General features: G+C 64.0%; 58 protein-coding genes (2 of these 58 cut by a window edge). 28 read left to right on the forward strand and 30 right to left on the reverse strand.

What is annotated here, in order from left to right:
• A protein-coding gene (locus tag LT988_RS10125; protein WP_076611726.1) for an IS1380-like element ISTro1 family transposase crosses the window boundary here: on the forward strand, window positions 1-1,169 show its 3' portion. It extends 226 nt beyond the left edge of the window; the window shows 1,169 of its 1,395 coding nt (coding positions 227-1,395); the start codon falls outside the window, past its left edge; its stop codon occupies window positions 1,167-1,169.
• Between the two features lie 793 nt (window positions 1,170-1,962).
• Here LT988_RS10125 and LT988_RS10130 read toward each other — a convergent pair.
• The 5 genes from LT988_RS10130 to LT988_RS10150 all read right to left on the reverse strand — a co-directional run bounded on the left by LT988_RS10130 (window position 1,963) and on the right by LT988_RS10150 (window position 6,425).
• Window positions 1,963-2,418: a bacteriohemerythrin gene (locus tag LT988_RS10130; RefSeq protein ID WP_232410022.1), complete on the reverse strand. Its 456-nt coding sequence runs from the start codon at window positions 2,416-2,418 to the stop codon at window positions 1,963-1,965.
• Between the two features lie 278 nt (window positions 2,419-2,696).
• Window positions 2,697-3,380, reverse strand: coding sequence for a TIGR04211 family SH3 domain-containing protein (locus tag LT988_RS10135; protein WP_232410023.1), 684 nt, complete (start codon window positions 3,378-3,380; stop codon window positions 2,697-2,699).
• Between the two features lie 118 nt (window positions 3,381-3,498).
• Window positions 3,499-4,428, reverse strand: coding sequence for an ornithine carbamoyltransferase (gene argF, locus LT988_RS10140; RefSeq protein ID WP_232410024.1), 930 nt, complete (start codon window positions 4,426-4,428; stop codon window positions 3,499-3,501).
• 28 nt (window positions 4,429-4,456) lie between these two features.
• On the reverse strand, window positions 4,457-5,635 hold the full coding sequence (locus tag LT988_RS10145; protein ID WP_232410025.1) for an aspartate aminotransferase family protein: 1,179 nt from the start codon (window positions 5,633-5,635) through the stop codon (window positions 4,457-4,459).
• A 238-nt stretch (window positions 5,636-5,873) separates the two neighbouring features.
• Window positions 5,874-6,425, reverse strand: a complete 552-nt coding sequence (locus tag LT988_RS10150) for a cytochrome b (RefSeq protein WP_232410026.1) — start codon at window positions 6,423-6,425, stop codon at window positions 5,874-5,876.
• Window positions 6,426-6,876: 451 nt separating this feature from the next.
• Between LT988_RS10150 and LT988_RS10155 the strand changes: the two genes are divergently transcribed.
• Together LT988_RS10155 and LT988_RS10160 are read left to right on the forward strand one after the other, a co-directional pair.
• Window positions 6,877-7,107, forward strand: a complete 231-nt coding sequence (locus LT988_RS10155; protein ID WP_232410027.1) for a hypothetical protein — start codon at window positions 6,877-6,879, stop codon at window positions 7,105-7,107.
• Complete coding sequence (locus LT988_RS10160) at window positions 7,104-7,637, forward strand: type II toxin-antitoxin system VapC family toxin (protein WP_232410028.1); 534 nt, start codon at window positions 7,104-7,106, stop codon at window positions 7,635-7,637. Before LT988_RS10155 ends, LT988_RS10160 begins: the two co-directional genes overlap by 4 nt.
• Here the strand turns inward: LT988_RS10160 and LT988_RS10165 are convergent.
• The 3 genes from LT988_RS10165 to LT988_RS10175 all read right to left on the reverse strand — a co-directional run bounded on the left by LT988_RS10165 (window position 7,581) and on the right by LT988_RS10175 (window position 9,727).
• Window positions 7,581-8,042, reverse strand: coding sequence for a hypothetical protein (locus LT988_RS10165; RefSeq protein WP_232410029.1), 462 nt, complete (start codon window positions 8,040-8,042; stop codon window positions 7,581-7,583). The two genes, LT988_RS10160 and LT988_RS10165, sit on opposite strands and share 57 nt — an antisense overlap.
• Before the next feature lie 37 nt (window positions 8,043-8,079).
• Window positions 8,080-8,928 (reverse strand): IS701 family transposase, encoded by an 849-nt coding sequence (locus LT988_RS10170; RefSeq protein WP_232410030.1) that lies wholly within the window; start codon window positions 8,926-8,928, stop codon window positions 8,080-8,082.
• Between the two features lie 214 nt (window positions 8,929-9,142).
• Window positions 9,143-9,727 (reverse strand): HIRAN domain-containing protein, encoded by a 585-nt coding sequence (locus tag LT988_RS10175; RefSeq protein WP_232410031.1) that lies wholly within the window; start codon window positions 9,725-9,727, stop codon window positions 9,143-9,145.
• 202 nt (window positions 9,728-9,929) lie between these two features.
• Between LT988_RS10175 and LT988_RS10180 the strand changes: the two genes are divergently transcribed.
• The 7 genes from LT988_RS10180 (at window position 9,930) to LT988_RS10210 (ending at window position 14,009) form a co-directional block, all read left to right on the forward strand.
• Window positions 9,930-10,262: a MazG-like family protein gene (locus tag LT988_RS10180; protein ID WP_232410032.1), complete on the forward strand. Its 333-nt coding sequence runs from the start codon at window positions 9,930-9,932 to the stop codon at window positions 10,260-10,262.
• Between the two features lie 14 nt (window positions 10,263-10,276).
• A complete protein-coding gene (locus tag LT988_RS10185; protein ID WP_232407510.1) occupies window positions 10,277-10,807 on the forward strand; it encodes a hypothetical protein in 531 nt (176 codons plus the stop codon).
• Window positions 10,804-11,928, forward strand: coding sequence for an IS1634 family transposase (locus LT988_RS10190; RefSeq protein WP_232407511.1), 1,125 nt, complete (start codon window positions 10,804-10,806; stop codon window positions 11,926-11,928). Before LT988_RS10185 ends, LT988_RS10190 begins: the two co-directional genes overlap by 4 nt.
• Before the next feature lie 343 nt (window positions 11,929-12,271).
• Window positions 12,272-12,769, forward strand: a complete 498-nt coding sequence (locus LT988_RS10195; protein WP_232410033.1) for a hypothetical protein — start codon at window positions 12,272-12,274, stop codon at window positions 12,767-12,769.
• Between the two features lie 94 nt (window positions 12,770-12,863).
• Window positions 12,864-13,166: a nucleotidyltransferase family protein gene (locus tag LT988_RS10200; protein ID WP_232410034.1), complete on the forward strand. Its 303-nt coding sequence runs from the start codon at window positions 12,864-12,866 to the stop codon at window positions 13,164-13,166.
• Window positions 13,156-13,494: a HepT-like ribonuclease domain-containing protein gene (locus tag LT988_RS10205; protein ID WP_232410035.1), complete on the forward strand. Its 339-nt coding sequence runs from the start codon at window positions 13,156-13,158 to the stop codon at window positions 13,492-13,494. Before LT988_RS10200 ends, LT988_RS10205 begins: the two co-directional genes overlap by 11 nt.
• Before the next feature lie 8 nt (window positions 13,495-13,502).
• Window positions 13,503-14,009, forward strand: coding sequence for a Swt1 family HEPN domain-containing protein (locus LT988_RS10210; RefSeq protein WP_232410036.1), 507 nt, complete (start codon window positions 13,503-13,505; stop codon window positions 14,007-14,009).
• 65 nt (window positions 14,010-14,074) lie between these two features.
• Here the strand turns inward: LT988_RS10210 and LT988_RS10215 are convergent, their stop codons facing one another.
• Window positions 14,075-15,373: an IS256 family transposase gene (locus LT988_RS10215; RefSeq protein ID WP_232410037.1), complete on the reverse strand. Its 1,299-nt coding sequence runs from the start codon at window positions 15,371-15,373 to the stop codon at window positions 14,075-14,077.
• A 179-nt stretch (window positions 15,374-15,552) separates the two neighbouring features.
• On the opposite strand from LT988_RS10215, the gene LT988_RS10220 reads away from it, so the two are divergent.
• A complete protein-coding gene (locus LT988_RS10220) occupies window positions 15,553-17,937 on the forward strand; it encodes an ATP-binding protein (protein WP_232410038.1) in 2,385 nt (794 codons plus the stop codon).
• Here the strand turns inward: LT988_RS10220 and LT988_RS10225 are convergent.
• On the reverse strand, window positions 17,829-19,481 hold the full coding sequence (locus LT988_RS10225) for an IS1634 family transposase (RefSeq protein WP_232410039.1): 1,653 nt from the start codon (window positions 19,479-19,481) through the stop codon (window positions 17,829-17,831). The genes LT988_RS10220 and LT988_RS10225 overlap by 109 nt on opposite strands.
• Window positions 19,482-19,600: 119 nt before the next feature.
• Here LT988_RS10225 and LT988_RS10230 point away from each other — a divergent pair, with 119 nt between their 5' ends.
• Complete coding sequence (locus LT988_RS10230) at window positions 19,601-20,203, forward strand: hypothetical protein (protein ID WP_232410040.1); 603 nt, start codon at window positions 19,601-19,603, stop codon at window positions 20,201-20,203.
• Between the two features lie 165 nt (window positions 20,204-20,368).
• Here the strand turns inward: LT988_RS10230 and LT988_RS10235 are convergent, their stop codons facing one another.
• Window positions 20,369-20,950: a superoxide dismutase gene (locus LT988_RS10235; RefSeq protein WP_232410041.1), complete on the reverse strand. Its 582-nt coding sequence runs from the start codon at window positions 20,948-20,950 to the stop codon at window positions 20,369-20,371.
• A gap of 177 nt (window positions 20,951-21,127) precedes the next feature.
• On the opposite strand from LT988_RS10235, the gene LT988_RS10240 reads away from it, so the two are divergent.
• The 3 genes from LT988_RS10240 (at window position 21,128) to grxD (ending at window position 25,023) form a co-directional block, all read left to right on the forward strand.
• Window positions 21,128-22,678 carry a hydantoinase B/oxoprolinase family protein gene (locus tag LT988_RS10240; RefSeq protein WP_232410042.1) on the forward strand — a complete coding sequence of 517 codons (1,551 nt, stop codon included), beginning with the start codon at window positions 21,128-21,130 and terminating at the stop codon, window positions 22,676-22,678.
• Window positions 22,679-22,782: 104 nt separating this feature from the next.
• Window positions 22,783-24,567: an N-acetylglutaminylglutamine amidotransferase gene (locus LT988_RS10245; RefSeq protein ID WP_232410043.1), complete on the forward strand. Its 1,785-nt coding sequence runs from the start codon at window positions 22,783-22,785 to the stop codon at window positions 24,565-24,567.
• A 132-nt stretch (window positions 24,568-24,699) separates the two neighbouring features.
• Window positions 24,700-25,023: a Grx4 family monothiol glutaredoxin gene (gene grxD, locus LT988_RS10250; protein WP_232410044.1), complete on the forward strand. Its 324-nt coding sequence runs from the start codon at window positions 24,700-24,702 to the stop codon at window positions 25,021-25,023.
• Window positions 25,024-25,078: 55 nt separating this feature from the next.
• Here grxD and rnt read toward each other — a convergent pair whose 3' ends face one another.
• On the reverse strand, window positions 25,079-25,714 hold the full coding sequence (rnt, locus tag LT988_RS10255) for a ribonuclease T (protein WP_408648065.1): 636 nt from the start codon (window positions 25,712-25,714) through the stop codon (window positions 25,079-25,081).
• Between the two features lie 173 nt (window positions 25,715-25,887).
• Here rnt and LT988_RS10260 point away from each other — a divergent pair, with 173 nt between their 5' ends.
• Both LT988_RS10260 and LT988_RS10265 read left to right on the forward strand, forming a co-directional pair.
• The gene (locus tag LT988_RS10260; protein ID WP_232410046.1) at window positions 25,888-26,796 is read left to right on the forward strand and encodes a TraB/GumN family protein; all 909 of its coding nucleotides are present in this window, start codon (window positions 25,888-25,890) and stop codon (window positions 26,794-26,796) included.
• Window positions 26,797-26,929: 133 nt separating this feature from the next.
• On the forward strand, window positions 26,930-27,709 hold the full coding sequence (locus tag LT988_RS10265) for an MlaA family lipoprotein (protein WP_232410047.1): 780 nt from the start codon (window positions 26,930-26,932) through the stop codon (window positions 27,707-27,709).
• Window positions 27,710-27,796: 87 nt separating this feature from the next.
• Here the strand turns inward: LT988_RS10265 and pyrC are convergent, their stop codons facing one another.
• From pyrC to LT988_RS10290, 5 genes are all read right to left on the reverse strand, one after another.
• Window positions 27,797-28,840 (reverse strand): dihydroorotase, encoded by a 1,044-nt coding sequence (gene pyrC / locus LT988_RS10270; protein ID WP_232410048.1) that lies wholly within the window; start codon window positions 28,838-28,840, stop codon window positions 27,797-27,799.
• Between the two features lies 1 nt (window position 28,841).
• Window positions 28,842-29,036: a zinc-finger domain-containing protein gene (locus LT988_RS10275; protein ID WP_232410049.1), complete on the reverse strand. Its 195-nt coding sequence runs from the start codon at window positions 29,034-29,036 to the stop codon at window positions 28,842-28,844.
• Window positions 29,037-29,215: 179 nt separating this feature from the next.
• Window positions 29,216-30,139, reverse strand: coding sequence for a branched-chain amino acid transaminase (locus LT988_RS10280; RefSeq protein ID WP_232410050.1), 924 nt, complete (start codon window positions 30,137-30,139; stop codon window positions 29,216-29,218).
• Window positions 30,140-30,198: 59 nt separating this feature from the next.
• Entirely contained in the window at window positions 30,199-33,063 is a 2,865-nt protein-coding gene (gene glnE, locus LT988_RS10285) for a bifunctional [glutamate--ammonia ligase]-adenylyl-L-tyrosine phosphorylase/[glutamate--ammonia-ligase] adenylyltransferase (protein ID WP_232410051.1), read from the reverse strand.
• A 10-nt stretch (window positions 33,064-33,073) separates the two neighbouring features.
• Window positions 33,074-33,985 (reverse strand): D-hexose-6-phosphate mutarotase, encoded by a 912-nt coding sequence (locus LT988_RS10290; RefSeq protein WP_232410052.1) that lies wholly within the window; start codon window positions 33,983-33,985, stop codon window positions 33,074-33,076.
• 405 nt (window positions 33,986-34,390) lie between these two features.
• Between LT988_RS10290 and LT988_RS10295 the strand changes: the two genes are divergently transcribed.
• Window positions 34,391-35,737, forward strand: a complete 1,347-nt coding sequence (locus tag LT988_RS10295) for an MFS transporter (RefSeq protein WP_232410053.1) — start codon at window positions 34,391-34,393, stop codon at window positions 35,735-35,737.
• Window positions 35,738-36,009: 272 nt separating this feature from the next.
• On the opposite strand, the gene LT988_RS10300 is transcribed toward LT988_RS10295, so the two are convergent.
• The 8 genes from LT988_RS10300 to LT988_RS10335 form a co-directional block, all read right to left on the reverse strand.
• Entirely contained in the window at window positions 36,010-36,462 is a 453-nt protein-coding gene (locus LT988_RS10300; protein ID WP_232410054.1) for a DUF2256 domain-containing protein, read from the reverse strand.
• The gene (locus LT988_RS10305; protein ID WP_232410055.1) at window positions 36,459-38,030 is read right to left on the reverse strand and encodes an FAD-binding domain-containing protein; all 1,572 of its coding nucleotides are present in this window, start codon (window positions 38,028-38,030) and stop codon (window positions 36,459-36,461) included. The genes LT988_RS10300 and LT988_RS10305 overlap by 4 nt, the downstream gene beginning before the upstream one ends.
• 5 nt (window positions 38,031-38,035) lie before the next feature.
• Entirely contained in the window at window positions 38,036-39,298 is a 1,263-nt protein-coding gene (locus LT988_RS10310) for an FAD-binding domain-containing protein (RefSeq protein WP_232410056.1), read from the reverse strand.
• Window positions 39,299-39,366: 68 nt separating this feature from the next.
• The gene (locus tag LT988_RS10315; protein WP_232410057.1) at window positions 39,367-39,909 is read right to left on the reverse strand and encodes an Hsp20/alpha crystallin family protein; all 543 of its coding nucleotides are present in this window, start codon (window positions 39,907-39,909) and stop codon (window positions 39,367-39,369) included.
• Window positions 39,910-40,052: 143 nt separating this feature from the next.
• Window positions 40,053-40,448, reverse strand: a complete 396-nt coding sequence (locus LT988_RS10320; RefSeq protein ID WP_232410058.1) for an Hsp20/alpha crystallin family protein — start codon at window positions 40,446-40,448, stop codon at window positions 40,053-40,055.
• 89 nt (window positions 40,449-40,537) lie between these two features.
• Window positions 40,538-40,981, reverse strand: a complete 444-nt coding sequence (locus tag LT988_RS10325; RefSeq protein WP_232410059.1) for an Hsp20/alpha crystallin family protein — start codon at window positions 40,979-40,981, stop codon at window positions 40,538-40,540.
• A gap of 277 nt (window positions 40,982-41,258) precedes the next feature.
• Window positions 41,259-42,635 (reverse strand): sigma-54-dependent transcriptional regulator, encoded by a 1,377-nt coding sequence (locus LT988_RS10330; protein WP_232410060.1) that lies wholly within the window; start codon window positions 42,633-42,635, stop codon window positions 41,259-41,261.
• A complete protein-coding gene (locus LT988_RS10335) occupies window positions 42,599-43,558 on the reverse strand; it encodes a sensor histidine kinase (RefSeq protein WP_232410061.1) in 960 nt (319 codons plus the stop codon). The genes LT988_RS10330 and LT988_RS10335 overlap by 37 nt, the downstream gene beginning before the upstream one ends.
• 601 nt (window positions 43,559-44,159) lie before the next feature.
• Here LT988_RS10335 and LT988_RS10340 point away from each other — a divergent pair.
• Genes LT988_RS10340 through LT988_RS10345 form a run of 3 tightly spaced genes read left to right on the forward strand, consistent with a single transcriptional unit; the run spans window position 44,160 to window position 45,243 of the window.
• Window positions 44,160-44,441, forward strand: coding sequence for a hypothetical protein (locus tag LT988_RS10340; RefSeq protein ID WP_232410062.1), 282 nt, complete (start codon window positions 44,160-44,162; stop codon window positions 44,439-44,441).
• Between the two features lie 9 nt (window positions 44,442-44,450).
• Entirely contained in the window at window positions 44,451-44,894 is a 444-nt protein-coding gene (locus LT988_RS25545) for a PAS domain S-box protein (RefSeq protein ID WP_408648066.1), read from the forward strand.
• Window positions 44,854-45,243 (forward strand): sensor histidine kinase, encoded by a 390-nt coding sequence (locus LT988_RS10345; protein ID WP_408648067.1) that lies wholly within the window; start codon window positions 44,854-44,856, stop codon window positions 45,241-45,243. The genes LT988_RS25545 and LT988_RS10345 overlap by 41 nt, the downstream gene beginning before the upstream one ends.
• Window positions 45,244-45,300: 57 nt before the next feature.
• Here LT988_RS10345 and LT988_RS10350 read toward each other — a convergent pair whose 3' ends face one another.
• The 5 genes from LT988_RS10350 to LT988_RS10370 all read right to left on the reverse strand — a co-directional run bounded on the left by LT988_RS10350 (window position 45,301) and on the right by LT988_RS10370 (window position 49,698).
• Window positions 45,301-46,251, reverse strand: a complete 951-nt coding sequence (locus LT988_RS10350; protein ID WP_232410064.1) for a universal stress protein — start codon at window positions 46,249-46,251, stop codon at window positions 45,301-45,303.
• 41 nt (window positions 46,252-46,292) lie between these two features.
• Window positions 46,293-46,565: a hypothetical protein gene (locus LT988_RS10355; protein WP_232410065.1), complete on the reverse strand. Its 273-nt coding sequence runs from the start codon at window positions 46,563-46,565 to the stop codon at window positions 46,293-46,295.
• A gap of 499 nt (window positions 46,566-47,064) precedes the next feature.
• Window positions 47,065-48,714, reverse strand: a complete 1,650-nt coding sequence (groL, locus tag LT988_RS10360; RefSeq protein WP_232410066.1) for a chaperonin GroEL — start codon at window positions 48,712-48,714, stop codon at window positions 47,065-47,067.
• Between the two features lie 127 nt (window positions 48,715-48,841).
• Complete coding sequence (gene groES, locus LT988_RS10365) at window positions 48,842-49,132, reverse strand: co-chaperone GroES (RefSeq protein WP_232410067.1); 291 nt, start codon at window positions 49,130-49,132, stop codon at window positions 48,842-48,844.
• A gap of 143 nt (window positions 49,133-49,275) precedes the next feature.
• Window positions 49,276-49,698 carry an FxsA family protein gene (locus LT988_RS10370; RefSeq protein WP_232410068.1) on the reverse strand — a complete coding sequence of 141 codons (423 nt, stop codon included), beginning with the start codon at window positions 49,696-49,698 and terminating at the stop codon, window positions 49,276-49,278.
• A 143-nt stretch (window positions 49,699-49,841) separates the two neighbouring features.
• Between LT988_RS10370 and cutA the strand changes: the two genes are divergently transcribed.
• From cutA to prmA, 7 genes are all read left to right on the forward strand, one after another.
• The gene (cutA, locus tag LT988_RS10375; RefSeq protein ID WP_232410069.1) at window positions 49,842-50,171 is read left to right on the forward strand and encodes a divalent-cation tolerance protein CutA; all 330 of its coding nucleotides are present in this window, start codon (window positions 49,842-49,844) and stop codon (window positions 50,169-50,171) included.
• Window positions 50,150-52,615, forward strand: a complete 2,466-nt coding sequence (gene dsbD / locus LT988_RS10380; protein WP_232410070.1) for a protein-disulfide reductase DsbD — start codon at window positions 50,150-50,152, stop codon at window positions 52,613-52,615. Before cutA ends, dsbD begins: the two co-directional genes overlap by 22 nt.
• On the forward strand, window positions 52,612-53,199 hold the full coding sequence (locus LT988_RS10385) for a TlpA family protein disulfide reductase (protein WP_232410071.1): 588 nt from the start codon (window positions 52,612-52,614) through the stop codon (window positions 53,197-53,199). Before dsbD ends, LT988_RS10385 begins: the two co-directional genes overlap by 4 nt.
• 107 nt (window positions 53,200-53,306) lie before the next feature.
• Window positions 53,307-53,768 (forward strand): type II 3-dehydroquinate dehydratase, encoded by a 462-nt coding sequence (gene aroQ, locus LT988_RS10390; protein ID WP_232410072.1) that lies wholly within the window; start codon window positions 53,307-53,309, stop codon window positions 53,766-53,768.
• Window positions 53,769-53,770: 2 nt separating this feature from the next.
• Window positions 53,771-54,226: an acetyl-CoA carboxylase biotin carboxyl carrier protein gene (gene accB, locus LT988_RS10395; protein WP_232410073.1), complete on the forward strand. Its 456-nt coding sequence runs from the start codon at window positions 53,771-53,773 to the stop codon at window positions 54,224-54,226.
• 84 nt (window positions 54,227-54,310) lie between these two features.
• Window positions 54,311-55,651, forward strand: a complete 1,341-nt coding sequence (gene accC, locus LT988_RS10400; protein WP_232410562.1) for an acetyl-CoA carboxylase biotin carboxylase subunit — start codon at window positions 54,311-54,313, stop codon at window positions 55,649-55,651.
• 286 nt (window positions 55,652-55,937) lie between these two features.
• A protein-coding gene (gene prmA / locus LT988_RS10405; RefSeq protein WP_232410074.1) for a 50S ribosomal protein L11 methyltransferase crosses the window boundary here: on the forward strand, window positions 55,938-56,042 show its start. Its footprint extends 798 nt past the window's final position; only the first 105 of its 903 coding nucleotides appear in the window; the start codon lies at window positions 55,938-55,940; its stop codon lies beyond the right edge, outside the window.

The raw sequence follows: 56,042 nt of genomic DNA on the forward strand, positions 1-56,042 counted from the left end.
ACCAGATCGCCTGTGCTTACGAAGACGGCAACGACGCCAATGCGCTGCGCCGTGATGCGCTGTTCAAGCTGGGGCTGGAGCGCAAGCCGCTGGATGCGACGACGGACCTGGCCAGCGGGCCGACCTTCTCGCGTTTGGAGAATGGGGTCGGCGCGCGCGACCTCTACCGCATGGCGCAGGCCTTCGTCGAGGCCTTCATCGCCAGCTACCCGAAGGCGCCGCAGGTGATCGTGCTCGATATGGACCACTCCGAAGACGCCACCCATGGCCAGCAGGAGTTCGCGTTCTACAATCATCACTACGGCAACCATTGCTACTTGCCGCTGTTTCTCTTCGAGGGCCTCTCGGGGAAGTTCATCACCGCGGTGCTGCGTCCCGGCAAGCGCCCCACCGGCGCCGAGAACGCGATGATCCTCAAGCGCGTGCTCAAGCGGCTGCGGGCCGCGTGGCCACGCACACGCATCATCCTGCGCGGCGACGGACACTTCTCCAACCCCGAGTTGATGGCCTTGGCGATGGCCGATCCGTTGACGGATTTCATCTTCGGCCTGGCGGGTAACCGGGCTCTCACGCCACGGGCCGAGCCGTTCTTGGCCGACGCCCGCAAGCTCCATGCGCTGCGCATCGAGAACGCCCGGCGCGCCGACGCCGACGTACCCGAGCGGACCCGCACCTACCACGAGGTTGACTACCGTGCCGGTTCCTGGCCCGGCGCGTGTCGGACCATCCTCAAAGTCGAGGTGACGGCGCGCGGCGACAACCTCCGCTTCGTCGTCACCTCCTTGGACTTGCCCAGTCCCGAGTGCGTCTACCGCGATCTGTACTGCGCGCGCGGCCAGGACGAGAACTTCATCAAAATGATCAAGAACGATCTGGCCAGCGATCGCACTTCCGACAGCACCTTCTTGGCCAATCAGATGCGCTTGTTCTTCTCCTGCGCCGCTTACGTCTTGCACCAAACGCTGCGCACCGAGGTCCTCGTCGGCACGGAACTGGCCAACGCCCAGCCTGCCACCGTGATCATCAAACTGTTCAAGCTCGCCGTGCGCGTGGTGCAGTACAAAGACCGCGTGCGCCTGCACCTGCCCTCGAGCTGTCCGGTCAAGACGCTGTTGCAGCAGGTCACCGAGAGGCTCTTCAACGCGCAGCCCCGGGCGGCGCCCGCCTAGACGCACATACATCCCCGCACGGGGATTTCAGCACGCGCACGACGACTATGCCCACCTCGGGCAGGGCATCGTACGCCTGCGCGGCGACAAAACTACTCGTGCCCCGTTGATCAAGCCCGTTGCCGCTCGGTATTTCCACCATTCAACCCCCGCGGCGTCCCGGTCATCGCCCTCGGTGACGCCCAGCGCCGCGCAAATCCGCGAGGCCAGTGTCGGCTGTGTCGGTTTATGAAACATCCGGGCTAGAAGCGCCTTCGAACAAGTATCCTTGATTTGTGTACGTTTTGGTTCTATCGTTCACGAGCACGATACGTTTACATTCGTAGCGTGCCTTCACCAAACCGCAAACGAGGATCTGCCTACATGCGACCCACAACGATTCGCTCTCTCTCGGCCTTTGCTCTTTCCGCAGTTACCGTGACCTTTGCGCTCAGCGGCCCGGCCTTCGCCGCATCCGCGTGCAAGGGCCTAGAAGAGGCGGCATGCGGGACTACGGAGGCCTGCCGCTGGCAAGCCGGTTATACACGAAAAGACGGAATCGAGGTCGCAAGCCACTGTCGCAGCACGGGCAAGGCGAAAGCGGCCGCCCCCGAGAAGCCGGCCGCGGATGCGGCTGCCTCGGAGACTGTCGATAAGGCATCCTGACCCGTTGCCCAAACAGCTCCGGGGACGCCGCGTCTTCGAGACGCGGGTCCTCGGGGCAGCTCGATCGAAACAGGGCTGGCCCGACAACGCAGGGAACGACAGACGCTCCCGGCGAGGCTGGAACACCCCGTTGCGGCCTTCCCCGAAGCTACCGATCTCCGATCGTCGGTCGTTCCCGATGGCGGGACGGATGATCGCCGAGCTCGCCCGCCTTCACATGCAGAGCGTAGAGGACGTCCTCGTCGGCAATGTGGTCGATCAACCAATCCTGCGTCATCTCCAAAGCCCGATCCGCGAGCTCCTGACCGGGACCGAAGGTCCGCAGGTCGTTTTCCAGCGCATCCAAGCGCCGCATGAAGGCGACATGCTGTCTCAAGTGGGCGTCGAGGTCCGGATAGTCGTGCCGACGCATAAAGTCTTCTTCAGTGGAGAAGTGGGTCTCGGCATAGGCTCGCATAAAGGCGACGGCGTCGATCACGCCAGTCTTGGCCTCGCGGTCCAAGATCGCCTCATAGAGCTGATGCGACGCGGCGAAGAAGCCTTGATGCTGTCGGTCGATCTCCTCGATGCCGATGCTGTAGATATCGGACCACTCTCTTAACATGAAGACCCCTTCGGAGTTGTGAGCATAGCTCGCGGACCGGATCAAGCGCCGTCGCCGGTTCGATGAACGCGGCTCGAGTGAGTCATTCGCCGCCGGGCCGAATCACCGCCCGAGTACCGCTCGGTGCACCGGATGCGCGGCGGCATGCGGATCGCATCGACGGACTCCCCGTCGACGGGAGTCTAGCACAGGCCGGCTTGACCTCCGACCAGACCCACAGTGCTCCGCTCCATACGGCCCTCGCCTTAGGCTCGGAGCGGTCAACTGCGGAACATGGCTCAAAGCGAACCCCAAGACCCGCGCCGCCGACGAAAGGTCAGATGCGGCAAAAAGAGCCCGATCAAAACACCGACGAGGATCACGCCCGCACCGATCATAAACCAGCGCTGGTTCGTACGGTTGCCCAGGTCGCGGTTGGCTTGCTCGAGATCCGCGCGCTCGCGCGTGAGCTCGCTGACCTGGATGCGCAGACGCTCGCGATCACTTGTGATGTCGAGGATATTGGTCGAGGCATGGCGAATCGTGGCCAGCTCCTGCTCAAGGCGGACCTTGTCGCGCTGCAGGGCCTGGTAGTCGGTATCGAGGCGGTCATACGTTGCTTGAAGGGCAGCGAGCCTCGCCGACAAGCTGTCAGGATCGCCCTGAAGCTCGGCCAAGCGTTTTTCGAGCTCGACGAGACGAGTGCGCGCGGCCGGCTCGTCCTGAAGCTCGCGCTCGAGCACATAACCGACCGTCCCGTCCTCGGTACGGACCCGCGCATACTCGGTCGCCTCGTCGACGCTGATGACCTCGAGCGGTGTGCCGCTCGGCAGCATGCGGATGATGCGATAGCGATTGGACTCGCCCGTGCGCAGAGTCACCTCCAACGAATCGGTGACATAGCGCGTCGCGGCGAGCGCCGAAGGAATCGGCACGGCCTGGATGCTCAGAAGACAGAGTAAGAGGGGAACGAGTCGTCTCACGGGACATCCTCGGCCAGGCGCAGGGTTGACGTGAGCAGTCGTGTGACCGCGTGGCGGTCGATGGCGACTCCGGTCAGGGAAGTCGGAAACCTACACCAGTGCTGTGGGCCTGTCACGTCTACCGCAGAAGGAGAAACTCCAGCAACGCCTTTTGGGCGTGGAGTCGATTCTCGGCCTCGTCCCAAACGACCGACCGCGGACCGTCGATCACGGAGGCGGAGACTTCCTCGCCCCGGTGTGCCGGCAGACAGTGCATGAAGAGGGCGTCCGGCGCAGTCCGCGACATCACGGCATCGTCGACTTGGAAGGGCGCGAACAAGGCCTCGCGCTTCGCCTGCTCCTCTTCTTGCCCCATGCTCGCCCAGACGTCGGTGACGACGAGATCGGCCCCCTCGGCGGCCTCATCGGGATCGCGCAGGATGCTGCAACGCCCGTGGACCGCGGCGAGCAGATCGGCATCCGGCTCGAAACCTTCCGGACAGGCGACTCTGAGATCGAAATCGAACACCTGCGCGGCCTCCATGAAGGAGTGGCACATGTTGTTGCCATCGCCGATCCAGGTCACCCGTCGACCGCGGATATCGCCGCGATGCTCATGATAGGTCTGCATGTCGGCCAGCAACTGGCAGGGGTGCAGACGGTCCGTAAGGCCGTTGATGACGGGCACGCGCGAATTCGCGGCAAAACGCTCGACGATGTCGTGATCGAAGGTCCGGATCATGACGGCATCGACCATGCGTGACAGCACCCGTGCGCTGTCCTCGATCGGCTCGCCGCGTCCGAGCTGGGTGTCGCGCGGAGAAAGGAACAAGGCGTGACCGCCGAGCTGAACCATGCCGACCTCGAAAGACACCCGGGTGCGGGTCGAGGATTTCTCGAAGATCATCGCCAAGGTACGGTTCGGAAACGGCCGATAGTCCTCGCCGGCTTTCAACATCCGCTTGAGCTCGGTCGCCCGCGCGATCAACCCGCGTGCCTCCTCGGCACTCAGATCGAGCAGTGACAGAAAGTGTCGGCAGTGCGTCTGCTGCGTCGGATCGGCATCCATGAACTTCGTCTCTCCCGCGGAGCGTTGCTCAGGCATCGCTCAGCCAGCGCTTGATCAGGGCAGTCAGCCCTTCAAGAAGTCGGTCGGCCTCGGAACGGGCCAGAATCAGGGGCGGCAGGAGCCGGATGACGCGCTCCGCCGTGACGTTGATCAGGAGACCGGCCTCAAGCGCCTCCCCGACCAGGTCGGCACAAGGGCGTTCCAGCTCGATCCCCAGCATCAGACCACGCCCGCGGACCTCGACGACGCCCGGCATGTCGCTCAAGGCCGCGCGGAAACCTTTGAGCAAGTAAGTGCCTTGCTCTGCCGCGTTCGCGATCAGGTCCTCGGCAACTATTGTCTCGAGCACGGCGCGCGCCGTCCGGCAAACCAGTGGATTACCGCCGAATGTCGAGCCATGAGAGCCCGGCCCGAAGACATCGGCCGCGGCCCCGCGGGCAAGACAAGCGCCGATCGGTACGCCGTTGGCAAGCCCCTTGGCCAAGGTCACCACGTCCGGGAGGGTCCCGCCGTGCTCATGCCCGAACCAGCGCCCGGTGCGCCCCATCCCGGTCTGGATCTCGTCGCAGATCAATAGCCAGCCATGCCGATCGCAAAGCGCGCGAAGACGCTGTCCATAATCCGCCGCCGGAATGCGGATCCCGCCCTCGCCCTGGATGGGCTCGACCAGAATGGCCACGATGTTCGGGCGATTGGCCGCCGCGGTCTCGATCGCCTCGACGTCGTCGTAAGGAACCCTCACGAAGCCCTGCACGAGCGGCTCGAAACCCGCTTGGACCTTGCGGTTGCCGGTCGCCGAAAGGGTCGCGAGCGTCCGGCCGTGGAAGCTGTTCTCGGCGACCAGAATCGCAGGATTCTCGATCCCGCGCCGGTGAGCATGGAGGCGCGCGATCTTGATCGCAGCCTCGTTGGCCTCCGCACCGGAGTTGCCGAAAAAGACCCGGTCCATCCCGGACATCTCGGTCAACATGGCGCCGAGGCGCTCCTGCTCGGTGATCCGGTACAGATTGGACGTGTGCACCAGCAGGCCCGCCTGCTCGCAGAGCGCATCACGAACCGCCGGGTGCGCGTGCCCGAGCCCGCACACGGCGATACCCGAAAGCGCGTCGAGGTAGCGTCGGCCTTCCGTATCCCAAAGCCAAACGCCCTCGCCGCGCGCAAATGCGACGGGCAAACGCTTATAGGTGGCCATCAAGGGTTCGGTCATTGCGGCAGACCCCGCTCAGTCTCCGAAAAACAAAAAAGGCGGTTCCTCCGCAAGGGAAACCGCCTCTGCTCAAAGGCGAAGCCGGGGAATATAGCGCGAAAAGAAGCACAGCGACAAGAACCCGGGACACCGGATCCCCGGTGATCCGGGCAGGCGCACGCTCAGCTGCAGACAGGAGGAGCCGACCCGAACGTCGGCCGATCTCCTAATGCATCGACATCGCGCTTCGCGTAGAGCGTCAGAATAGGCTCATACGTTTCATCACACCGTCGCGTTTGATCCGCCAATGATAGATCGCGGCAGAAACGTGAATCAGGATCAAACCGAGAATCACCCAACCGACAATCCCGTGAAGCTGGAACAGCGTCTCGCTCAACGCCTTATTCTCGGGGATCAAGCCGGGCAGAGTGAGGTTGAAGAACTGCACCGGAAAACCGCCGGCCGCAGTGCCCAACCAGCCGAAAACAGGCATCAGGATCAGCGCAACATAGAAGAGACTATGGACAGTCAGACTGGCTCCACGCTCGAGTCCGCTCAGAGGGGGCTGATAGGCCGGAGACCGAAAAAGACGCTTGAACGCGAGACGCAAGACCATAAGGGCCAGCACGATAATACCGAATGTCTTGTGGTATCCGTAAAGCTGATTGGTCATCTCCAATCCCATCAGATCCTTCAGCCCGTCAAACCCGAGGTTACCCAGCAAGGCCCCCGCAGCAAGCAAACCCAAAACCAGCAGGACAATCAACCAATGCAGAATTCTCTGGACATAGTTGTAGCGAAGGGTTTCCATCCGATCCTCCGAAAAACATTGATGTGATGGGTCACGTCGGCGGCGAGATGCTCCGTGCGCACCAAATCGGCCCTCCCCCCTCAAGCCGTCCAACGCCGTTTCTTTTTAGCGGTCACTCCCGCCATAACGTAGGACTCAGAGAAGCCGACACAAGGATTCCTGGTGCAACCGGTCAAAGTGAAGCAGACTTGGAAGGACGAACCGAGCCGGGCGAGCCTCGGCCACCGCCTCGCCTTAGCAGTTAAGGGCACATACCTCATCGGAGGGGACGGAGGCAGTCGCGACACGCGGGTGCTGGGCTCGAGAAAGATCACGGCCAAGTTCTATACCAAGCGCACCCGGGTCTTTTGGAAAGCAGGGCGTGTCGTGGTCTCGCGGATCAAGTCCCGGCCATCAGATGGCTAAGTTCGATATACTGACCGCATAGGGGAACCGATCGAGGAGCCGATGCATGAACATCGAGGTGGATGTCGAAGACGACGGCACCGTGACGATTCAGGTCCCGAAGCAATATCACGGCAAGCGGATCCGCGTCAGCATTCAAGAAATCGACGCGCAGGCAGCCTCTCCGCAATGGAGCAAGCTGTCCGAGGTTTTGGACGGGCTCGAACAGCTCGGCACACACCGCCACAGCCATCTTCAAATCATCGAAGACCTTAGACGGTTTCGCGAAGCACCATGAAACTGGCTTACGTCGACGCCTGCGTCTGGATCACGGTGGTCGAGGGGCTCCACAGGTATCAACCCGGGATCCTTAGTGTATTGAAGGTGTTGGCCTTGGATAATTGGGTGTTTTGCACATCGGACGCGGTGCGACTGGAGGTGTTGATCGGTCCCCTCACAAGGAAGCAAGCCCCATTGGCAAAGGCTTACGGCGCCATCCTGGAAACCAATTCTCTCCTGAAAACACCCAAGTCGGTGTTCGCCGATGCCCTCTCGATCGGGGAGGCGGAGCGCCTCAATGCGAGGGATGCAGTGCACATCGCGATCGCAAATCACTATGGCTGCGGCAGGTTCGTCACCACTGACCCGCACTTCAGGTCACTCTCGCTCGTGACACCGCTCTGGATCGACCTCGCCGACACCGATCTCACCGGGGATTCGATCGATGACGCCTCAAACTCGGACGATGATTCTACCTCGACTTTGGCCAATCTAGGCGGTCGCCGCGAGCTGTTCCAGCAGGCGATCGAGTCGCTTGGACGAAATTAGGACCATCTCCCCCTCGGACCGTGAGTAGGCGTAATTCTCCTCGGCCCAGATGGTGCGCCGCACCAGGGCCAGGCAATCGGAGAAGGTGGCGTGGGACTTCAGATACCAGGCCGTGGAGCGCGGCAGGGCGTCCCAGCGCTCGCGCCACCGGTAGACCATGAGACAGACGAGCGAGAACAGCGCCATCAGCATCGGCGTGGTGCGTGCGATCGCCAGGTCGTTCCACTGGCGCTGGGTCTCGACGCCGAGGTGGCGACGGACTTCCTCGAAGGTGACCTCGAGCGACCAGCGCTGGACGAACAGCTCCACGACGCGGGCCGGCGCCATGTTCAGGTCGGTGGTGAAGAAGGCTTGCGTCGGCAGCCGGCCCTCGGGATCGACCACGAGCACCCAGCGAATCGGCAACGGCGGCCATCCCGCGGTGTGCCACAGACACACCTCGCTAAGCAGGCGCAGCGTTTTGGGCTGTCCGTACCATTGGAATCGCGACCTCCTCGCCTCGGGTGCGCGCCGCCTCCTCGCGTGTGGCGAGCTTGGCCAGTACGCCGCCTTTCTTCGGCTTGGGGCCGCGCCGCCCGGCGGGCACCGGCTCGGGACAGGCGAACAGGCGTGCGTCCAGGCGCAGGCGCGTGACCAGGGTCGCTTGCGCGGCCAGCACTTCCCACCCCAGCTGAATGCAGGAGTAGCTGCCGTCGCCGAGCAGGATCCAGCGGCGTTGCTGCAGCCAGCGCGAGACCAGCCAGACCATCCCGATGGTGAGCTCCACGACCGTGCGATGGCGCCGCCCGGCCGCCTCGTCGGCCCGTTTCGACGGTGCCAAGCGGGTGAGAAAAGGCAGCGCCCAAGGCCGCGTGCTCCACGGCACGGCCACCAACAACGCCATGCAGATCCACTCCAGCCCCAAGCAGGTCACGACTTTGCTCCGTGACGAGCGCACCGCATCGCGATACATCCCCTTCGCTCGAATGCGCGCGCCCTTGCGCCGTTCCAGCGTCTCGTCGACCGCCACCACGATCGGCACCTGCGCCGGCAACATCCCGAGCAACAACCCCAGCAGAATCCGCGCCCCTTGGCGCGACGACCAACGCGCCCGATTCAGCACCCGATGGTAACGCTCGAAGCGCCGCTCCGTGCTCAGCCCCATCGCCCGCAGCGCCGCCGTCACCGTACGCGGCCCTTGCGCCAGCAGCGTTCCCGCCAGCAAGACGTGCAGATGCGCCAGGGTCGGCGCGGTGAACAGGCAGGCAAAGGGCTGCAGAACAGATACAATCGCGGCAGGCAGAGGGAACATCCGCAGGCAGGTCCGAGGTTTTGGTCGACATCGGACGATACCGTCCGCGGCCCTCTGCCGCCACATCAATCGGGTCTGTCACCGTCGCTCCCGGCGCCTCGCGGCGCTTCCGCCGGGGCCCGGAAATGGCCAAAGTCGAGTCTGCGAGCTGATGGGGCAATCCGCGGTCATTCGAGGACCGAGGCACCAAGAATCACCACGCACCCGAAGGCGGCTAACCGAGGGCCTTGAACGCCTCGTCCGAGCAGGCGGTGAATCCTGCGGGCCAAGGGGCGCTCAGACGGCAGCGCAGCCGAAACTGAAGCGGTGCGTCCGGGTTCACGCCGGCAACCGTCACCTTGACCTTGCCCAGGCCCACCAACGCGATGAGCTTCGAGAATTCCGCCGAATAGAACCGCGGGCAATAGCCGACGATCGAGAGGGGGTCCGCGGTGCGCATCAGCAGCGCCCCGGGGTCGTTCGGGTTCTGGAGATCCTGAAGCAGAAAGAGCGATTCGCCCGGCGTGAGATCGCCAATGCGCTCCCTCGCCGACAGAGGCAGATGCCGGATGCCGTGACTGAAAAACTCCACGACGTAGGTGTTCTCGGGGGTCGGCTCCGGACAAGGGAACACCTGCAACGCGTCGGTCGCCCGCGCGCCGCCGCTTTTGCCCAGAAGCTCCAGTGCGTCGTGGTCTCCCGGATCGAGTCCCAACCAAACCAGGAAGTCGCGATGCTCGGGCCTGGATCGAGGCATGAGCCGATTGGAAAAGAGTGGAAACAGCTCGTTTGCCGGTTGGACCGCATGCAGGTCCGTCATGCGACCGAAGGGCACGAAGTGTTCGGACTCTTCTGCACCCTATGGTGTAAACGAACCGAAAGTCGTCGCTTTCTCGTGAAAGTTGCCCGACAGGCAGCCACCGTCGGGACTTGGGATCCCGCCATGCCAGAAACACTCTGTTTGTCACTATTATTCCCCGCCAATCTTGAGCAGGCGCGCTTGGTTCGGGAGGGACCGTGATTTGGGACAATTCCACACGTTCAAGAACCTTCCGATATCCATTTCGCTTGAAGCTGCTGAATTGTTGGAGCATGTTCAGTGGTTTGCTGATAGCCGAGTTTCGGATACCATCGCTGAAAAGATAGACGAAGTGTCAGCGGAGATGGCGGACATCGCCATATATCTTGGTTATCTGGCGCATGACCTCGGGGTTGATCTAGACCGACTTTACCCCTGCAGATCTGGCCATTTTTCGCCGCTAGGCCGCGTGGCTACTGACTTCCTCGCCGATAAGTTTTTTCAAAATGTCGCCATGCATGTGAAATATTGGCGCTTGCGATATCAGCGTTCATAGGCTAGAAATTAGCCATGCAGACCGCGCATGGCAATTTGCACCTGGAAATCCAAACCACCCGCAAAAGCCCGGTGGGCATCTTGCGCACCTCCTTTCGCGACAACGGCAAGATGTGCCACACCCAGCATGGGCGCATCACCGGCTGCTCACTGGAGCAACTCCAACTCCTGCAGTTGGCCTTTCGTGAGCGCGTGGTTCCCGTCGATGACCCACAGGCCTTCCGGATTCTCAACAGCCGCGAATACGGCGCCAGTCAGGCCATCCTGGCCATTGCCAAGCAACTGGGTCTGCATCGCATCCTCTACTCGCGCGCCGAACCCTGGGTCAGCGGCGCACTGGCGATGATTGTCGGTCGCTTGGTCTATGCCGGAAGTAAGCTCGCGTTATGCAACCATCATCCCAATACCTGTCTGTGGGAGCTTTGCGGAATCGCTGAGACCCCCGAGGTCGAGGCGCATTGCTACGAGCCAATGGATCGGCTGTTACAGCGCCAGAAGGCGATCCAAAAGCCCTGGCCGGGCGTCATCTGCGCAATGGGCATGTGATTCTCTACGATATCACCAGTGTCTATTTTGAAGGCGAGTACAAAGACAGCGAACTGGTGGCCTTCGGCTATAACCGCGATGGCAAAAAAAGTCGTGAGCAAGTGGTTGTCGGGCTGATCTGCAATGACCAAGGTTGCCCGGTCGGGGTGGAAGTCTATGCGGGCAACACCAAGGACGAAACCACCGTGGTTGATAAGGTGCATGAGATCAAGCAAGGCTACGGCATCGAGACGATCATCTTCGTCGGTGATCGCGGGATGGTCACCCGCAGCAACATTAACGCGCTGCAAGACGAGGCGGACTTGCAGACCATTGGCGCCCTGACCCATGGCGAGATGATGACCCTGCTGAAGAACAAGGTGATCACCCTCGATCTGTTCGATGAGCGCAATATCCATGAGGTCAGCGATCCTGACGACCCGTCCCGCCGGTATTGCCTGTGCCGCAATCCACAGACCGCTCAGCGCGAGTCGCAGACGCGCCAACGGTTGCTGGATCTCACCACCAAGGCCCTGGGTGAGATCGCCGCCTACAAGCGCGCCGCGACCGTCGAAAAGCTCGGTGCGCGCGTTGGCAAGGTGTTGGCCAAATACAAGATGGGCAAGTTCATCCAATGGGCGATTGAGGCCGATCCGCAACAGGAAACATCGTGCGCGCATCGCCTCACCTGGTCGATTAACGCCGAGAAGGTGGAGCACGAAAAGCGTTTCGATGGGTGCTATGTAATCACCAGCGATGTCGATCAAGCGCAGATGAAAACCTTGGACGTGGTGCGCGCCTATAAGAGCCTGACCTTTGTCGAGCGCGCCTTTCGCAATCTCAAGACCGTGCAGCTGGAAATTCGCCCGGTTTATCACAAGAGCGATGAGCGCATTCGCAGTCACGTCTTTCTCTGTATGCTGGCCTATTACCTGCAATGGCACATGGAGCAGCGCTTAGCGCCGCTCTTTGCCAACGATGGCAAGGGCGAAGACAGACGCTGGACATTCCGCGGGGTGATTGATTGCTTGTCTCAGATCACGCGCAATCGCGTGGCCGTCAACGGTGCTGAGTTCGATCGGAATAGTACCCCAACACCCGAGCAAGCGCAGATAGTGGAGTTCCTGCAAGTCACGATGTAGCCACCCACGTGAAATCCGAAATCGCCCGCCAGCCCAGTAGTGGCGAGGGTTTTCGGCCGGTCTGCAGGGGGAAAATCGGTCTAGAGTAGGCAGTACAAAGAAAGTTGATAGTCAATAAGGCAAAATATCCCATCGAGAAGGCGCAAAGGAAGCGCGTTGAAGTATGATCAACTCTTGTGATTGGGTTGCGCTACAAGTCTAGGTTTCAAAAATACCTATACCAAGAATAAACCGGGAGCCACCTGCGGATAATCCCCGATGTCAACTGCGGATCGTCGGCATGCGCCGCCAATCGATTAATTTCCAGGTAAATTTCAATTTACTTGGCCGAACAGGAGGGGGATTGCGACGCGGATACCCGTGGCCCCTGACCTGGTTCGATCAGTTGGCCTTCAACGAGGGCGAGTACGGTGTTGCCAAGCAGCTCGCCACGTCCAAGAACACCAGCGTCTCCGGCCTGGCGGATGCCGGCATCCTGCGGTCCAAGGCCGGCAAGGTGCGCCTGCTGGAACCCGCCGAGTTCCCCCTCGACTGGCATCCGACGACCGACAAGCGTCTCACCGCCTGGGAGATGGTGCACCACCTGATACGGGCGCTTGATTCCGGCGGCGACATCGCGGCCGCAGCACTGGTCGCCAAGCTCGGCAGCCAATCGGAGACGGCACGCGAGCTGTTCTATCGCCTCTACACCCTCTGCGAGCGCAAGAAACGCGCGAACGAGGCCATGGCTTACAACGGCCTGGTGCAGAGCTGGCCGGAGATCGCCAGACTGGCGCGGGAGACATCGAGTTCGGCACCTAGGGGTACCGGAGATCTGTTCGATGCCCCCTTGTCGTCATGACCTGCGGGTCGCACCGGTTGGCCGTGGTTGTCCGCTCGATCCGATGAGCGGGTGACGGTGGATACCGCTTGCAGTCGCTACAGGAGTGCGTTTCATGCATCAGGTCTTAAATCTCGATGAGACCCTTCTCGCCCGGTTCTGCGAGAAACATCATATTCGCCGTCTGTCGCTGTTCGGATCGCAGTTGAAGGGGACTGCACGTCCGGATAGCGATGTTGATTTATTGGTCGAGTTCGACCCCGAGCATATCCCCGGTTTGTTAGGGATTGCCGGCATGGAGATCGAATTGTCGGACCTCCTCGGGGGCCGGAAGGTCGATCTGCGCACGGCGGCGGATCTGTCTCATTTCTTCCGTGACGAGGTCGTGCGCACGGCCGAGGTGCAATATGCAGCCTGAGGACGGCGTTCGCGTCGGTCACATGATCGAGGCGGCCGAGGACGCACTGGGGTTCATCGCGAGTCGTCCCCGTGCGGATCTGGATTCCGATCGCATGCTGCTGTTCGCGCTGGTGCGCGCGGTCGAGATCATCGGAGAGGCGGCGAGCAAGGTCTCGGCGGAGACCCGCACGGCTCACCCCGAGATCCCCTGGAAGGCCATCATCGGCATGCGCAATCGATTGATCCATGCCTACTTCGACATCGATGCGGACATTCTTTGGGTCGCCGTCACCGCGGAGATCCCCGCACTGCTGGCGCAGCTCAGGACACTCACAGGGACACAGTAGAGCGCAATATGGCCATCACCAACCACGAACGCGTCGGCAGATCACTCACCCTGCTCAAGGCCGGCCTCGGGCCGTTTGTCGAGCGCGAGCTGAAGGCCAAATACGGCGACGGCTGGGCCTTCGAGGCCAAGGATGTCCTGTCCGACACGCGTCTGAACGCCGGCAACAGCGATCCCACCGGGGACGTCGCCGCCATGCTGGTGATCATGGATCGCAAATGGGGAGAGGTCTTTCGCCACATCCTCGGCAAGGCCGAGCGCAGCCTGGTGAACGAGATCATCGCCGTGCGCAACCGCTGGGCGCATCAGGAGCCCTTCTCCGGCGACGACGCCTACCGTGCGCTGGACTCCGTCGAGCGTCTCTTGTCCGCCGCCTCGGCTCCCGAGGCCGAGGATGTCGACAAGACGAAGATGGAGCTGCTGCGGGTGCGCTTCGACGAGCAGGCGCGCGGGGAGAAGCGCAAGTCGGCCGGGATCGCCATCGAGAGCGGCGCGAGCGGCAATCTCAAGCCTTGACGCGAGGTGGTGATGTCGCAGAGCTATTGTCAAATCTGGTGTATGACCATAGGGCCAGAGTTTGATCAGGCGGCTTCCCGTTGCTCCTCTTGGGTCTCCGGTGGGTCGTCGGACACCGGAATCCCGTCTTCGTAACGTGTCCCGCCGAGCAGTTCGGCCACTTTCTCGGGGGCACGGATGCGCCGCCAGGTCTTGGCGGCCTCTTCGCTCATCTTGAAGGCCAGGCCGAGGAAGGTCGCGCGGGTGACGCAGTTCTTGGTCCGGCCGGTGCGATGGCGCACGGTGGCGAAGGTCGACTCGATGGGGTTGGTGGTGCGCAGGTGCACCCAGTGCTCGGCCGGGAAGGCGAAGAAGGCGAGCAGGGCCTCGCGGTCCTTCTCGAGCTTCTCGGTGGCCTTGGGATATTTGGCCCCATAGCGGTTGATGAAGCGCTTAAAGGCTTGGTCGGCCTGCTTGCGGGTCGGCGCCATCCAGATCGCCTGCAGATCCGCCTTCGCCTTGCCTTGCAACGACCTGGGCAAGGCATTGAGCACGTTGCCCATCTTGTGGAACCAGCAGCGCTGATGCGCGGTCTCGGGGTAGACCTGCTCAAGCGCACCCCAGAACCCCAGCGCCCCGTCGCCGACGGCCAAGCGCGGACCCGTCTGCAGACCACGTGCCTTCAGATCGCGCAGCACATCGAGCCAGGATTCGGTGGATTCACGCAACCCGTCGACGATGGCGACCCACTCCTTGGTGCCGTCGGGCCGCACCCCGATGATCACCAGCAGGCAGAGCTTGGGATCGTCGCTCTCGCGCAGTGTCGTGTAGATGCCGTCGACCCACCAGTAGGCGTACTGCCGGCCTTCGAGGCTGCGCTGGGTCCAGTCCTTGTACTCCTCGGCCCACGCGGCCTTGAGCCGGCCCAGCGCCGCCGCGGAGAGCCCTTTGGCGTCCTCTCCCACCAGCACCTCCAACGCCTCCCCGAGGTCGCCGCTGGAGATCCCCTTCAGATAGAGCCACGGCAGCGCCGCGGCGACCCGGGCACTGCGGCGCACGTACGGCGGGGCCAGCGCGGAGTTGAACTTCACCCCGGCCCCGGAGCGGTCGCGTACCTTGGGCACCTGCACCTCCACCGGACCCACCGTGGTGAGGATCTCGCGCGCCGGCAGATAACCGTTGCGCACCACCGCCCGGCGTCCGTCCATCAGCGACACCCCGGCAAACTCCTCGAGCAGCTGCTCCACCTCCGCCTCGATGGCCCGCTGCAGGATGTCGCGCGCCCCGCGGCGCACCAGCTCCTCCAGCGGCAGGCCCAGCTCGGCCAGCACCTCGCCCCGATCCCCTCTTGCACGGCGGGCCCCCGTACTCGTATCGTCGCTCATGGCGCACCTCTCTCGTTGCTGCTTTGGGTCTCGACAACCACATTGTCAGCAACGGTGCGCCGCCTGCTCAAGCTCTATCAGTCCCCGCTCATACACCAGAATCGAGCATAGCTCTGTCGCACGAGGACCTGGCCAGCGGGCGCTATCAGCAGGCCGAGTTCGCCGCCGACCTCTGGCAGGTGCATCTCGGCGAAGGCACGCCCGAGTACCGCGATCCGGCCGAGTTTTTCCGTCGGACCTACCTCACCGAGAGCCTGCGCGAGATGCTGATCGGCGCGCTGCGTCGGTTGATCGCCGGCGACGGCGACCCGGTGATTCAGTTGCGGACCAACTTCGGCGGCGGCAAGACCCACGCGATGCTGGCGCTCTATCACCTGGTGTCGGGCATCCTCGGGGCGGGTCTCGCCGGCGTCGATGCCCTCATGGCCGCCGCCGGGATCGACCGTCTACCGACGGCGCGGCGCGTGGTGTTGGTCGGCAACAAGATCTCGCCCGGCAACCCCTCGGTGAAACCCGACGGCACGGTGGTGCGCACCCTCTGGGGCGAGCTGGCCTGGCAACTGGGCGGCCCGGAGGCGTACGCCCGCGTCGCGGCCGACGATGCGAACGCGACCAGCCCCGGCGACGTGTTGCGCGAGCTGTTCAACGACTACGGTCCCTGTCTGATCCTGATCGACGAGTGGGTCGCCTATGCCCGCCAGCTCCATGATCAGAGCGATCTGCCGGCCGGCGGCTTCGAGACCCAGTTCAGCTTCGCCCAGGTGCTCACCGAATCGGCCAAGCTGGCGCGCAATTGTCTGCTGGTCGTCAGCTTGCCGGCCTCCGATACCTCGGGCACGGCCCATTCGCACTCGGACGATGTGGAGGTCGGCGGCACCCGCGGGCGCGAGGCGCTCGACCGGCTGCGCAATGTCGTGGGCCGGCTCGAATCCTCCTGGCGCCCGGCCACGGCGGAGGAGGGTTTCGAGATCGTGCGGCGGCGCCTGTTCCAGCCGATCTCGGACCCCGGCCACTTCAAGGACCGCGACGTGACCGCGCGGGCCTTCGCCGAGCTCTACCGCACCCAGCAGGCCGAGTTTCCGCCGGAGTGTCGCGAGACCGACTACGAGCAGCGGCTCAAGGCCGCCTATCCGATCCATCCCGAGGTCTTCGACCGGCTCTATACCGACTGGTCGACCCTGGTGAAATTCCAACGCACCCGCGGTGTGCTGCGTCTGATGGCCGCGCTCATCCACAGCCTCTGGGAGAAGGGGGATCGCAACCCCCTCATCCTGCCCGCCAACGTGGCCATCGACGACGCGCGTGTGCAGTCGGAGCTGACCCGCTATCTCTCGGACAACTGGGTCCCGGTGATCGAGAAGGACGTCGACGGGCCGAACTCCTTGCCGCTCAAGCTCGACAGCGAGCTGCCGAATCTGGGTAAGTTCTCGGCCTGCCGGCGTGTGGCGCGCGCGGTCTACATGGGCTCGGCGCCGACCACGGCGGCCGCGCACAAGGGCATCGAGGACCGCCGCGTGAAGCTCGGCTGCGTCATGCCGGGCGAGTCCCCGGCGGTGTTCGGCGACGCCCTGCGCCGCATGGCGGCCGCCGCGACCTACCTCTATCAGGACGGGCCGCACTACTGGTACTCGACCCAGCCGACCGTCACCAAGCTCGCCGAGGATCGCGCCGAGCAGCTCAAGCGCGAGCCGGACAAGGTGGCCCACGAGCTGGAGCAGCGTCTGCGCAAGGATCTGACCGACAAGGGTACCTTCACCCGCATCCATCCGATGCCGCAGACGAGCGCCGATGTCCCGGACGATCTGGATGCACGCTTGGTGGTCCTGGGCATCGCTCAGCCCTACGCCAAGACGCCCGACAGCGCCGCCGAGATCGCCGCCAAGGCGATCCTGGAGACGCGCGGCAACAGCCCGCGTCTCTATCGCAATACCCTGGTCTTCCTGGCCGCGGACAAGACCCGTCTGCAGGATCTCGACGAGGCGGCGCGCAAATACCTCGCCTGGCAGTCGATCCTCGCCGACCGGACGCACCTGGATCTGACGCCCTACCAGGTCACCCAAGCCGAGACCCAGCGTGGCGTTGCCGAGAGCACCATGCTCGCCCGCATTCCGGAGACCTATCAATGGCTGTTGGTGCCGGGCCAGTCGACGCCGCAGTCATCCGTCACCTGGGAGGCGAGCCGCTTGAGCGTGTCGGATGCGCTGGCCGTGCGCGCCAGCAAGAAGCTGCGCTCCGACGAGCTGTACCTGACCAGCTTCGGCGCCACCCGCCTGAAGATGGACCTGGACCGGATTCCTCTTTGGCGCGGCGACCATGTCGAGGTCAAGCAACTGGTCGAGGACTTCGCGCGCTATCTCTACCTGCCGCGTCTCAAAGCCGATTTTCCCCCTGCAGACCGGCCGAAAACCCTCGCCACTACTGGGCTGGCGGGCGATTTCGGATTTCACGTGGGTGGCTACATCGTGACTTGCAGGAACTCCACTATCTGCGCTTGCTCGGGTGTTGGGGTACTATTCCGATCGAACTCAGCACCGTTGACGGCCACGCGATTGCGCGTGATCTGAGACAAGCAATCAATCACCCCGCGGAATGTCCAGCGTCTGTCTTCGCCCTTGCCATCGTTGGCAAAGAGCGGCGCTAAGCGCTGCTCCATGTGCCATTGCAGGTAATAGGCCAGCATACAGAGAAAGACGTGACTGCGAATGCGCTCATCGCTCTTGTGATAAACCGGGCGAATTTCCAGCTGCACGGTCTTGAGATTGCGAAAGGCGCGCTCGACAAAGGTCAGGCTCTTATAGGCGCGCACCACGTCCAAGGTTTTCATCTGCGCTTGATCGACATCGCTGGTGATTACATAGCACCCATCGAAACGCTTTTCGTGCTCCACCTTCTCGGCGTTAATCGACCAGGTGAGGCGATGCGCGCACGATGTTTCCTGTTGCGGATCGGCCTCAATCGCCCATTGGATGAACTTGCCCATCTTGTATTTGGCCAACACCTTGCCAACGCGCGCACCGAGCTTTTCGACGGTCGCGGCGCGCTTGTAGGCGGCGATCTCACCCAGGGCCTTGGTGGTGAGATCCAGCAACCGTTGGCGCGTCTGCGACTCGCGCTGAGCGGTCTGTGGATTGCGGCACAGGCAATACCGGCGGGACGGGTCGTCAGGATCGCTGACCTCATGGATATTGCGCTCATCGAACAGATCGAGGGTGATCACCTTGTTCTTCAGCAGGGTCATCATCTCGCCATGGGTCAGGGCGCCAATGGTCTGCAAGTCCGCCTCGTCTTGCAGCGCGTTAATGTTGCTGCGGGTGACCATCCCGCGATCACCGACGAAGATGATCGTCTCGATGCCGTAGCCTTGCTTGATCTCATGCACCTTATCAACCACGGTGGTTTCGTCCTTGGTGTTGCCCGCATAGACTTCCACCCCGACCGGGCAACCTTGGTCATTGCAGATCAGCCCGACAACCACTTGCTCACGACTTTTTTTGCCATCGCGGTTATAGCCGAAGGCCACCAGTTCGCTGTCTTTGTACTCGCCTTCAAAATAGACACTGGTGATATCGTAGAGAATCACATGCCCATTGCGCAGATGACGCCCGGCCAGGGCTTTTTGGATCGCCTTCTGGCGCTGTAACAGCCGATCCATTGGCTCGTAGCAATGCGCCTCGACCTCGGGGGTCTCAGCGATTCCGCAAAGCTCCCACAGACAGGTATTGGGATGATGGTTGCATAACGCGAGCTTACTTCCGGCATAGACCAAGCGACCGACAATCATCGCCAGTGCGCCGCTGACCCAGGGTTCGGCGCGCGAGTAGAGGATGCGATGCAGACCCAGTTGCTTGGCAATGGCCAGGATGGCCTGACTGGCGCCGTATTCGCGGCTGTTGAGAATCCGGAAGGCCTGTGGGTCATCGACGGGAACCACGCGCTCACGAAAGGCCAACTGCAGGAGTTGGAGTTGCTCCAGTGAGCAGCCGGTGATGCGCCCATGCTGGGTGTGGCACATCTTGCCGTTGTCGCGAAAGGAGGTGCGCAAGATGCCCACCGGGCTTTTGCGGGTGGTTTGGATTTCCAGGTGCAAATTGCCATGCGCGGTCTGCATGGCTAATTTCTAGCCTATGAACGCTGATATCGCAAGCGCCAATATTTCACATGCATGGCGACATTTTGAAAAAACTTATCGGCGAGGAAGTCAGTAGCCACGCGGCCTAGCGGCGAAAAATGGCCAGATCTGCAGGGGTAAAGTCGGTCAAAGACCCGAGCGTGCTCCTCCACGCGATGACCGACGGGATCAATCTGCTGACCTGGGCGCAGGAGGGCTTTGCCTTCGCCGAGGGATACGATGCCGAAGCGGGTCGCTATGAGGGGCTACGCGCGGGGCAGATCGTGACCCTGGTCGACAGCGAAGCGCCGGAGGTCTTGGTCAAAACCGACGTGGCCATGCGTCAGATGGATGCCGAGCGCCCGGTCGCTCCGGAGCCGGAGCCGGGGAGGGCGCAACCGAACCCCAACGTCGTCGGTGACAAGCCGACGGTGGACCCGCCCGAGATCACACCACCGCGCGAAAAGACGCCGCCCCCGGCGGCGAAGCCGAAGCGCTTCCACGGCACCGTTCTTCTGGATGCGACCCGGGTCGGGCGCGACGCCGGCCGCATTGCCGAAGAGGTCATCGCGCATCTCGACGGGCTCGTTCATGCCAAGGTGACCGTCACCATCGAGATCGAGGCAAAGCTTCCCGACGGCGCGCCGGATCAGGTGGTGCGCACGGTGAGCGAGAATTGCCGGACGCTGAAGTTTACGAGTCAGGGGTTCGAGAAGGACTGATTGACGCGCCTGCGAAGACGGCGTCAATGCCGAGATGAAGCACACCTGGTCAAAATCCGTTCAAAACGCACGATGGCCCAGCATTGCGCTGGGCCATTTCGGATCTTTACTTCTTCAGAAGGTCGCCGAAGTTCGGGGCTTAATTATGAAGAAATAAAGGCTCGATCAACCGCCGAAGTTGGCCGCGACAAACTCCCAGTTGATCTTGTCCCAGATCGCTTCGAGGTACTTCGGACGGGCATTGCGGTAGTCGACGTAGTAGGCATGCTCCCAGACGTCGACTGTGAGCAGTGGCTTCTTGCCCTCGGTCATCGGGGTGCCGGCGTTGGAGGTGTTGTGGATCTCGATGGAGCCGTCTGCATTCTTCACCAGCCAGGTCCAGCCGGAGCCGAAGTTGGTGGCGGCGGCTTGCGAGAACTGCTTCTTGAATTCGTCGAACGAGCCGAACTTGGCGTTGATCGCATCGGACAGTGCACCGGTCGGGGCGCCGCCGCCGTTCGGGCTGAGGCAGTTCCAGTAGAAGGTGTGATTCCAGACCTGGGCCGCGTTGTTGAACAATCCGCCCGAGGATTTCATGATGATCTCTTCGAGACTCATGGTCTCGAACTCGGTGCCGGGAATCAGGTTGTTGAGGTTGTTGACATAGGTCTGGTGATGCTTGCCGTAGTGATACTCGATGGTTTCAGCCGAGATCACGGGCTCGAGCGCATTTCGTTCGTAGGGTAACGCTGGGAGTTCATGGGCCATGGTCAAGCCTCCTCGAAGGTTGGAATCTGCAAGTGTCTGCGGTCACCCGCAATGTTGGCCCGCGTTCGGGTATCTCAACCCACGGATGGGGTGCCCGAGCGAGCGATGCGAAACTTTCGGGGGACGACATGGTCGCCGGAGCATCTGTGCGCAAGAAGGCACCGAGGTTCCGGCAACATGAACGCCGTCGAGCTTGGGCTTTTCGCCAGCCGGCTCGAGTCGGTGTGCGACGAGATGGGTGCGGTGCTGCGACAGGCCGCCTTCTCGACGAACATCCGCGATCGGCTCGATTTTTCGTGCGCGGTCTTCGATCGCAACGGGAGCCTCAGCGCCCAGGCCGCCCATATCCCGGTCCACCTGGGCAGCATGGCCTACGCGATGGCGGACATCGTCGGCGCGCTCGACTGGGCCGAAGGCGACATGGTGGTCCTCAACGACCCCTTCCTCGGGGGGACCCATCTGCCTGACGTGACGCTGGTGGCTCCGCTCTTCGCGGAGGGTCGGCTGGTCGCCTTCGTCGCCAATCGCGCACATCACGCCGACATCGGGGCGAGCGTGCCGGGGTCGATGCCGGTCTCGCGCACACTCGACGAGGAGGGTCTGATCATCCCGCCCTGCCGGTTGGTCGCGCAAGGCGAGATCGACCGGTCGCTGCTGACAGGGATCCTCGGTGCGACGCGCAACCCGGACGATGCCGGCGGTGATTTCTTAGCCCAGATCGGAGCCAATCGCGCCGGGTTGGCTCGGCTGGGGGGCCTGATCGACGGCCTTGGTGTCTCGGCCTACGTCTCGGCGATCCGCGCACTCGACGACTACGCGGAGCGCCTCGCGCGCTCGGCGCTCGGCATGATCCCGCCGGGACGCTACGCCTTCGAAGACGTGATGGACGACGACGGCCAGGGGACCGAGGCGATCCCGATCCGGGTGGCCCTCGATGTGACGCCCGAGGGGATCCATGTCGATTTCGCCGGAACCGCAGGGCAAGTCGCGGGCAACATTAATTGCCCGCTCTCGGTCGCCGCGGCCGCCGTCTTCTACGCCTTTCGTTGCTTGATGCCACCGCAGACGCCTGCCTGCGGCGGGACCTTCCGCGCGATCGGCCTGACCGCACCGCTCGGCTGCTTGCTCAACGCGCAGCGCCCTGCAGCGGTGGCCGCGGGCAACGTCGAGACGAGCAGCCGTGTCGTGGATGTCGTGCTGGGCGCGCTCGCCCGAGCAATCCCGGATCGCATCCCGGCGGCCAGCCAAGGCAGCATGAACAACCTTGCGGTCGGCAGCACCGAGGCCGGTGCGGCCTGGGATTACTACGAGACCATCGGTGGCGGCATGGGCGCAGGTGCCAGCGGCGGCGGTTGGTCGGGGGTTCAGACCCACATGACCAACACCCTCAATACGCCGATCGAGGTGCTGGAGGCGCGCTACCCCTTGCGGGTGTCGCGGTATGCCCTGCGATCCGGCTCGGGTGGCCGCGGCGCACGCGCCGGCGGCGACGGACTGGTCCGTGAGCTGACCTTTCTCGCCCCGGCCGAGGTGACGCTTCTCACCGAGCGGCGCCGCGTCGCGCCTTGGGGCATCGCAGGCGGCGGTCCCGCGCGCGCCGGTCGGAATCAGCTCAATGGGAAAGAACTGCCGCCCAAGGTCAGTCTTCGTGTGGCGAGCGGGGATCGCCTCGCTGTGGAGACACCGGGCGGCGGCGGTTGGGGTCACGAGCCGGAGCCGGAAGGATAAGTCGCTGTTGATTTCCTTTGCGTCCGTCGCGCCTTTGCGGTTCAAATCCAGTATCAGAAAACGGGGTCACCGACGAGCGATCCCGACCTCATGGGAGCGGTCCGATGTGCGGTATCTGTGGTGAATTGAGGCTCGACGGCGCCCCGGCCGACCTGGAGACCATCCAGGCCATGATGGGCGAGCTGGTGCGGCGCGGCCCGGACCACGGCGGCAGCTACAGCGACGGGGCACTCGGGTTCGGCCATCGGCGGCTCTCGATCATCGATCTGTCGGTGCGTTCCAATCAGCCGATGGTCGACGCCGAGCTCGGACTCGCCCTGGTCTTCAACGGAACCATCTACAACTATCGGGCGCTGCGTCGCGAGTTGGAAGAGCGCGGCTACCGCTTCTTCTCCGAAGGTGACAGCGAGGTCATCCTCAAGGCCTGGCACGCTTGGGGAACCGACTGCTGCGCGCGCCTGCACGGCATGTTCGCCTTCGCCGTCTGGGACGCGAATCAGCAGGTGCTCTTTCTCGCGCGTGACCGCTTCGGGATCAAGCCGCTCTATTGGTCCGAACAGGGCGGAACGCTGCGTTTCGCCTCCAGTACGCAGGCACTCCTGGCCGGCGGCGGGGTGGATACGGCGATCGACCCGGTCGCACTGCATCATCTCTTCACCCTGCATGCCGTGGTCCCCGCGCCGCGCACCATCCTGCGCGGGGTGCGCAAGCTCACGCCCGGACACTGGCTGCGGTTCGACGCGCGTGGCCGCCGGACCGAAGGCACTTATTGGCGTCTGGATGCGACGCGCCCGGCGGAGCCCCGGAGCGATGCCGACTGGCTGGAGGCGATCCACGTCGCGCTGCGTCAGGCGGTCAAGGTCCGCAGCGAGGTCGCCGATGTGCCGGTCGGCGTCTTGCTTTCGGGTGGGCTGGATTCGAGCCTCCTCGTTGCCTTGCTCGCCGAGGCGGGCGTGTCCGACCTGCGGACCTTCTCGGTCGGCTTCGAAGACACGCCCGAAGAGGCCGGGAGCGAGTTCCAATACTCGGATCTCGTCGTCGAGCGTTACGGCACCCGGCATCATCGCTTCCTGGTCCCGAACGCCCAGGTCCTGCAGCGTCTGCCCGAGGCGATCGACGCCATGACCGAGCCCATGTTCGGCCAGGACGCCGTGGCCTTCTATCTCCTGGCCGAGCAGGTCTCGCGCGAAGTCAAGGTCGTACAGTCCGGACAGGGCGCGGACGAGGTCTTCGGCGGCTATTTCTGGTATCCGCGCATCGCGGCCGAGCGCGAGGGCTCGGCGGTCGAACGCTTCGCCAAACACTACTTCGACCGCGATCACGACGAATACCTGCGCATGGTCACCGACACCTACGCCGGCGAGGACCACACCTCGGCGCTGATCGCCGAGCGCCTGGCCGAGCCCGACGCGGACGAGCTGTTGGATGCGGTCCTGCGTCTGGACGCAACGACCCTGATCGTCGACGACCCGGTCAAACGAGTCGACAACATGACGATGGCCTGGGGTCTGGAGGCACGGGTGCCCTTTCTGGATCATCACCTCGTCGAGCTCGCCGCACGCTGCCCGCCCGAGCTCAAGCTTCGCGAGGGCGGAAAATATCCACTCAAGGCGATGGCGCGCGGCCTCCTCCCGGATGCCGTCATCGACCGTCCCAAGGGCTATTTCCCGATGCCGGCGCTCAAATACGTCCGCGGCCCCTTTCTGGAACTGATGCGCGACGTCCTCGCATCACGGGTCAGCCGAGAGCGCGGTCTCTACCGGAAAACCTATCTGGACCAGCTACTCGCTGCACCGGACATGCACCACACCCGCATCCAGGGCAACAAACTCTGGCACCTCGCCTTACTGGAGCTTTGGCTGCAGCGCAACGTCGATCCACTCGGGTGAGCGCGCGGCCACCCGGGGAAACGCAAGCGCCCAAGCGGGATGGATCACCACTCCCCTTTCGGGGTAGCTTGAAAAGCCCCTCACCGTCCCGACCCTTGTCAGATGGGTCCCCACACGAGATAGAGGTCAGCGATGGATGTTTTGGAGCGAATCGGCGAACAGGTGAAGACGAATCCGGTCGTCATCTACATGAAAGGCACGCCGCAATTTCCCCAGTGCGGTTTTTCGATGAGGGCGTCAGCCGCTTTGCAGGAGTGCGGTGTTCCCTTTGCCTACGTAAACGTGCTGCAGGACCCGGAAATCTTCGAGAATCTTCCGCGTTATGCAGATTGGCCGACCTTCCCCCAGGTCTATATCGACGGAGAACTGGTCGGCGGATGCGATATCACGCTGGAGCTTCACGCCAGTGGCCAGCTCAAGAGCATGATGGAAGAGGCGGCCTCCAAGCACGCCTGAGCCGTCACATGCGGGGATCGGCCAAGCCGCGCCACCCGATTGCACGCGCCCGGCTTCAGGTCGGCTCCTTGTCCTCCCAAACCCGCACCGGGTCGAGCTCACGCCACCGATTCACCACGGCGCAAAAAAGACGCGCGGTCTGCTCGGCGTCGTAGATCGCCGAGTGGGCCTCGCTGCTCTGCCAACCGAGACCCGCCTCCTTTGCCGCACGCGCCAGCACGGTTTGACCAAACATCAGGCCGGCCAAGGTCACCGTGTCGAAGACACTGAAGGCGTGGAACGGGTTACGCTTGAATCCGGTCCGCTCGACGGCGGCTTTGACGAACCCGAGGTCGAAATGGGCGTTGTGCCCGACCAAGATCGCCCGATTGCACCCGGTGGATTTGACTGCTTTGCGGATCGGCGTGAGGATGCGGGTCAAGGCGTCCCATTCCGAAATCGCGTCCCGGAAGGGGTGGTCGGGATCGATCCGATTGAAGGCCAGCGCGCTCGGATCGATCTCCGAGCCGACGAAGGGCAGCACGTGACAGGCGATGGGCGCGGCCGGCTCGAGTCGCCCGTCGGGCAGCATTCGGATAATAATAGCGGCGATCTCCAGCAGGGCATGCCGCTGAGCGTCGAAGCCGGCTGTTTCGACATCGACCACCACCGGCAGAAAGCCCCGAAAGCGCGCGGCGATCCCTTCTCTCATTCTGGGTTCTTGATTCATGGCGACAGCATAAGTGGCGCGCGGATGATTGCCAAACACAGTGATTGTGCCGGCGCGTCGCCTCGGTCGGGCTTGTTTGTTTGCCGCGGCCGCAGCGGGTCCTCCGCGGCGTTCGAGGCCGGTCATGCAGCCAGACGCACGCGACGGCGCGTGCAATGATCGCCCGACTCCTTCTCGCCGCATGGCTAGCGGCCGGCAGCACATGCGCTTGGGCCGATCAGCCGACGAACGCGGACGACACCGCCGAGTCTGCCGGACACGCCGCGACCCGTGGAATCCTCTTCGAGATCCACTCCCCATCAGGCGCCCCACCGAGCTTTCTCTTCGGTACGATCCATAGCGAGGACGTGCGGGTCGTGGAGCTTCCGGCGCCCGTGCGCGAGGCCTTCGATAGGAGCCCGAGTGTCGCCCTCGAGGTGGTCCCGGATGCCTCCGCCATCATCCGAGCGATGGTCACCATGGCTTACACCGACGGACGACTTCTGCGCGACGTTCTCCCCGCGGACCTCTACCAGGAGACCGCCGCAGCGCTTGGCGGCATCGGGATGCCGGAGGAGGCCTTCAAGGACCTCAAGCCCTGGGCTGTCGCGACACTGCTGAGCAGCCCGCCCTCCGAGACAGGCGAGTTTCTGGATATGCTGCTGTTTCGTCGGGCGGTCGCAGACGGCAAACGGGTCGAGGGCCTCGAAACCATGACCGAGCAGCTCACCGTCTTCGATGCCCTCCCCGAGTCCGATCAGATCACGCTGCTGAGAGAGACGCTCGCGTCGCGAGACCAACTGCCGCGCATCTTCGAGGCACTGACCGCAGCCTACCTGAAACGCGATATCGACGAATTGCAGCGCCTGAGCGAACAGCACCTCGCGGACAGCGACCCTCGTCTCGCGGCACTCTTCCAGAGAGTGGTCATCGATTCGCGCAACCTCCGTATGGTCGAGCGCATGGCGCCCCTCCTCGACGAGGGCGGCTGGTTCATCGCGATCGGCGCCCTGCATCTCCCCGGCGATCAGGGGGTCGTCGCCCTGCTGCGACAGCGTAACCATCGCGTCACGGTCGCGTTCTGAAACGCCCATCGGGAACCGGCACACACTCGCTTGCGGCCGATGGAACGGGGCATACCGGTGCAAAGGACGTGGATCGAGCGAGGTACCGGCTGTGATAGCATTTGCCGAACATGTCGCGAGAGATCTGCAACGCATGAAGGACCGTGATTCGAGCGCCTATCGACAACTGACTGGGCTGGGTGTCTTGATCATCCTGCTGATCTGCACGGGCTGCACATCCTCGCCGAGCCGGATCTCGGAGCCACGCGACCCGCTCGAGCCGTTCAATCGGGCCGTCTTCCGTTTCAATACGGATTTCGACAACGCGTTCTTGAAGCCGATCGCCAAAGGCTATCAGGCCGTCACGCCGGATCCGGTCGAACGTGGCGTGACCAACTTCTTCGGCAACCTTTCCGACGTTACCTCGTTCGTCAACAATGTTCTCCAATTCAAGATGTCGCGTGCAGGCAGCGACGTCGGACGTCTCTTCATCAACTCCACGGTTGGCGTGCTGGGTTTCGTGGACGTCGCGACCAACGTGGGTTTACCGAGCTACAAGGAGGATTTCGGTCAGACACTCGGCTACTGGGGTCTGGATTCCGGCGCCTTCGTCATGGTGCCCTTCTTGGGGCCGAACAGTGTCCGGGACATCTTCGGCGATGTCGGCGATATCTTCACCGACCCCTTGTTCAACCTCGAGCCCGTCTTCGATCTCCCCAGAGATCACGTGTATTGGGGCCTGATCGCACTCCGGGCGGTCGACCGTCGAGCGAGCTATCTGGCGACCAGCCAGATCCTCGAGGACGCGGCCATCGACCCCTACATCCTCCTGCGCGATGCCTATCTGCAGCGGCGCCACTATCGGGTGCACGACGGAAACCCGCCAAAGATCGAAGGTGAAGAGGACTTCTGGGACGAGGTGGAGTTCGACTAAACCGCGCCCGGCGCGCTGAGTGATGACTTCGGATGGGATCGGCCGCCTCTGACTTAACGATTGTTGGAGCGGGCGCGGTTTAGGCGCTCAAGGCACGACACGCCAAGCAACTGTTTCGGAGGCGCGCAGAGGCACGACCCGGCTGGATCCGAAGGAATAGGATGCCGGAACGGTCCAAGGCTCGCGGCTCAGACGAATGGTCTCGGCGTTGCGGGGCAGGCCGTAGAAATCCGCGCCATGGTGACTCGCGAATCCCTCCAGCCGCGCCAAGGCGCCGGCCTGCTCGAACACCTCGGCATAAAGCTCGATGGCGGCGTGTGCGCTGAAAGCCCCGGCACAACCGCAAGCGCTCTCCTTGCCCTCGATCGCATGCGGCGCGCTGTCGGTACCGAGGAAGAACCTCGGATGACCGCCCGTCGCGGCGGAGACCAGCGCGAGCCGATGGCGCTCGCGCTTGAGGATCGGCAGGCAATACAGGTGCGGACGAATCCCGCCGGCCAGCATGGCGTTGCGGTTGTAGAGCAGGTGATGCGGCGTGATGGTCGCTGCCAAATTCGGCGGTCCGTCGCGCACGAATGCGACCGCCTCGGCGGTCGTCACATGCTCGAAGACGATCTTGAGATCGGGAAATGCGCGGACGATCGGCTCCAAGCGCTCCTCGATAAAGCGCTGCTCGCGGTCGAAGATGTCGACCTGATCGTCCGTCACCTCGCCATGCACCAGGAGCGGCAGACCAACACGCTGCATCGCCTCAAAGACCGGATAGCGTCCGAGCAGATCCGTGACCCCGTTCTCCGAGTTGGTGGTCGCACCGGCAGGATAGAGCTTGCAGGCGAAGACCTGACCGCTCGCCTTGGCCGTGCCGATCTCGGCCGGGCTCGTCTCGTCCGTGAGATAGAGCGTCATCAAGGGCTGAAAATCGCTGCCGGGCGGCCGTGCATCCAGGATGCGTGCTCGATAAGCGAGCGCCCTGGCGGTGTCCACAACCGGCGGCTTGAGATTGGGCATGACGATCGCGCGCCCGAAACAACGCGCGGTGTGGGCGAGCGCATCCGCCAGCACATCCCCGTCGCGCAGATGCAGGTGCCAGTCGTCCGGCCGGGTGATGCAAAGCTCCGTGACCTCGGTCATCTTAGACAAGCCGATAGCGGGCCCCGCAATAGGGACAGGTCGCCTCGTGGTTCGGCTCGTCTTCGATCGGCAGATAGACCCGCGGATGCATGTTCCACACGGGTGCACCCGGCAGAGGACAAGACAGCGGCAGATCCTTGTGGCTGACCTCGATCAGCTCATGCTCGGTCCGCGTCTCGACGGCGGCGTTGGACATCGGCAAAGTCTCCATCGAATGAGATGATCGGACAGGCGCCGCAAAGGTGACATGAGGCGCCTAATTCGCATTTTTTCACTTTAAATCGCGTCAACTCCGGCGGTGAATCATTGCTTCGGCATCAACCCAACCGCTATCGAGCCGAACCATCACCGGACGCGATTTAAACCGGACGCGATTCAAACCGGCGTGAGCCATTCCGGATAGGCCGGAAGACGCCCGTGCACCAGATCGAAGTAGAGGCTCTGGAGCCGTTCGGTGATGGGACCGCGGCCGCCGTTTCCGATGACGCGGCCGTCGACCTCCCGAATCGGCGTCACCTCGGCTGCCGTGCCGGTGAAGAAGGCCTCGTCCGCGATATAGACCTCGTCGCGCGTGATCCGCTTCTCGACAACCTCGATTCCGATATCGCGCGCCAGCGTCATGACAGTGCGCCGGGTGATCCCGTCGAGGGCGGAGGTCAGATCCGGCGTATAGAGCACGCCCTTGCGCACGATGAAGACGTTCTCGCCGCTACCTTCCATGACATAACCCGAGGCATCCAGCAGGAGGGCCTCGTCGTAACCGTCGCGTAGGGCCTCCTGCAAGGCCATCATGGAATTCATATAATTGCCGTTGGCCTTGGCGCGACACATGGTGATGTTGACGTGATGCCGCGTGTAGGAGGACACCCGAATCCGAATCCCTTTGGTCATGTTCTCTTCGCCGAGATAGGAGCCCCACTCCCAGGCGGCGACGATGCAGTGCACCTTGAGGTTGTCGGCACGCAGGCCCATACCTTCCGGGCCGTAAAAAAACATCGGACGAATGTAGGCCGAGTCGAGGTTGTTCTCGCGAACGGCGATCCGCTGGGCTTCGTCGATGCTCTCGCGGTCGAACGGCGCCTTCATGCCCAGGATATGCGCCGAATCGAAGAGGCGATCGGTATGCTCGCGCAGACGGAAGATGGCCGGGCCCTGCTCGGTGCGGTACGCGCGCACGCCTTCGAAGACACCCATACCGTAATGGAAGGTATGAGTCAGGACATGGGTCTTGGCCTCCCGCCAAGGCACCATCTCGCCGTTGTGCCAGATCAGGCCATCACGGTCTTCCATCGTTGCCATCGTCGACTCACTCCGGTTGCATCGGGATCAAGATCCCGTTTCGATTCGAGAGACCGCCCTCAGGACGCAGGCGCGTCCATCAAGGCGTGCCACAAGGACTGGACACGCTCGCGCTCCGGCAGCAGATCCGTGTCCGCGACCGTCTTGGGCTGCTCCTGAAGGGCGCTGCGGTGATAGGCCGCGCGCAGCGCTTTGTAGGCGGCAGTCAGGTCTTCTGCCGCTCGCCCGGGCAGCAGATCGAGCCGTCCGAGGGTTTCGAGCAGGCGGATGTTGTCCGTCCAGTCGGCCAGCGCCGGGTGCTCCGACGCCCAGCGTAAGACCGCGTATTGAACCATAAACTCGATATCCGCAATACCGCCCGGGCCTTGCTTGAGATCGAAGCGTCCGTCGCGGCTTTTGTCGAGATTGGCACGCATCTTCGCGCGCATCTCCCGAACGTCGTTGCGCAGCTGCTCGGGCTCGCGTTCGCGGCAGATGATCGTCCGCCTCAGCACGCCGAAACGCTGGGCCAACTGCGGATCTCCGGCCACCGGACGGGCGCGGATCAGGGCTTGATGCTCCCAGGTCCAGGCATCGTTCGATTGATAGGCGTCGAAGGCGGCGAGCGAGCGCACGAGCAGCCCGCGGTTACCCTCCGGGCGCAAACGCATATCGATTTCGTAGAGCACACCCGAGGGGGTCTGAGTCGTGAGGATGTGGATGATGCGTTGCCCCAGACGCGCGAAGAACTGCTCGTTGCTGATCTCCTTCGCCCCGTCGGTCATCGCGGTCTGCGACTCGGTGCCGTGGACGAAGACCAGATCCAGATCCGAGCCGTAGCCGAGCTCGATCCCGCCGAGCTTGCCGTAACCCAGCACGAGGAAACCGGTCGCCTCCCCGATGATCTCGGTCGGGTGACCATGCCGCTGCGCGAGATGATCGAACGCCAACCGCAAGACGCGACGGATCGACACTTCGGCGATCTCGGTCAGATAGTCGCTCACCACCATGAGCGGGATGACCTCGGTCAGATCGGCCGCCGCGACACGCAGCATGTTGCCCTGCGCGAACTGGCGCAGACGTTCCATCTGCTGTTCCAGGTCATCGGCATCGACATACAGCAATAGGGCATCGAGCTCGGCCTCCAGATCCACCCGCCGCAAGGGTGCATAGAGTCGACGCGTGTCGATCATCTCGTCCAAGAGCAGCGGGTGGCGCGAGATCCGATCCGTAAACCAGGGGCTCATGCTCGCCAGACGCGCGAGCTGGGCCAGGATCACCGGATGCTCGCTCAGCATCGCCAGGTAGGACGTCCTGCGTGCGACGGCCTCGAGCACCTTGAGCACGCGCTCGAGGGCGAAGTCGGGCTGCTCGCTCGCGGCCGTCTCGCGCAGCACCATCGGCACCAGCCGCTCCAAGCGCTCGTGACCTCGTCGACTCAGACCCTTGCGTGCGATCGAATCGCGGAACTGGATCAGCCGAGACTGGATCGCCTCGGGCTCGGCGAACCCGGCCTCCGCCAGCGCCGAAACCTCGTCGGCCGCATCGCCCTCGCCATGCCAGAGCGCAATTAAACCTGGGTCGTGCGAAACCGCTTCCGTCTCGGGTGCAGCGAACACCTCGTCGAACTGGCCCTGAACATGACGGCGATGCGCCTCCAATACGGTTTCGAAGGCTGGCCATTCGTCAAACCCCATCGAACGCGCCAGACGCAGCCGTCCCGGTTCGTCGGCGGGCAACAGATGGGTCTGCTTGTCGCGATAGGCCTGGATGCGGTTCTCGACCAAGCGGAGAAAACAGTAGGCATCATCCAGTCCCTGCACGGCGGACTCGGGCATCAATTGCTTGTGTGCCAGCAGTGCGAGGACCTCGCGGATGGGGCGGATCTGTAGATCCGCATCGTGACCTCCGCGGATGAGCTGGAACGCCTGGCCGATGAACTCGATCTCGCGGATACCGCCCGGACCGAGCTTGATATTGGCCTCCATGCCGCGCCGATAGAGCTCTTTGGCGATCATCCGCTTGAGGTCGCGGAGGGACTCGATGGCACCGAAATCGAGATAGCGCCGATAGACGAAGGGACGCAGCATCGCCATCAGCTCGCGCGCGTCGTCGGGGTCGCCGGCCACGACGCGCGCCTTGATCATGGCGTAGCGCTCCCACTCGCGCGCCTGCGTCTGATAATAATCCTCCAGCGCGTTGAAGCTCATCGCCAGCGGACCGGACTCGCCGAAGGGACGCAGGCGCGTATCGACGCGAAAGACGAAGCCGTCGACGGTCTGGCTCCCCAGCGACTGCGCCAAGCGCTGCCCGAGCTTGGTGAAGAATTGTTCGTTGGCGAGCGTGCGTGGACCGCCTTCGGTCTCGCCGTTGGCCGCAAAGGCAAAGATAAGATCGATGTCCGAGCTGAGGTTGAGCTCGCGCGCGCCGAGCTTGCCCATGCCCAACACGGTCATCTGCAGCGCGCGGCCCGCCTCGTCGCGCGGCGTGCCGAGCTCGGCGCGGGTCCAGTTGTAAAGGCGATCCAGAGCGCCCTGGATGCAAAGATCGGCCAAGGCAGTGAGATGTTCCAACGTCTCCGCCAGATCGGCCCGACCGGCAATGTCGCGCCAGATGATGCGAATCATCTCGCGCCGGCGAAAACGACGGAGGGCTTGGTGCAGACCGGGCTCGTCCGTGACCGGCGCCAGCGCAGCCTCGAAGCCGCGCGCCAGTGACGCGGAATCGTGGGCTTGCTCGAGCTCGCCGCTTGCGATCAGGTCGGCCAAGACCTCCGGATGACGGGCAACCGAGATGGCGACGTAGTCGCTGGCCTCCCAGACACGCGCGCGCGCGTCCGCGAAGTCCGGTGCGCCCGGCACGTCGACACCCTGCTGTGCCGCCCAGTCGAGCCAGGTCTGCCATTGCGCTTCGGTTGCCGGGTCGAGATTGCGAAAAGGATCCATGGGGACGCGATCAGAGCGGCTCGATGGCATAGCGCGCGGCGAGACGATAGGTCTCGGCGGGCTGGATCTCGATCACCTCCGAGGCCGTGTTGACCGTCTCGACGCAGACGAAGCGCCGGTAGTCCTGATCGTCGAGGTCGTCCATCGCCTTCGCGGTCTCGACCCAGGGGTTCCAGACCACGGCCGTTCGGCTATGCTCGGATTCGATGCGGATGCGCCGATCCAGGGTCGGGTCGACGACGGTCAGAACCGGCGGCACATCCTCGTAGATGCGATTGACCTCGCGCTCGAACGCGACCTGACCCTCCTGGCGGATCACGGCATCCGCGCCGTCGGCGGCCTTGTCGATATAGCTGCGCCCGTCGAGTCCTTTGACCCGAACCCGACTCGCGTCGCCGACCTTGAAATAGGCATGTAGACCTTGCGTGATGCTGAAGGGCCTGTCACCGGCATTCAGTGTACTCAAGGACACCGACAGGTTCGCGCCGACATGGATGTCGACCAGGAGATTGAAGTATTGGGGCCAGATCGCGCGGGTGCCGGCGTCGTCGGCGACCCCCATCTGCACCCGGGTCGATCCGTCGGCAAGCGATTCGGTCGCGAGCACTTGCCAGGGCCAGGCCCGCACGAACCCGTGGGCGGGTCGTCCCTTTGCCTCGGGGTCCGCACCGAACCAGGGCCAACAGATCGGAATACCGCCCTTGATCGCCTTTCCCTCCGCGAAATAGGCACGCTCGCTCACGAAGAGCAGGTCATCCGCGGCATCGCTCGGACGATACGCCAACACCTGTCCGCCGTAGGGCGAAATCAGGGCCGTTGCCTGCGCGTTGGCGATCTCGATCATGGTCAGGCCGCCGCGGCCTTCGGCGAAACGCAGGACGCCGTCGATGCCGTGCTCGGCGCTCAATGCCTGGATGTCCATGGATGTTTCTCCGTGTCGGTGGGGCACTTCGTGTTGAATGGCCCATATGGTCAAGGAATCTGCGGACGGCCGAGCTTGGGCACTCGGCATCCCGCAATCTCGGCCGACGGCCGAGCCCGATCGCGACGGGTGGTCGGGAGCGTAGCTCCGGAGCTACTGCTCCGCAAGGCGCCACATTGGCGCCTTGCGAACGATCGGTTTCTGAAATCTCTCGCGGAGACACGGCGATGCGTAGAACAGGACAATTTCTCCTTGGTGCGCTCCGTGTCTGCGTGAGCGCTTTTTCGGAGCCGACACTCGGGTGCAGAATAGACGGGTCGGTGGCCGACGCGGGGCTTGCCGCCCCCCGGGTGTGCCCGAGCCAAGTTGTACCGCAACTGGATCCCGACCGAGCCGATGGAGCCCATGGACCCGATATCAGTAAACCGGACGACACCCAACCGCCGGCCCGAATGGCTGGAAAGTCTCTACGAGCGCCTCGCCGAGGACGACGAGGGACGAACGTGCAAAGAGATCAGCGCCGAGGCCTGTCACGAGACACCGGGCAATTTCCTCTACACCCTGATCGCGAACACGCTGAGCAACATCGCCGACCGTCTGGCCAGCGCGAAGACCACCCTGCCCTGGTTGCTCCTGCAGCTCGGCGCACCGGCCTGGATGCTCAGCCTGCTGGTGCCGATCCGCGAATCCGGCTCCATGCTGCCGCAGATCCTGATCGGCGAGATCGTCCGGCGACAGGCCATCCGTAAGTGGGTATGGGTCTGGGGCGGTGTGGTCCAAGGGCTCTGCCTGGCCGCGATCGGCTGGGCCGCCTTCGCGCTCGAAGGGGCGATGGCGGGCGCCACTGTCATTGGACTGCTGATCCTCTTCAGCCTGGCCCGCGGCGCCTGCTCGGTCGCCTACAAGGACGTGCAGGGCAAGACCATCCCCAAGACCCGCCGCGGCCGCCTGTCCGGCTGGATCAGCGCCATCGCCGGACTCGGCGCCATGGGTGTCGGCTTGGGTCTCGGCGCCGTGCAGGACGCGAGCGAGTCGACCGGTCTCTATGTCGCTCTCCTGGCGGGTGCGGCCCTCCTGTGGTTCCTGGCCGCCTGGTCATTCAGCCGCATCGTCGAGTTCCCCGGCGCCACCGAGGGCGGCTCCAACGCGCTGGCCGAGGCCTTCGCCCGGCTCGCGATCATGCGCGACGACGAGCCCTTCCGGAGATTCGTGATCGCTCGAGCGCTGGCGATGGGCTCCGGGCTCGCGGCGCCCTTCTACGTGGCGTTGGCCCGTGATGACCTCGGGGGTGCCATCTCGCTGCTCGGCATCTTCATCGCCGTGGAAGGCCTCGCCGGCCTGGTGAGCTCCCCGGTCTGGGGACGCTGGTCGGATCACTCCAGCCGACAGGTCTTCGCCGCCGCCTGCGGGTTGGCTGCAGCCCTCTCGATCGCGGTCGCCCTCTGGTCCTGGCTCGGAATGCCGAGCACGGCGGCGATCTGGTTCTACCCGATCGCCTTCTTCGGACTCGGCATCGCGCACGCCGGCGTGCGGCTCGGGCGCAAAACCTATCTGGTCGACATGGCCGACGGCAACAAGCGCACCGACTATGTTGCCGTCAGTAACAGCGTCATCGGCGCACTATTGCTCGTGTCCGGGCTGCTCGGCGCATTGGCGGCAACCGTCTCGGTAGAGGCCACGATCCTTCTGCTCGGTCTGGCCGGGCTGGCCGGAGTAACGCTCAGCCTGAAGTGGAAGGAGGTTTCGGGGTGATACGAAGAGGCCCGGCAACCCACCTGTGTCGCCACTTCAGCCCGGCCACAAGGCCCCGCGCTGGGAGCGGAGATGACGCCGATCCGACGGTGTCATCGGTCGTTCGATGCCGTCGCTCGATCGCGCGTCGCGGCGGTAGCCATCGTCCGCATGGCTTGTGGCAGGAGCTGTTTCCGGAGGTGCGACCCGATTCGCGGGCAGGACCGACGCGATGACGCCGACACCGAATTCCCGCGGATCGACCACCGGCTCGCGGGCCGATCGCATCGCGCTCAGGCACTGGCCTCGGCGCCGGCACCTGAATCGACTCCGATGAGGATGCGGCTGGCCCGCATTGATTCCGGTTTGCTGAATGCCTCGGGATGCTCGTCGTAGAAGGCCTTCGCCTGTGCATCGGTGATCTCGATCTTCGAAACTACCTCGTTCTCGACGAACGCCTTGATCATAGTCCCGCGTTTGAGTTGCTCGCGCAGCCCGTCAGGGGTGATCCCCTTCTTTGCGAGCGCATCGTTCCACTCCTCTTCGCTCGGCGAACGCCGAGCGTTGCCCTGCCGCGACGGACGGTCTTTTGTCCTCGTTCTCTCCGCCTGCGACACGCGACGGCGGCACGCCTCAGAGCAATAGCGGACCGATTCCCAGCAGGCGGCCCAGCGTTTGCGCCATGTGAATGATCGATCGCAGGTCGCGCAGATCTTGGTCGGGAGGTGGGGCTTCTTGTGGCTCATGAGGTCGACTCCGGGCTCGGGAGTCGTCTTCTCTTGCCGTCTGTCTCCTTGGTGGTCGTCGGCGTCCGGCTCGAGCCGGGGCTGCGTCGACGGCTGCCGTGGGTCTCGAAGATGGCCCGGCTTTCGGCTCGGGATTCGAGGGTACGACGGATCGCGCCGATGCGGCGCCGGGCCTCACGGGCGGCCGCCTCGTGGTCGACAATCGGGGCCGGGTAGTCCCGGCCGATCAGGCATCCGCAGGCCTCTTGCTCGTCGCTGCACATCTTCCAAGGTGCGTGGATTCGGGCGTCCGGGACGTTGGCCAGCTCGGGCACCCAGCGGCGGATAAAGAGGCCATCGGGGTCCTGGTCTTGCGACTGCTTGACCGGGTTGTAGATCCGGAGGGTGTTGATCCCTGTGGTGCCGGATTGCATCTGGACCTGGGACCAGTGGATACCGGGCTCGTAGTCGGTGAAGACGCGCGCCAGGTGCAGGCCGGGCTCGCGCCAGTGCAGCCAGAGATGGTACGCGCCGAAGGACACCAACATGGCACGCATTCGGAAGTTGATCCAGCCAGTGTGGATCAGGGCCCGCATGCAGGCGTCGACGAAGGGGAAGCCGGTCCGGCCTTGGCGCCACGCATCGAGCCGATGCGCATCCGGTGTCGGATCGCGCAGACCGTCACAGGCGCGGTGCATATTCTCGAGCTCGATGCGGGGCTCGCTCTCCAGCTTCTGCATGAAGTGGCAGTGCCAGTGGAGCCGGCCCTCGAAGGCCGAGAGCGCTTTGGGCCAGGTGCCACGTTGCCCGCTGGTTCGGGCAAGCGCCGCGACCTGCTCGCGGCGATGGCGGGTCGCTTGGACCAGCTCGCGGATCGAGAGCGTTCCCCACGCGAGATGGGGGCTCAGGCGCGAACAGGCGTCGTAGGCAGTCAAAGGGCTCGACATCTCGAGGTGATAGGCTTCGCCGCGCTCACGCAGGAAGGCGTCGAGGGTGGCGGCACCGGCACGCCGACCGCCGGGTTGGCGCCCCGGACAGGGATCATCGGCGATCCCGAGATCTTGGCTGTTCGGAATGGCGCCGAGCCCGCCGATCTCGGACAGCGCCCCCAAGGGACGAAGTGTCGGCGGCGCCTCCAACGGGGTCCGCAGGCGCTGCTCGCGGATCTTCGACCATCGGTTGCGCGTTTCGAGGCGTCGGACCACACCGTTCTGGGGCAGCTCATGCCAGGGGATGCCGCGGCTGCGCAGCAGATCGCCGACGGCGATGTCCCGCGCATAGGTCCAGCCGTTGCCGGTCTCCTCATGCGACCATAGGGCCTGAATGGGCAGACGATTCAGCAGCTCGCTCAAGACCGGGACGGCCTCTCCGACTCGGATCACCAAGGGCTGGCCCAGCGCGGCAAGATCCTTTTGCAGCTCACCCAGGCACTCGGCGATGAAGGCCCAGTGGCGACCCGAGGCATCCGGTTGAGACCAATATCCGGGCTCGGCGACGTAGAGCGGCAGAACTGGGCCGCGCCGCGCGGCCTCCGCGAGTGCGGCGTGGTCGTAGACACGGAGGTCTCGCTTGAACCAGACGAGCTGCATGGGTTTCATCCGGGTTGAGGTTGCTCGGTGCGCCTGAGACCACCGAGATGGGCTTGGCGACGGGCGTGCTCGCGGAAGGGGAAGAATCCGCGGGTGGCACCGGGCCACAGACTGCTGTCCCAGGTCCGGCGAGATCGGACGAGCGCGATGCCGTGGTTGGCGAGTCGCGCGTCGAGCTGCTCGAGCCGCTCCCGCCATCGGCCGACCGGTGTTTCGAGCGTGACGACTCGGCGCACTGCGAGGTCGCGCGCCCATGCCTCGGTCGCGGCCAGCCAATCGGTCTCGTCCAGTGCGTGTGACAGCACCGCGAAATGCGCCTCGGCTCGTGAGAGGGCATCGCCAATCGCGCCGCGCGAAAAATCGACGACCGGAGGAGCGAAGTCGAGGTCCTTCCCGAGCGTCTCATCCCAGCCTCCGGCGACGCCTTGAAACCTCCGCATCGACAGTTGCGAGACCTCCGGGGCGAGATCCTCCGGCGTCAGAAGCAGCCCGCTCGGAAGGTCCGTCTCCAACTCGACCGACGCCGGGAGCAAACGGGGTTTGAGGTCCAGCGGCGGTTCGGTCAGGGGCGGGGCCTGCTCGTCGAGCTCACCTTTGGGGTCGAAGCGCCCATCGGTGTAGCGGGCGATGTTCTCCGCACGGGCCAGGTAGTGCTTGCCCCGCGTGTGCAACCCCGCGACCCAGCGCCAAGAGAGGGTATTGGAGGCTGGATCACCGTCCAGGAGGTGACGCAGGAAGAAGGCGGCACCGAGCGTCCAGGGCAGACGTAGGGTGAAGATCCAGATACTCGCGAACCACATTCGGGCGTGGTTGTGCAGGTAACCCGTCTCGATGAGCTCCCGCGCCCAGGCATCGAAGCAGGCCATCCCACTCCGGCCGGCGATCGCCTCGGCATAGCGGATCGACGACGCCCCCGCGAGTCCGTCGCGGTCGCGCCGGAGCTGGTCGAGATAACGATCCCAGACGTGCGGGCGAAGCTCGAGCCAGCCTTTCCAATAAGTCCGCCACAGCACCTCGGAAACGAAGGTGTCGACCGACTCCCGGGGATGGGCATCCAGAACCGCGGCGACCGCCTCGCGCTCCAGGATCAGACGGTGCCGCAGGTAAGGCGAGAGCCGCGAGACCCGATCGTGAGGCGGGACGGCCCGATTGCGCTCGCGGGCGTAGTTCGCGGCATGCGGGACAAACGACGCCAAACGCGCAAGGCCGACCGACCGAGTCGGGGCGTCGGCCAGCGGGGCATGGCCGGGACAACCAGCTCGTCGCATCGGTTTCTCCGTCGTGTTCGGAGAACAAGAGATGGACGACGTCGGACGCTTTTCAACCCGGAGGCGGTTTAGTGCACGGTCACCTTGATCGGCTCTCGCCGCCTTGATTTGTCCTTCGGAAGCTCGACACGCAGGACGCCGTGCTTGTAGCTCGCCTTGGCCTTGCCGCTCTCGACCTCGTCGGGTAAGGGGATGGCGCGCTCGAAGTGGCCGTAGGCGCATTCGGTGACGTGGTAACGGCCTTTGGACTCTTCGCGCTCGACCCGCTTCTCGCCGCGGACAACCAGGTAGCCGTCCATCACCTGAAGTTCGAAGTCGTCCTTGTCCATGCCGGGGGCCTCGAGACGCACGACGATCTTGTCCTCGTCATCCGAGACCTCTGCAGCCAGGACGCCCCAACCGCCGCTCGGAAGGGTCGTGCCCCACGCCGGAGCCCGGAAGCCGCTCCACAGGTCGAGGCTCCGCCCCCCGCGCTCGCGGATCGGTCTCGCACCCTTGTGCGTGAAGCGGGTCACCGCCCCGGCGGCTTGATCGTAGAGTCGCTCCCAGCCGTCGCGGACATGGTCCCACGCCCGTGTGATGTCCTGTCCAATCTGTTGAAGTGTCGACATGCTGCCCTCCGCAAATCAGGACCCCGGCGCACGAACCCTTCCGGTATCCGCCGCATGGACCGGACATCGGTCTCGGGCGCCGGGATCTTAGGGATCGTCGGGCGCGCAGCGGCCGTGGCTGCGGCGCCTCTCGCTTCGTCCCCTCAACCCACGTTGACTTGGATCTTACGGGGTTGAAGCTCGGCGCGTTTCGGCACCTTCAGGGTCAGAACGCCGCCCTGCATCTGCGCATCGATTTGGTCTGCCTGGAGCTCTCGGCTCAGCGTGAAGCTGCGGCGGAACCGGGTGGTGCGCAGGTCGGCATAGAGGGCCTCCATCTCGCTTGGCATCTCGATCGCCGCCTCGCCCTCGATCAAAAGGGTGTCCTTATCCACCTGGACGGAGAGCCGCTCGCGCGAAACGCCCGGCAGATCGGCCACCAAGGTGATCCCGGCGGCGTCTTCGTAGATGTCCACCGGCGGCAGCAACGCCGCCTCTTCGGCACGCGCGGCCTGCATCTCGCTCTGCTCTCGTGCCTGCATACCTGTGTTCTCGCTCATGGTGAAAGTCCTCGCTGATTTCGTTTCGTTTGCGGTGCGGCCACAGTCAGTGTTGTGCCCGGGACCGGTGCAAGCAGGGCCGGTGCGGCCTATTTGACCTCGATGCGGCGCGGCTTGACCTCTTCGCGTCGCTCGATGGTCACTTGCAGCACGCCGTCGCGATAATTGGCCTGAACCTTTTCCGGATCGACGTCTTCGGGCAACGTAATCACGCGCCGAAAGGCGCCGTCGAACCGCTCATTCCGGTAGAGCTGGACATCGTCCGGCAGCGTCGCCTTGCGCTCGCCGGAGAGTGTCAACAGGTTCTGCTGGAGCGAGATGTCGAGACCCTTCGGATCGACGCCTGCCGCAAACACATAGACATCAACCCGACTCGGTGATGCCCCGATGTTGATCGCGGGGAAGGTTCCCGCCGCAACAGAGCGGATCCCCGACATCCCCGACCGGGCGCCGAAGGCGGCGTCCATCTCATCGCGCATCCGCTCGAGTTGATTGAACAGGTCCGTATCGAAGCCTCTGAGATACCCCCACATGACATGCCTCCTCTCGATGTTTCGGGGTTGAAGACGCGACACGCGACGGTATCGCCGCAGTCGCACCAATCACTCGATGGATCCGATGCATTTGGCACGCCAGTCAACAGACGTTTGTTTTTAAGGGATATCGGACGGCTCGCGAGCCGGGAGAGCGGTCAGTCTGACCGGTTCAGGGGCCACAAGGCCGGCCAGAATGGCCGGGGCGGACAACCAGCCGGCGCATCGAGATCAGACCACAGCAAGCAACAACGATGGCGATGACATGGAGGCAGAGTCACCCTCCGTTGAGTTTGCGGCGCAGGGTCCGCTCGCCGATGCCGAGGGCCTTGGCGGCACGCGCTCGGTTGTGCCCGCTGTCCATGAGGGCCGCTTCGATCAAGAGCCACTCGGCATCCGCGAGTCGGGTCCCCTTGGGAACGAACACCCCGTCGCCGGGCGGAAGGGATTCGACGGCGGAGCGTGGAAGCACGGGTTGGAGCAGCTTCGGGCCGATCTCGCGCACGCCCGGCGGGAGCCGCACGGCGAGGCGGGCCATCAGGTTGCGGAGCTCACGGACGTTGCCCGGCCAGGGGTAACGCTCGAGCAACGCCAGAGCCTCCCGATCCAGCTTGGGTGCAGCCCCACTCCAACCCATATCGCGCAGTCCGTTGGCGAGAAATCGCTCGGCCAGCAGACCGATGTCCTTCGGACGCTCGCGCAGTGTCGGAAGGCGCAGCGGCAGGACATTGAGTCGATACAGCAGATCCTGACGGAACAGTCCGGACTCGACCCGTTCCTCGAGCGGACGATGGGTCGCCGCGACCACGCGGACATCGACAGCGGTGTCGCGCTCCCCGCCGAGACGCTGGACGGCCCCCGTCTCCAGCACCCGCAGCAGACTGACCTGGGACGCAGAGGACATCTCGCCGATCTCGTCGAGGAAGAGCGTCCCCTCATGGGCCTGCTCGAACCGACCGCGGTGCAGACGCGCCGCGCCCGTGAAGGCGCCCTTCTCGTGTCCGAACAGCTCGGCCTCGAGCATGGTCTCCGGAATGGCCCCGCAGTTGACCGCGACAAATGGGCCTTGCGCACGCGGGCCTAACCCATGGAGCGCACGCGCCACGAGCTCCTTGCCCGTGCCTGTGCGACCCTCGATGAGCACGGGCTCGGCGCTCAAGGCAAAGCGCGGAAGCTCCATCAAGGCGAGGACCATCACCGGATCGCGAAACCACAGATACGGGGAAAGCCGCTCGGCCAGGTCGTCCCGCGCCCGCTTGCCGGCTAAGTCGGCCTCGAGGCGCACCGCCAACTCCAGCGGATCGGCGGGCTTCTCGAAGTAGTGTCGAGCACCCTGCTTAAGCGCTTCGACCGCATTGGTCACGCTGCCGTGACCCGTAATGACGTAGAAGGCCGCGTCCGGACCGTGCGCAAGATACTCCGGCAAGAGGTCGAGCCCGATCCCGTCCTTCAGACGCAGATCCACCAGCAGAGCATCGGGTGTGGTTTCGGCCAGGACTCGCCGCGCCTCGCGCAGACTCCCGACCCCCGTCACGCGGGCACCGAGTCCGGCGAGCACACGCTGCAGACCGCGCACGATGGCGGGGTCATCGTCCACGACAAGCAGCGAGAGACCACTCAGATCCGGGAGTCGATCGTTCGAGGCTTCCACCATCCGGGGATCTCCGGTTGCTCCAACGGAAGAATCAAGGTCACCCGCACCCCGCCTTCGGCCCGATTCTCGATCCGGATTCGGCCGTGGTGCGCCTCGACGATGCGCCGCACGATGGAAAGCCCGAGTCCGGTCCCATCGACCTTAGTCGTAAAGAAGGGCACGAAGACCTGTGCCAGGTCATCCGGCTCGATGCCGCACCCGCGGTCCTCGACCCGAATCCTCAGACCCTCGCGGATCGCCGCGGCCTCGACCCGGATGACCCCGGATCCCTGGCCGCTCTGGGCCGCATTGACGAGCAGATTCAACAGGGCATCGCGAATCGCACCGCTCTGCAGCGCGGGACGCGGAAGGCCCTCGCCGATCGCCAGCTCGATCTCCAGACCATGGCGCCTGACAACCGGCTCGGCCAGCCGAGCCGCATCCCGGATCAAGGCATCGAGATCCGCAGGCCCGTAATGCTCGTCTCGGTGCCGGGTCAGATCCAGAAAGCCGGAGAGCTTTTGGTTCAGGGCGACGATGTCCCGATCGAGCTCGGCCGCGATCTCCGCAACCTGATCCGGCGACACGAGCAGGGCCTTGGCGTTGGCACGCAGCGCCATGAGCGGGTTGCGCAGGTCGTGGACAAGCTCGGCGGCGATCTCGGTCAGAGAGGCACGCCGATAGATCTCTTGAACATGTCCCTCCGCGCGACGGCTCTCCCGAACCGCAACGCGTGCGATCGCGAACGCGATCAGAATGACGCATGCGCCGACCGAGAACGCGAGCAGCAGCGCCGCCTTGGTCGACCCAATGGTCCCATCTGTCGCGGTCGCCGGGGCATCGAGCCAAAGCATCGTCCCGACCGCCAGAAGGAGATAGACGATCGAGAGAACCGCGAAGGGCAGGATCAAGAGGCGCGATGTCGGGGCGGCGGAGCGGATCATCCGGTGTCACCGAGACATCATGGGCATCGTTGGATTGAAACCGCGTCCGGAGTGCAGTGCATCGTTTTCATCTCGTATCAGGCTCAAGGATTTTTCCGATCTTTGTGGGGACGCGGGCTAAAGATTGAACATCGATTCCTACCTTCAACGGCTCGAGCGCCGAGAGTTGTCGGAGCCGGCGCGGCCAAACCAATCCGACAAACGACCCATACCGCAAGAGGCTTGGTGTTGGTGCCAAGAACGCTAGTGAATGAGAACGACAAGATCATGAGCCGAAGAGCGATGCCTCCGAGTGTGTCTGAGCACAGACCCCGTGCGCGTCTTCGGACCCTCGTCCTTTCTCTCGTGGTTTATCCTATCCGGGTTGCTCCTGACAAGCGCTCGGGCCATTCATCGAGGGCGCCGCGGGTGGCAAGACCCGCCATCGCGGCGGGCGTCTGATCCAATCCGCACCGCTCTACACGGTGATCGGCAACCGCGCGTTCATGGGGCGGTCGCCTCCCGGCCTGGGTCTCGCCGAGGAATCCAGCCCAACTGTGCCGCGCCAGGCCGCAGAGACGGGCTTCATAGGCGGGGCGGGCGGATCAATCCGAACGGCTGGGTGAAGACAAACCGCGCGACCTATACTGTGGCGGAGAGCGTCGCCGGTGCCTTGAGCCGAGGCGAGACAGAGCCCTCGGGAGCGGATGCTGAAGAGCGTGCTGGCGATCGACAACGATCAGAGCTGCGTGACGCCTTCGACCTTGCGTTGGCGGGAATGAGAATTCATGTCGGGAACGCGATCGACGGGGAGGCGGGTATCAACAGCGCGCGACGTTGCCCGCCGGATGAGATCCGTCTCGACATCTGCGGTCATTTCGGCATTTCGGCCGAGTCGAGCTGAGGAAGAAGGATGAGCGGCGCCGACCGGCCTGAGCCGTCACCACTGACCAAGCTGTACCGCGTCTATTTCGCGCGCGCCAATCTGGGCTTTGCGCTGACATCCCCTCAGAAGGGTTGGCTGCACGTCAATCCCCACTTTTGCGAGATGCTCGGATACAGCGCGGAGGAGCTCAAGCAAGTCACCTGGGCCGACCTGACCCACCCCGACGACCTTCAGGCGGATGTCTCCCAGTTCGCTCGACGGCGAGATCGAGTCCTACGAGCTCGACAAGCGATTCATCCGAAAAGACGGCCGCGTTGTTCCGACCCACCTGACCGTCGCTTGCGAGCGCGACCCGGAGGGCCGGCTCGATGTCGCGCTCCCGACCCTGACCGATCTGAGCGATCGTCACGCCACGGTCGAGGCACTCAAGTTGAGCGAGGAACGCTTCCAACTGCTGATCAACGCCCGTGACGCGTTCTCCGGGTCCCTACGCCGCGAGATCGAGATCCGCGGCGGAGACCTGCCCGGGCTGGTCCGGGTCGAAATCGCCGACTCGGGTCCAGGCGTTCCCGCGGATCTGAAGACGGCAATCTTCGATCCCTTCTTCAGCACCGAGCCGCCGGGCAAGGGGACTGGACTCGGGTTACCGAAATCGTTGAGCATCGTCGACAGTCTGGGAGGCCGGTTGGAGCTGCGCGACACCGATGGCGCAGGCACGGTGTTTCGGATCACCCTGCCCTCGGCCCCGGACGAAGACGAACCGGAAGCGGTACACCCCGAGAACACCGACGCCTCGGTGCGGAGCAGACAAGCTCGGTAGGGCCACTTGATCGCTCATCAAGGCCGCCCGGTCGGCTGCAAGGTGACGCGCAGCCGATCAGATTAGGGTCACCGGGGATACGAAACCCTGCGGCTTGATCGCCAACACGGCGATTCGCGAGCCTTGCAGCACATCTTCCGCAGTCGTGCCGATAAACACCCCGGCCTCCCGGGGGCGACCGATCGTCCCCATCACGATCAGGTCACTGCTCAATGCGTCGGCGTGCGCCAACACCTGTTCCGCCGCATGACCCTTGGCGAAATGGACCCGGCCGTCGCCAATACCGAGACCGTAATCGGCGACCAAGGCGCCGAGTGCCTCGGCATGATGACGCTCGATATGCCTCAACGCATCGGCAAACCCGCTGCCCGCGCCGGCAGCCGAAGCACCCGGCCACTCCTCGGCGGCCGTGAACTGCCACGCGTGCACCACATTGAGTTGGGCACCATCACGTCTCGCGAGAGCGGTCGCCTGCTCCATGATCGCCTGATTCAGAGGCCGGGCATCGATAGCCACCGGATCGACCGCAGCGAGGATCGAGCGGTAGGTCGGACCAGCCTCGGCACCGCGCTCTTTGGACTCGCGGTGGATCCACACCGGGCAGGGGCATTTTCGCAGCAGGTGCATATCGACGCTTCCGAACAGGCCAGCTCCTACGCCCGTACGCGGCCGAACCGGTTTGATCAAGAGGTCGTAATCGTTTTGCAGGACCGCGCGAATGACCTCGACGAAGGGGTTGCCGATCGGCGTGCGCACATGCGGAAGCAGGTCGCCGGCCCACTCCGACGCGAGTCGGGTCAGGGCGGCGTCGCGTTGCTCGCTCTGCTGTACCTCGTCGGCCAGACCGTAGCGCTTGATCAGATCCGCCGCCAAGCCGGATTCCGGCGTGACGTCGATCAGCGTCAGACGGGCTTGATTCTGCCGGGCCAGATCGATCGCCCGCATCAAGGTCGAGTTCGGGCCGAAGTCGCCGTCGGCGAAATAGAGGATATTCTTCACGTCCTGCATCGTTGCCTCGCTGCCGACGGTCGCTCGATGGCGCCGTATGGCTAGGTTGATCGCGTGGAGAGCCGGTAGGCAGTAGAGGGATGCGGCACGCATGCGCTCGATACCAGCGCGGATCCAACGTATCGAGCGCCGGGATACCCAAGAAAAGTCGATGCATCGCGCGGGACGCCGCCGTGGTCCTTGCGCGCGGCGTCCCTGCCGCCGGCTGCGGTCACCGCGTAGCCCGTCGCCCCGGCCGCGCAGATAATCTTGGTGATGTCCTTAAGTAGAACCTTCTCAGTGATGAGCGCAAACTTTGGCGCTTTCTGCGCCATGATGCATTACCTCTCGCCGTCTGCCGGCGTTGTCTTGTCGAAAAGCCCGACCTCATGATGCCTCGCCCCGAGGCGACGAGACATCCCCGGGACCGCAAGCCGCGGGCCCGGCCGGCGGGATTTAGACCCCGCATACCGCTTGGGCCAAACCGATATAGAGCGGGATGCCGATCGCGATGGCGACAGGCGTACCGACGCTCGTCGATGCACCGATTTAAGCTGACGGATTGGCGCTCGGGATACCGGCGCGCAAGTTCGGCAGCCCTGAGATATCGGATCTTGTCAGTTGCCGGCCGATGCCGGCCACCCGAGGATCGGTCTGGCCGAAAATCGAAGGGCGAGCAGCTAGTACCCCGTTCGGCCTTAATCTACGTGTTCACCGAGGCGAGAAACGATCAACTCGCTCAAGGGCATTGCTACAGCGGAGAGACAACAAAAAACCCCGCCCGATCATCGATCGGGCGGGGTTTTTTCTGCAACTGGACGCAGACGGACGGGCTTACATCATGCCCATGCCGCCCATGTCGCCCATGCCGCCCATACCGCCGCCGCCCGGCATCGGGGCGTCGTCCTTCGGCTCTTCGGCGACCATGGCCTCAGTGGTGATCATGAGACCGGCGACCGACGCGGCGTTTTGAAGCGCCGAGCGGGTGACCTTGGTGGGATCCAGGATGCCCATGTCGACCATGTCGCCGTATTCGCCGTTGGCGGCGTTGTAGCCGAAGTTACCCGAGCCTTCGACGACCTTGTGCAGGATGACGGACGGCTCGCAGCCGGCGTTGGCGACGATCTGCCGCAGCGGCTCTTCCATGGCGCGACGCGCGATGGTGATCCCGACGTCCTGGTCGTGGTTCGCACCGCTCAGGCCCTTGACCGCGGTCTGGGCACGGACCAGCGCAACACCGCCGCCGGGGACGATGCCTTCCTCGACCGCCGCACGGGTGGCATGCAGCGCGTCTTCGACACGCGCCTTCTTCTCCTTCATCTCCATCTCGGTGGCGGCACCGACCTTGATGACGGCCACACCGCCGGCCAGCTTGGCCAGACGTTCTTGGAGCTTCTCGCGGTCGTAGTCGGAGCTGGTCTCCTCGACCTGGGCGCGGATCTGCTCGCAGCGCGCCTTGATGTCCATTTCGGAGCCGGCACCGTCGATGAGGGTGGTCTCGTCCTTGCCGACCTGCACGCGCTTGGCGGTACCCAGATCGTTAAGGGTCGCCTTCTCGAGCGCCAGACCGACCTCTTCGGAGATCACGGTCGCACCGGTGAGGATGGCGATGTCCTGCAGCATGGCCTTGCGACGATCACCGAAGCCCGGGGCCTTGACGGCGCAGACCTTCACGATGCCGCGCAGGGTGTTGACCACCAGGGTGGCCAGCGCCTCGCCTTCGACGTCCTCGGCGATGATCAGCAGCGGACGGCCGGCCTTGGCGACCGCTTCGAGCACCGGCAGAAGCTCGCGGATATTGGAGATCTTCTTGTCGTGCAGGAGGATGAAGGGGTCTTCCAGCTCGGCGCTCTGGCTCTGCTGGTTGTTGATGAAGTAGGGCGAGAGGTAGCCGCGGTCGAACTGCATCCCTTCGACGACATCCAGCTCGTTGTGCAGGGAGGTGCCGTCCTCGACGGTGATGACGCCTTCCTTGCCGACCTTCTCCATCGCCTCGGCGATGATCTGGCCGATCGACTCGTCCGAGTTGGCCGAGATGGTGCCGACCTGGGCGATCGCCTTGGACTCGGTGCAGGGCTTGGAGAGGTTCTTGAGCTCTTCCACGGCCGCTTCGACGGCCTTGTCCATGCCGCGCTTCAGGTCCATCGGGTTCATGCCGGCAGCAACGGCCTTGAGACCTTCACGGACCATGGCTTGCGCCAGAACCGTCGCGGTGGTGGTGCCGTCGCCGGCGATGTCGGAGGTGTGGGAAGCGACTTCCTTCACCATCTGAGCGCCCATGTTCTCGAACTTGTCGCTCAGCTCGATTTCCTTGGCGACGGACACGCCGTCCTTGGTGACGGTCGGGGCACCGAAGGACTTCTCGAGGACAACGTTGCGCCCCTTGGGACCCAGCGTCACCTTCACGGCGTTGGCGAGGATGTTGACACCCTCCATCATGCGGGCACGGGCTTCACCGCCGAACTTGACGTCTTTTGCACTCATAGTGTTGATCCTTAATTCGTTTCTTTGAATTTCGATGCTGTCGGGGACGCGTGTCGAGCCGGCGCGGCTCGCTCGCGGGGCTCACGGGTGGCGTGGATGCGGGCTTCCCGGAGGGAAGCGCTCGGCATCAGCCCTCGATGACGCCCATGATGTCTTCTTCGCGCATCACCAGAAACTCTTTGCCGTCGAGCTTCACCTCGGTGCCGGAATACTTGCCGAACAGGACGCGGTCACCGACTTTCACATCCAGCGGGCGGCTCTCGCCGTTGTCGAGGATCTTGCCCTTGCCGACGGCGATAATCTCGCCCTGAATCGGCTTCTCGGTGGCGGAGTCCGGGATCACGATGCCGCCGGCGGTCGTGCGCTCTTCTTCCATGCGACGGACAACGACGCGGTCGTGCAGGGGACGAATATTCATGTGGTGGTCTCCTCGTGCGGTTGACGGGTTCGGAGTGCGGGTGAGCAGTCCGTTTCGGCCCGCTCTGTTAGCACTCATCTCAAACGAGTGCTAATAGTAGAGCCTTATCCTCGTCTGTCAAGCGTCGGAGGGTTCGACCTGCCTCAATCTTCGCGACGGTAGTCGCCTTCGATGACCCTCGGCCCCTCTTCGGCTCCGGGGGGCGCACCGGGTCGGACCGGGATGACCCGAACGTAGCGCCCGACGATCCAATGCCGCAGGGGCGGGACGAGCAACAAAAACCCGATCGTATCGGTCAGAAAGCCGGGAAGGAGCAGAAAGAGTCCGGCAACGAGGAGCAGCGCGCCATCCAAGACCTCCAATGCCGGGACCTCGCCGCGATCGGTCATCTCGCGCACGCGCATGAGCAAGCCGAAACCTTGGTGGCGAACCAGCCAGATCCCGACGACGGCGGTGAGGATGGCCAGGGCGATCGTCGGAAACGCCCCGATTTCGGACCCGACCCGGATCATGACGTAGATCTCGATCATCGGAATTCCGATGACCAGCAGAAGCAAAAAAGGCACGATAATGGTCTCCCGAAGTGGTCGGTCGGTCCGCGCTCGGTCGGCCGAGATCCCTTAAACCGACAAACATTGTGGTAGAAGAAGGTTGACCCGTTGCAGGATAGTGGAACCCCAACCCTTATGAAACGCCGCCGAACCACCGCATGACGGCAGACCACCGCCTGATCTTCTGCACCTGCCCCGACGATACCTCGGCCGGACGCATCGCCGAGGCATTGGTCGACGAGCGCCTTGCCGCCTGCGCCAATCTGCTGCCGGGCATCACCTCGATTTATCGCTGGGAGGGTCAGATCCAACGCGATCCCGAGGTCTTGCTCCTGATCAAGACCACGACCGAGCGCGTCGGCGCATTGACCGAGCGCCTGCGCGCATTGCATCCCTACGAGATTCCGGAAATCATCGCGGTCCCCGTCACCGAGGGACTCCCCGACTATCTGAGCTGGGTAACGACATGCACCGACCACAACGACTGAGCCCCGGAATCGGGGCCGCCGTCGAGCAGCGCCACGCCGCCATCGACGACATCGCCACCGAACAGCAGGCCCCGGGACAACGGCCGTCGCGCGGGACATCTGCCGCGGTACGATTCTTGGCCGCCGCGTTGACCTGGCTGCTCGTCGCCGGAGCGTCGCCGCTCGCGTCGGGGGAGGACGAATTCCTGATGCCGGATCAGGCCTTCCGCATTTCGGGTGAGGCCGACGGCCCGGACGCCGTTCGGGTGCGCTGGGAGATCGCCGACGGCTATTACATGTATCAGAGTAAGTTCGGGTTCCAGACGGAAACCGTCGGGATCTCGACCGGGGGCCCGCAAATGCCCGACGGAAAGACCAAGGAGGACGAATTCTTCGGTAAGGTCCAGGTCTATCGCGACAGCGTCGAGATCCGGGTCCCGGTCACGCGCTCGACGGGAGCCGGCAACTTCCTGACCCTCGAGGCGACCTCGCAGGGCTGCGCCGATGCCGGACTCTGCTACCCGCCGCACCGCCAGCGCCTGCTGCTCGAGCTGCCGGAAATGGTTGCCGCAACGCCTATCGCAGCCGAGACCGCGCCCGCCGCCGAGACTCCGTCACCGATTCAGGGCGAGCAATCGCCGAAGGCTTTGGCGGGGTTAGGCCAGTCGCTCGGCTTGGGCGCGGATGACGATATCCTCCCTGCCGAGGAGGCGTTCCGCTTCTCGGCGGAGGTCGCCGGACCGGACCGGCTCCAGTTGACCTGGGATGTTGCCGAGGGAACTTATCTCTACAGCCATATGCTCGAGCTGGCGCTCGAGGACGGGAGCGAGGTCGCCATCGGGCCGTTCGAGCGGCCCGCCGGCGACATCAAGAAGGACTCCATCCTTCCCGACGGCAGCGTCGGCGATGTCGAGGTCTATCACGATCGGGTCGATCTGAGCCTGCCCCTGCTGCGTGGGTCGACCGAGCCGACCGAGGTGACCCTAGTCGCCAAATACCAAGGCTGCGCCGAGATCGGCATCTGCTATCCGCCACAGACACAGAAGGTCGCACTGAGCCTGCCGGAGGCGCTGGTGACGGCGGCTCTGCCAACAGCGGCAGCCGCGGCCACGACGGCCGGCGCGACACCGGAAAGTGCGCCGTCGGTCGCGGACGACACGGTCTCGGAGCAGGACCGGATCGCCTCTGTTCTCGCCAACAGCGGCGTCTGGGTGGTGATCGCGGCCTTCTTCGGATTCGGCCTCTTGCTCGCCTTCACGCCCTGTGTCTTCCCGATGATCCCGATCCTCTCGGGCATTATTGCCGGACAAGGCCCGAACATCACCACACGCAAGGCTTTTACCCTGTCGCTGGTCTATGTCCTGGCCATGGCCTTGACCTACACGGTGGTCGGCGTGCTGGCGGGGCTCTTCGGCGCGAATCTACAGGCAGCCTTCCAGAACCCGTGGGTTCTGACCTCCTTCGCGTTGATCTTCGTGCTGCTTGCGCTGTCCATGTTCGGCTTCTACGACCTGCAACTGCCGTCCAGCTTCCAGTCTAAGCTCGCCGAAATCAGCAACAAGCAGGAGGGCGGCACCTTGCTGGGCGTGGCCATCATGGGCCTGCTCTCGGCACTGATCGTCGGACCCTGCGTCGCCCCGCCGCTCTTCGGGGCACTCATCTACATCAGCCAGACCGGGGACGCGGTGCTCGGCGGTATCGCCCTGTTCGCCCTGAGTATGGGGATGGGTGCGCCCCTGATCGCCATCGGCACCTCGGCCGGCAAGCTGTTGCCGCGCGCCGGCGGTTGGATGGATGCGGTCAAGGCGGTATTCGGCGTCGCCCTGCTCGGCGTCGCCATCTTCATGCTCGAACGGATCCTGCCGGCGGCCGTCGCAATGCTGCTGTGGGGGCTGCTGCTGATCTGCTCGGCGGTCTACATGGGCGCATTGACCCAACTGCCGCAGGGGGCAACCGGGTGGAGCAAGCTTTGGAAGGGACTCGGCGTCTTTCTGCTCATCTACGGCGCACTCATGCTGCTCGGCGCCGCGGCCGGCGGCAAGGATACGATCCAACCGCTGCGCGGGCTGGCCGTGGGCGGCAGCGGTGGCGCCGCAGCCGAGGCGGTCTTTACCCCGGTAAAGACGCTCGAGGACCTCGATCGCGAGGTCGCCAAGGCGGGCGCGCTCGGCAAACCGGTCATGCTGGACTTCTATGCAGACTGGTGCGTGACCTGCAAGGAGCTGGAGCGCTACACCTTCAGCGATCCTGCCGTGATCGCGGAGATGGACCGCTTCGTCCTGCTTAAGGCAGACGTCACGGCCAACGACGCGGATGATCAGGCCCTGATGAAGCACTTCGGCATTATTGGACCACCCGCCATCCTGTACTTCGACCCCGCGGGACAAGAGCTCAAAAACTATCGCTTGGTCGGCTTCAAACCCGCCGATGACTTCGTCGAGCACCTGCGCCGGGCCGCGCCATGAGCGCGATTCGCGTGGGGATGGTCATTTTGCTTGCGGGCGGAATCAGCGTCGGGGTCGCCATTGTCGGCCAACGCTGGATCGGAGCGCCGAAGCCCGATTCGGGATTGCCGGCCCGCCAATCAGCGCCCCTACAAACCTTGCCTGACTTCGGCCTGACTGACCTTGCCGGTTCGAAGGTCAGCAGCGAGGCCTGGGCCGGTAAGGTCGTGGTCATCAACTATTGGGCAAGCTGGTGCCCGCCCTGCGTTCGCGAGATGCCGCTCTTTATCGAAACGCAGGAGGCACTCGGCGAGGCCGGCGTGCAGGTGGTGGGCATCGCCGTGGACCGCCCCGAAGACGTCGAGGCATTCGTCGCCCAATACCCGGTCAACTACCCAATCTTGGTAGCCAACCCGGAGGCTGTCGCCCTCTCGAAGCGACTCGGAAACCGGGTCGAAGGGCTGCCCTTCACGGTGATCTTCGACCGCCGCGGGCGCCGTGTCTTCAGCCGCACCGGCGAGGTCACGGCCGCCGAGCTCAAGGCCGAGCTTGGCGCCTTAGTCGATGCCGAAGGCTCCGCGGAATCCGACGAGGACGCGTCTTAGCTGGACAACATCGCGTAAAATCCGCACAATTCGCGCCGATTTGCTGCCGATCCAAAACAGATCGGCGGGTACACTGAGACTCGGATGAGTTGGAGCATATTGACCGGATGGCCGCGATCCTGGTCCTGAACGGACCGAACCTCAACCTGCTCGGAACCCGCGAGCCGGAGTACTACGGCCGCGCCACGCTGGCGGAGATCCACCAGGGCTTGGAGGATGCGGCACGTGCTGAAGGCTTCACGCTGGAATGCATCCAGAGCAACGCCGAGCATGTCCTGATCGAGGCGGTCCATCGTGCGGCGCACGACGGGGTTCGCTTCATCATCCTGAATCCGGCTGCCTTTACCCACACGAGCGTCGCCCTGCGCGATGCGCTGCTCGGGGTCGGGATTCCCTTCATCGAGGTGCACCTCTCCAACGTGCATGCCCGCGAGCCGTTTCGGGCCCATTCCTATTTCTCCGACATCGCCGTCGGGGTGATCAGCGGGCTCGGGGCCGAGGGCTACTTTTCAGCATTGCGCGCCGCGGCCGGTCGGCTCGCGCCGGACCTTTCCAACGAGAACCACTGACCATGGATATCCGCAAGGTAAAGAAGCTGATCGAGCTGTTGGAGCAATCCGACGTCGCGGAGATCGAGATCCACGAGGGCGAGGAATCGGTCCGCATCAGCCGACACGGCAGCAGCGCGATGCCGATGTATATGCCTCAAGCAATGCCGATGGGCATCGGCGCCGCGCCGGCTGCGGTGCCGGCCGCAAAGGCGGGCGATGAAGATGATGTCGAGGAGATGGAGGGAGAGGTCGTGCGCTCGCCGATGGTCGGCACCTTTTACCGCGCCCCCTCTCCGGGTTCCAAGCCGTTCGTCGAGGAAGGCCAAAGCGTGAAGGCCGGCGAGACGCTCTGCATCATCGAGGCGATGAAGATCCTCAACCAGATCGAGTGCGAGCAAGGCGGCACCATCAGACGTATCCTGGTCGAGAACGGTCAGCCGGTCGAATACAACCAGCCGCTGTTCGTCATCGAATAAGGGCGGAGGCTAGCGTCCCCGTCGTCGAGCGCCGCCCCGATTCGCCGCGCCTCCCTCAGCAAAGACATCGCCACCATGCCAGCAATGATCGAGAAGGTCCTGATCGCCAACCGGGGCGAGATCGCGCTCCGGATCCTGCGCGCCTGTCGCGAGCTGGGCATCAAGACGGTCGCGGTGCATTCCGAAGCGGACCGCGACCTCAAGCACGTCCTCTTGGCCGACGAGTCGGTCTGCATCGGCCCTGCCGCCTCGCTGCACAGCTATCTCAACGTGCCGGCGATCATCAGCGCAGCCGAGGTCACCGACACGGTCGCCATCCACCCCGGCTACGGCTTCCTGTCCGAGAACGCCGATTTCGCCGAGCGGGTCGAACGCTCCGGCTTCATCTTCATCGGCCCGCGCCCCGAAACCATCCGCCTGATGGGCGACAAGGTCTCGGCGATCGCCGCCATGAACAAGGCCGGCGTACCCTGCGTGCCCGGCTCCGATGGCCCGCTCGACGACAACAAGAAACGCACGCTGGAGATCGCCCGTCAGATCGGCTACCCGGTGATCATCAAGGCATCCGGCGGCGGGGGCGGTCGCGGCATGCGTGTCGTCCACTCCGAGGCGACCTTGCTGAACGCCATCTCCCTGACCAAGGCGGAGGCCGCCGCAGCCTTCAACAACGACATGGTCTACATGGAGAAGTACCTGGAGAACCCGCGTCACATCGAGTTCCAGGTACTCTCGGACCAGCACGGCAACGCTATCCATCTCGGCGAGCGCGACTGCTCCATGCAGCGCCGCCACCAGAAGGTCGTCGAAGAGGCACCCGCGCCGGGCATCACCGAAGCACAACGCCGCGAGATCGGCGAGCGCTGTGCGGAGGCCTGCCGCACCATCGGTTATCGCGGCGCCGGCACCTTCGAATTCCTCTTCGAGGACGGCTGCTTCTATTTCATCGAGATGAACACGCGCGTGCAGGTCGAGCACCCGGTTACCGAGATGATCACGGGCGTGGACATCGTCAAAGAGCAGATCCTGATCGCCGCCGGCGAGCCGCTGCGCTACACGCAGGACGACATCGTGATCCGCGGGCATGCCGTGGAGTGCCGACTCAACGCCGAGGACTCCGAGACCTTCATGCCGAGCCCCGGCAAGATCACCGAATTCCATGCCCCCGGCGGCCCCGGCGTGCGACTCGAAACGCACATCTATACCGGCTACACCGTACCGCGCTACTACGACTCCATGATCGGCAAGCTGATCACCCACGGCGAGGACCGCGAGGCTGCGATTGCGCGGATGTGTAATGCGCTGCGCGAGACGGTGATCGACGGCATCAACACCAATATCAAGCTGCAGCGGTCGATTCTCAGGGACGGGGCGTTTCTGGCCGGCGGGGCGAATATCCATTATCTGGAAAAGAAGCTCGGCATGTGATGCTGAACCGCGTTTCGAGCGACATGCAACGTTCGAGAGGGCGTCGATGTCGGCGCGATTGGATGACTCGGCGCGACGCGGTTCAGGACGTTAAGACTAACGCATGACTCGGACCGGCTTCGAGGCAGGTAGGCACTCGGGGCTGGATCGGACTCGCCGCGGCCCTCGCGCAACACAATCAATCCGATCTTTCTATCTCTTAAATCGCGTCGACTCCGGCGCTTACGAACCGCTGCGAGATCGAGACCGCATGAACACTGCGCATATTGTGCCGGACGCGATTTAAATGGGTTGGCTGCAGCTTTCGATCGAGGTGCCGAAACCGGACGCGGAGGAAATCGCCGCCGTCCTGGAAGACGGCGGCGCACTCTCCGTAACGCTCGCCGATGCC

The organism is Thiocapsa bogorovii (genome assembly GCF_021228795.1).
Lineage (GTDB): Bacteria > Pseudomonadota > Gammaproteobacteria > Chromatiales > Chromatiaceae > Thiocapsa > Thiocapsa bogorovii.

Bases quoted from the DNA above. Each gene is read 5' to 3' on its own strand.
- cutA (WP_232410069.1), top strand. From the start codon at position 49,842: ATGACGGCAGACCACCGCCTGATCTTCTGCACCTGCCCCGACGATACC.
- LT988_RS10280 (WP_232410050.1), bottom strand. From the start codon at position 30,139: ATGGCAACGATGGAAGACCGTGATGGCCTGATCTGGCACAACGGCGAG.
- LT988_RS10130 (WP_232410022.1), bottom strand. From the start codon at position 2,418: ATGTTAAGAGAGTGGTCCGATATCTACAGCATCGGCATCGAGGAGATC.
- LT988_RS10315 (WP_232410057.1), bottom strand. From the start codon at position 39,909: ATGTCGACACTTCAACAGATTGGACAGGACATCACACGGGCGTGGGAC.
- LT988_RS10325 (WP_232410059.1), bottom strand. From the start codon at position 40,981: ATGTGGGGGTATCTCAGAGGCTTCGATACGGACCTGTTCAATCAACTC.
- pyrC (WP_232410048.1), bottom strand. From the start codon at position 28,840: ATGACCGAGGTCACGGAGCTTTGCATCACCCGGCCGGACGACTGGCAC.
- LT988_RS10300 (WP_232410054.1), bottom strand. From the start codon at position 36,462: ATGAGCCACAAGAAGCCCCACCTCCCGACCAAGATCTGCGCGACCTGC.
- LT988_RS10310 (WP_232410056.1), bottom strand. From the start codon at position 39,298: ATGCGACGAGCTGGTTGTCCCGGCCATGCCCCGCTGGCCGACGCCCCG.
- LT988_RS10265 (WP_232410047.1), top strand. From the start codon at position 26,930: ATGAAGGACCGTGATTCGAGCGCCTATCGACAACTGACTGGGCTGGGT.
- LT988_RS10290 (WP_232410052.1), bottom strand. From the start codon at position 33,985: ATGGACATCCAGGCATTGAGCGCCGAGCACGGCATCGACGGCGTCCTG.
- LT988_RS10260 (WP_232410046.1), top strand. From the start codon at position 25,888: ATGATCGCCCGACTCCTTCTCGCCGCATGGCTAGCGGCCGGCAGCACA.
- LT988_RS10240 (WP_232410042.1), top strand. From the start codon at position 21,128: ATGAACGCCGTCGAGCTTGGGCTTTTCGCCAGCCGGCTCGAGTCGGTG.
- dsbD (WP_232410070.1), top strand. From the start codon at position 50,150: ATGCACCGACCACAACGACTGAGCCCCGGAATCGGGGCCGCCGTCGAG.
- groL (WP_232410066.1), bottom strand. From the start codon at position 48,714: ATGAGTGCAAAAGACGTCAAGTTCGGCGGTGAAGCCCGTGCCCGCATG.
- LT988_RS10145 (WP_232410025.1), bottom strand. From the start codon at position 5,635: ATGACCGAACCCTTGATGGCCACCTATAAGCGTTTGCCCGTCGCATTT.
- LT988_RS10225 (WP_232410039.1), bottom strand. From the start codon at position 19,481: ATGCAGACCGCGCATGGCAATTTGCACCTGGAAATCCAAACCACCCGC.
- LT988_RS25545 (WP_408648066.1), top strand. From the start codon at position 44,451: ATGAGCGGCGCCGACCGGCCTGAGCCGTCACCACTGACCAAGCTGTAC.
- LT988_RS10305 (WP_232410055.1), bottom strand. From the start codon at position 38,030: ATGCAGCTCGTCTGGTTCAAGCGAGACCTCCGTGTCTACGACCACGCC.
- LT988_RS10150 (WP_232410026.1), bottom strand. From the start codon at position 6,425: ATGGAAACCCTTCGCTACAACTATGTCCAGAGAATTCTGCATTGGTTG.
- LT988_RS10175 (WP_232410031.1), bottom strand. From the start codon at position 9,727: ATGACGGACCTGCATGCGGTCCAACCGGCAAACGAGCTGTTTCCACTC.
- LT988_RS10295 (WP_232410053.1), top strand. From the start codon at position 34,391: ATGGACCCGATATCAGTAAACCGGACGACACCCAACCGCCGGCCCGAA.
- LT988_RS10230 (WP_232410040.1), top strand. From the start codon at position 19,601: ATGGCCAGATCTGCAGGGGTAAAGTCGGTCAAAGACCCGAGCGTGCTC.
- rnt (WP_408648065.1), bottom strand. From the start codon at position 25,714: ATGAGAGAAGGGATCGCCGCGCGCTTTCGGGGCTTTCTGCCGGTGGTG.
- LT988_RS10335 (WP_232410061.1), bottom strand. From the start codon at position 43,558: ATGATCCGCTCCGCCGCCCCGACATCGCGCCTCTTGATCCTGCCCTTC.
- LT988_RS10210 (WP_232410036.1), top strand. From the start codon at position 13,503: ATGGCCATCACCAACCACGAACGCGTCGGCAGATCACTCACCCTGCTC.
- LT988_RS10155 (WP_232410027.1), top strand. From the start codon at position 6,877: ATGAACATCGAGGTGGATGTCGAAGACGACGGCACCGTGACGATTCAG.
- LT988_RS10385 (WP_232410071.1), top strand. From the start codon at position 52,612: ATGAGCGCGATTCGCGTGGGGATGGTCATTTTGCTTGCGGGCGGAATC.
- LT988_RS10185 (WP_232407510.1), top strand. From the start codon at position 10,277: ATGCAGACCGCGCATGGCAATTTGCACCTGGAAATCCAAACCACCCGC.
- LT988_RS10215 (WP_232410037.1), bottom strand. From the start codon at position 15,373: ATGAGCGACGATACGAGTACGGGGGCCCGCCGTGCAAGAGGGGATCGG.
- LT988_RS10350 (WP_232410064.1), bottom strand. From the start codon at position 46,251: ATGCAGGACGTGAAGAATATCCTCTATTTCGCCGACGGCGACTTCGGC.
- argF (WP_232410024.1), bottom strand. From the start codon at position 4,428: ATGGATGCCGATCCGACGCAGCAGACGCACTGCCGACACTTTCTGTCA.
- LT988_RS10170 (WP_232410030.1), bottom strand. From the start codon at position 8,928: ATGTTCCCTCTGCCTGCCGCGATTGTATCTGTTCTGCAGCCCTTTGCC.
- grxD (WP_232410044.1), top strand. From the start codon at position 24,700: ATGGATGTTTTGGAGCGAATCGGCGAACAGGTGAAGACGAATCCGGTC.
- LT988_RS10160 (WP_232410028.1), top strand. From the start codon at position 7,104: ATGAAACTGGCTTACGTCGACGCCTGCGTCTGGATCACGGTGGTCGAG.
- accB (WP_232410073.1), top strand. From the start codon at position 53,771: ATGGATATCCGCAAGGTAAAGAAGCTGATCGAGCTGTTGGAGCAATCC.
- aroQ (WP_232410072.1), top strand. From the start codon at position 53,307: ATGGCCGCGATCCTGGTCCTGAACGGACCGAACCTCAACCTGCTCGGA.
- LT988_RS10275 (WP_232410049.1), bottom strand. From the start codon at position 29,036: ATGTCCAACGCCGCCGTCGAGACGCGGACCGAGCATGAGCTGATCGAG.
- glnE (WP_232410051.1), bottom strand. From the start codon at position 33,063: ATGGATCCTTTTCGCAATCTCGACCCGGCAACCGAAGCGCAATGGCAG.
- groES (WP_232410067.1), bottom strand. From the start codon at position 49,132: ATGAATATTCGTCCCCTGCACGACCGCGTCGTTGTCCGTCGCATGGAA.
- accC (WP_232410562.1), top strand. From the start codon at position 54,311: ATGATCGAGAAGGTCCTGATCGCCAACCGGGGCGAGATCGCGCTCCGG.
- LT988_RS10355 (WP_232410065.1), bottom strand. From the start codon at position 46,565: ATGGCGCAGAAAGCGCCAAAGTTTGCGCTCATCACTGAGAAGGTTCTA.
- LT988_RS10235 (WP_232410041.1), bottom strand. From the start codon at position 20,950: ATGGCCCATGAACTCCCAGCGTTACCCTACGAACGAAATGCGCTCGAG.
- LT988_RS10330 (WP_232410060.1), bottom strand. From the start codon at position 42,635: ATGGTGGAAGCCTCGAACGATCGACTCCCGGATCTGAGTGGTCTCTCG.
- LT988_RS10205 (WP_232410035.1), top strand. From the start codon at position 13,156: ATGCAGCCTGAGGACGGCGTTCGCGTCGGTCACATGATCGAGGCGGCC.
- LT988_RS10200 (WP_232410034.1), top strand. From the start codon at position 12,864: ATGCATCAGGTCTTAAATCTCGATGAGACCCTTCTCGCCCGGTTCTGC.
- LT988_RS10245 (WP_232410043.1), top strand. From the start codon at position 22,783: ATGTGCGGTATCTGTGGTGAATTGAGGCTCGACGGCGCCCCGGCCGAC.
- LT988_RS10320 (WP_232410058.1), bottom strand. From the start codon at position 40,448: ATGAGCGAGAACACAGGTATGCAGGCACGAGAGCAGAGCGAGATGCAG.